Below are 57,671 nucleotides of genomic sequence, written 5' to 3' on the forward strand. Positions count from 1 at the left end.
TCGTTTATCCACTCGCATTAACACCAAGGAGGGTGTTATATGGACACCACCGCAACGGTTGCGGCGCAACCAACAATCAGTATCGACAATCTCGCACCAGACACCGGCAAACCGCTGACCAAAGCCCAAGTCACACGATTCGGTCTTGGCTTCCTGCTCTTCGGCCTGACATGGATGACCGCAGGAGCCATCGGCGCAGGCGTGCTGCTCCCCAACAGATTCACCTATCTCAATATCGGCAAACCTGAAACCATATTGAGCATGATGAACTCGATCAGCATCATCTTCGCACTGATCGCCAATGTCGTGTTCGGCGCGCTATCCGACATTACGCGGTCTCGATTCGGTAAGCGCACCCCATGGATTTTCTGCGGCGGATTCGTTGCCGCGGCAGCCTTCTACTGCACATCCATCGCCACCAGCGTCGCGGGCATTGTTGTTGGATGGTCGTTCTTCCAAATCGGCATTAACATCATGATCGCCCCATGCATTGCCATCCTCTCCGACCGCGTGCCCTCAAAAATCCGCGGTACTATGTCCGCGTTCTATGGAGCGGGCAGCACCGTGGGCGGCTCTATCGGCACTATTGCCGGCTCTGCATTCATCAACAACGATCGACTTGGCTTCATCCTAGGCGTCGTACTGCTGTGCATATCCGGCATTCTCACCGTGTTCCTCTTCCCGAAGGAGCTCCCCTCCACCACCGCAGACACCCAACACATCAGCGTCAAGGAAATCGTCATGCAGTTCCGACCACCGACCAAGGGCGCTCGAGACTTCTACCTGGCGCTTGTCGGACGCATGCTGCTGATGGTCGGCTACTACATGATCATGGGCTACCAGCTGTATGTCGCCATGAACTACATCGGCCTGGAATCCACCGATGCTGCCGCTCTGGTCTCCCAGATGTCTCTCATCAGCACCGTCATCGTACTGCCTATTTCCCTGTTGGCCGGCCCAATCTCGGATAAGATGGGCAAGCGCAAACCACCAGTGGTGATTGCTTCCATCATCCTGTGCATCGGTTTGGCCATCCCATTCGCATCCCCCACCAAGATGGGCATGCTGGTGTTCGCCGGCGTCGCCTCCCTCGGGTACGGCGTCTACACGGCAGTTGATCAGGCATTGAACGTCGACGTGCTGCCCAACGCCGAGGAAGCCGGTAAGGATCTCGGCATTCTGAACCTTGCCAACACACTTGGTCAGATTCTCGCACCGCTGTGCACATCGACCATCGTTATCGCCACCAATTCCTACAAGCTCGCATTCCCCGCCGCAATCATTGCAGTGCTGCTTGGCGCGGTTAGCATTATCTTCATCAAGAAAGTCAAGTGAGGACTATCATGACAGACATTCATATCACTGATATAAGCCCGATTCCGGTAACCGAAGATTCCCGCCCGTTCGCCAGCGCGGCACAATGCTGCGACTTCGACCGCAACGGCTATATCGAATCCGAATACTACATGTCCGGCACAGCCAACGTGTACGAGACCCACGCAGACGGAACCATCGGGGTACGAACGCCGAACGCCCCTTATACCAATCGTTTTATTGTGCGCGCTCCTCGAGATACACGGTCGTTCAGCGGCAATGTCGTTGTGGAGATCATCAACCCCTCGGCCTTCATTGACCTTGAACGCATGTGGGTGCTTGGGCATACGGAAATGATCAGGCGAGGCGATATCTACGTGGGTATCACCAGCAAACCCAACACCATCGCCAAGCTACTGGAATTCGACCATGACCGGTACTCGAGTATGAACTGGGCGAACCCCACTCCCAATACGCCTTTCGGTTTTACCGACGAACAGTTGGCTGCAATGAACGGACGCATTATGCCGGATATCGACATCAGTTACGAGCCAGGCTTGTTCTGGGACATGCTCACCGATCTGGCACTACTGTTGCGTTCCAACGATGCCAAGAACCCTTTGCATGACTATCATCCGAAGCACATCGCGCTGGCCGGCTGGTCGCAATCCGCCGCTTATCTCATCCGATACGTCAATGATTTCACCTACCGCAGGGCCACCGATCATGATGTGTTCGATGGATTCATCGCAGCGGGACCGCCAAGATTCCTACCCACTCCGGTCAACCAATACGAAGTGCTGTCCACTCTCACCGATCTTGGCATCTCGAAAATCCGCACCGTTCGCAATCCTTGCATCATCATGCAAACAGAAAGCGAGAATTCATCCCTCGGCGCCCACGATGTGCCCCGCCCTGACGGCGACGAACCCGAATTCATGTGCCGCCACTATGACATCACCGGAGCCAGCCATGACACCCGTTACACACTGACTGACTACTATCAGGACAACCCCGGCCTTAAACGAGTCAATGCGCTTTTCGGCTATGACGGACGTTTCAACAAGGAGCCGAACAACTATCCCTCACAGTTCCTTGTAGCCGCAGCAATACGCAACCTGTTCCGCTGGATCGAAACCGGAGTGGCACCGGAGCCGAGCGAACCAATTCACACGAACGCTAACGGCACGAATGTGCGCGACGCATTCGGCAACTCGATTGGTGGGCTGCGCACCTGCCTGCTCGACTACCCCACCGGCACCTATTACAGCTACAGCGATATCAATCCGAAGTCAGAAGGCATGTACGGCAAAGGCATCGATGGCCTCTACGGCCATGAAGAGCCCTTCCCCGCTTCTATGCTTATCCACCTGTATGGAACGCTGAAACATTACGAGGAACTCTGCAAGCGGCACACGTTCCGACAAGTGACGCATGGATTCATCTGCCAGGAGGATGCTGACGCCCTAGTACGTTTCGCAGTATCCAAAGCCGAGGAGCGTGGCCTGAGATAAACACATAGATATGGAGCGCCGGTACAGTTGTCCGTCATTATGTTATGCGACACGCCGGCGCAATGCTGCGCATACCAAGGAACAGGCCGGTTTGAGGGCACTTAATTTCAAGCCTTGAAATTAAGTGCCCTCTATGCAATAATTACTTGCATCCAAGTTAATTTCAATGGTTGAAATTAATTGGTTTGTCAATGCACAACGTACCAGTTCGCCAAGGACGACGAAACCTGGACGCATTCCAAAGGAGGAATCGCATATGACCGACCCAACCGCGCAGAACGAAACCCTGAGCGCCGTTCACGCACAAAACGAACAACCAACCATCATGCCGATTTCCAAGCGTCGCCGCAACGTGCTCCTCGGCTCGCTTGGAGCAGGCTACATGAGCCTGTTCATGACTTACGCCGGACTGGTGGCCGTTCTGCTGCCGCAGCAGCTGCGTCTGCTCGACCCAGCCAATGCAGTCAACAACCTTGCACTCGTCACCTCGATTTCCGCATTCGCCACCATCTTCGTCCAGCCCATCGTCGGCGCGCTTTCCGATCGCACCCGCACTAAGTTCGGCCGTCGCGCACCGTGGCTGCTGCTTGGCGGTATCGGCGGCGGCCTGTGCACCATCGCCATTCAGTTCGCACAGAGTCTTTTCTGGATCGCGTTCGCATGGGTCTGCATTCAGGTGCTGCTCAACGCCTTCCAGGGACCGCTGTCCGCCATCATCTCCGACCGTGTTGAGAGCAAGGACCGTGGTCTCGCCTCTGGCCTGACCGGTGCCGGCATGTCCGTGGGCGGCACGGTTGGCGTTATCGTCGCAGGCCAGCTGCTCAGCCAAATCGGCGTGGCATACACGTTCTTCGGCGCATTGGTGATTGTCGTCTGCATTCTGTTCGTCATCGTGAATCCGGGACGCCCGAACCAAGGCGAACCCGTTGACAAGATCAACTGGCTGCAGTTCTTCAAGAGCTTCATCGTCGACCCGCGCAAGCACCCGGACTTCGGGTGGGCGTTCCTCGGCCGCTTCTTCATGATCCTCGGCTACCAGGCCATCACCAACTACCAGCTATACATCATCACCGACTACATCGGTGCCGACGATAAGACCGCGGGCAATGTGGTGTCCATCCTGTCCCTGATTCAGCTCGTCACCGTTACCGCATCCACCGTTATCGCCGGCCGTCTGTCCGACAAGTTCAACCGTCGTAAGATCTTCGTGGGTGTGGCTTCGCTGTTCATCGGCGGATTCATCCTGATCCCGCTGCTGTGGCCCACCATCCCCGGCATGTACGTCTACAGCGCAATGCTCGGCCTCGGCTACGGCACCTACACCAGCGTCGACATGGCCATGATGGTCGACGTGCTGCCCTCCGGCGAGGATGCCGCCAAGGATCTGGGCGTGCTCAACATCGCCTCCAACATTCCGCAGATGCTGACCCCGTTGTTCGCAGCCGGTCTGCTGAGCCTGTTCGCCGGCAACTACCAGGTGCTGTTCATCTACTCGGCGGCATCCGTGGTCTTCTCGGCAATCTTCGTACTGCCGATCAAATCCGTGAAGTGATGCGGTAATGCTGCGCCCTCCGCATACGCAGCAGCGCCAACCTTCACAACCATCCACGGGTTCGGGTGGCGACCACTGCCCGAACCCGACTCATCACATGCATCGCATTCGATGTAGGAGTATTACCATGACTTCCAATCCTTATTACGGCATTACGCATCGCGCACCCGTGGTGCACACCACATCCGGAGACGTGTACGGACGCTGGCAGAACGCGTCGTCCGCCGCTTACCTGGGTATCCCCTTCGCTGAAGCCCCCGTTGGCACCCTACGCTTCCAAGCCCCTCAGCCGCATGCGGCATGGGATGGAATCCGCCCGGCCGTGGAATACGGGCCCACGCCGCAACGCCGTCCGTTCGGCCCGGCCGTAACCATTCCCGAACCATCAATTCCGGGAGACAGCACGCTCAACGTCAACGTGTTCACACCCGCGCCGCGAGACACGTCCGCGCATCTGCCGGTCTATGTGTGGATTCATGGCGGCGGCTATTTCGCAGGCTCCCCCTCCTCCCCGTGGTATAACGGCCGCGAATTCAACGCCGACGGCGTGGTGACGGTTTCCATCTCCTACCGTCTCGGTTTCCAAGGCTTCGGCTGGGTTGACGGCGCGCCGCTCAACCGCGGATTGCTCGATCAGATCGCCGCGCTCACCTGGGTGCAGGAGAACATCGAACAGTTCGGCGGTGACCCTGCCAAGGTCACCATCGGTGGACAGTCGGCCGGCGGCGGCAGTGTGCTCGCCCTGCTGGGCTCTGCGAAGGCACAGGGATTGTTCCGCGGCGTCATCAGCGAGTCCGGTGCATTCAACGCCGTCACCGTCGAGCAGGCGGAAGCCATCGGCCGAGCCATGGCAGATGCTCTTGGCATTAATCCCACGATTGAGGCATGGTCGCAGGTCGATGAGAACACGATTCTCGATCATGAGCGCGATTTCAACGACATCAAGGAGATTCCTTCCAGCGCATCCAGCATCGACGAGCTCATCGGCATCATGAAGCGCGGATTCATCAGCGACTCCAGCCTCGGCTACGCCCCCACCGTGGATGGCGACGTGCTCACCGAAGCCCCACGTGAAGCGTATCGCCATGGCGTGGGATCCGGTGTGGCGCTGCTGGCGGGAACCGTGCGCAACGAGTTCTCGTTCCCCGTGCCCACCGCGCACACGTTGGCCGATGAGGAGGCCGCATTGCATGATGCCGGAATCTCGGATGAGGCCATTGCCCGGTTCTCCTCCAAGGTGCATCGCATCGGTGAGCATCTCGTCGGTGGCCAGATTCTCACCGAGCACATGTTCACCCTCGGTCTGGCACATACAGCGCTGATTCGCAAGGAATCCGGCGCCGGCGAGCGCACATGGCTGTACGATTTCGCACAGATGTCTTCGGTGTCCAACGCCTCCATGCACTGCGACGAAATCCCTTACGCCTTCAATGTGCTGGATGAGCCGAAGGTGCGCGAAGTGCTGGGCGATCACCCCTCGCAACCGCTCGCCGATGCGATTCATGGCCGATGGGTTGAATTCATCACCAACGGCACACTCGACGCGCCATCCGTAGCGGAGCATGACTGCGGCGCAATCCAATTCCTCGGCAGCGAACGGTACGACGATCATGCCTACCTGTTCGAAAAGGAGCTGGTCGAACTCGCTACACACTGACCGGTGACTCAATAATCCCAGTAGCCCCGCAGTATCAAGGGTGTTGTCATACACGATTGCAGTGTATGACAACACCCTTTCGCTATATCTCTCTCATCTGCGCATTGCCCTGCCTCAACGGCACCGCAGTACAGCACCAAGCGCCACGCGGTTACACTGCCGACCCCACTCGCAGCACAAGATTCTCACCGTGCATCAGGCGACCGGCGTTACTCAACAGATTCTGCCGCATCATCAGCAACGCACCAGGCATCGCCGCATCATCACGGTAATGACCTGCGAGCATGCCTCGCACACCCGACACTTTCATCGTTGCAAGATCATGCTCACTGAACAGCTCATCCATCATATGAATCACATAGCCACCGAAGATGACCCAGTCAGGAACCAGCAGTGCGATGGCACCGGCCAGCACCTGTTTGACACCGTCACGCGCACGATCATAGGTGGAGCGCGCCGGCTCGATATTAAGCTTGGCCAACCGCCGCAACTCTTTCAGGGCTGCGACATCGCCATGCTCGGACGCGAATTCACGCAATCCCCCATCGTCGATCATTACTTCGGGGGCTGCGACCGTAGCCAAACAACCGGTGCGACCGCACAGGCAATGGCGGCCGCTATTGGCGACCGGCATATGACCCAGACCGCCGGCCATGCCTTTCGAGCCGCAATACAGTTCGTTGTTGAGCACCACGCCGCCGCCGACGCCCAAGTCGGTTTTGAAATACAGCAGATTGAGACTATCCTCCGGCGAGATGCCGCCGTTTGAGCGTTGCAGGTAGTGCCGCTCTGCCCATAAGCCAGCGCTACCGTCATTGACCAGCACGATCTTCAGGTCACGCAGTATCGCAAGTCCTGCCGCCACGTCGCATCCCTGAGCATCGGCCTTACGGGAGCGTACATGCTCATACCATGCCTGCGGCAGTTGTTCTTCGATCAATGCGACCACATCCGCGTGATCCCATCCGAAATCGATTGCCGCCGGGATCGTGCGCAGATCGGCGTATACCGGTGCCGGAATCGAGATGCCGACCAATGGCAGCGAGTCAATGCCCTGCTGAGCCAGCACATCGAGAAGCGCGCAGATACGGAGCGCCACGAATCGCGCGAAATCGCCGATATTCTTCCCGCGGAAATCAGCTTGATAGGTTTCATCCAGCACCGTGCACCCACGCAGCGTCTGGCACACCAGTTTCACTTCGGATTTGCGCAATTCCAGCACCACCACAGGAAACGAATGATTGCCCAGCGCAAACATCGCCTTGCGCCGTGGCCCTTCCACGCCGCTCTGGCTTGCGCCCACCTGTTCGATGATGCCGGCTTCGGCAAGGTCGCGGATAAGCGACGTCAACGTTGCCGGGGTCAGACCGGTTACATTCGAAAGATAGGTGCGTGAATGCGATTCGCCGTCAACCAGCTGTTCCAGAACCAGTGCGATATTGCGGTCGCGCACATCGCGGCTGTCCATTTTCCTCGCCATAGTCTTGATTCCGGTCATCTTGCATCCATTATTGGCTTTATTGGCTGTGTAGTTACGCATATCCGGAACCTTGCGCCGGCCCGGAAACCATCTATGAGTTCCTATGATACGCAGGAAAGGATTCGCAGTTCGGAACCGCCACGCGTGAATCGATTGACGACTTGCGATTATTGGGATTATTCGCCGATGCCTTGTATCGACAAACGGGCCGCCTTCCTGAATGAGAAGGCGGCCCGTTCCTCTATGCGAAGCGTTGCGCTACGGCTATCATGCGGATATCATCATGCGACGGTGAAGGTGGTGCGCTTCAGGTCTTCGCGGCGCGACGAATGGCCGATCAGCAGCTCGAATTCGCCGGGCTCCACAATACGGTTGGCTTCGGAATCCACGATGGTGCAGTCGGCCACCGGAATCTCGAACGCGACGGTCTTGGTTTCACCCGGCTCAAGTGCCACGCGCTGGAAGGCTTTGAGTTCGCGGTCGGTCCAGCTGTAGGAGGTGACGATGTCGCCGATGTAGGCCTGTACGACCTCGGTGCCTGCGACTTCGCCTGTATTGGTGAGGGTGATTTCGGCGTGCACGGTGTCGGATTCGGCAAAAGTGCCGTCGGCGTTCGATGCGCCGCCGGTGATCACCGGTTCGCCATATTCGAAGGTCGTGTAGCTCAGGCCTTCGCCGAATGCGAACGCCGGATCCTGCGTGAGGTCGGCGTAACGGTCACCATGCTGGCCGCGCACCTGGTTGTAGTAGACCGGCAGCTGACCGGCGTGGCGCGGGAAGGTGACAGGCAGACGGCCGGACGGGTTGGTGATGCCAAAGATGATTTCGGCGATGGCCTGACCGCCCTTCATGCCGGGGTTCGCAGCCCACAGGATGGAGCCGGTACCGGTTGCGGGGTCGCTGACACGCTTGGCGAATACGCCATTCTCCCCCACGATGGAGGCGGGCAGAATCTGCGGCTTGGAGCTTACCAGCACGGTGACCATCGGCTTGCCGGTTTCCTTGGCCACGGCTGCGAGCGCATTGAGCAGTGCGTTCTGGCCGCCAAGCAGTTCAAGGGTGGCGGTGGAGCAGGTTTCACCGGTGAGCTGCACGGTATCGCCCACCACGGCCACAATCAGATCGGATTGGCGTGCATTGGCCACGGCTTCGTCGAGCAACGCCTGGTCAATGGCGGCGGAGACACCGATCTTCGGGCGAGGCTGGCCGTCCGGATAGAATTCGCCGGCCGGATCGGTAACGAGATCCACGATGTTGGCGCCGCGAGAGTAGACGACTTCGGCGCCATCGCCGGCAAGCTGCTTGATACCGTCAAGCACGGTGGTGATCATCTCGCGGGGCTGGCCGTCCGGCATCCAGGAGACCTGACCGGAGTTGCCGGTCCAATCACCGAGCTGGTTCTGTGCATCATCGGCCAGCGGGCCGACCACGGCGATGCGCTTGGCTTGGCTTGCGGCGAACGGCAGGTGGCCGTCGTTGCGCAGCAACGCCACGGCCTCACGGGCCAGTTCGAGGTTAATCTGCTGGTGTTCCTCGGAACCGATGACGGTCTTGATGCGCTCCGCATCCGGAAGACGCGGATCTTCGAACAGGCCGAGACGGAACTTCAGTGCCAGGATGCGGGCCACGGCCTCATCAATTAGGGATTCGTCCAAGAGGCCGGTCTTCACGGCTTCGATGGCACCCTCGTAGAACTGCGGGGTGGTCATGACCAGATCGTTGCCGGCCTTGACCGCGTCCGCGGCGGCGTGCACATAATCCGGCTTGACCTTCTGCTCCCACACGGAGCGGCCCACGTTATCCCAGTCGGTGATGAGTGTGCCGTTGTACTTCCATGCGCCGCGCAGCTTATCGGTCAGCAGCCACTTGTTGAAGGTGACCGGCACACCGTCGATGGATTCATAGCCGAGCATGAACGTACCGCAGCCTTCCTTGGCTACGCGTTCGAACGGCGGCAGGAACCAAGATTCAAGCTTCCTATGGGACAGGTCAGCCTCGGAAGCATCGCGGCCGCCTTGGGTTTCGGAGTAGCCGGCGAAGTGCTTGGCGCAGGCCAAAATCGCGTCCTTCGGCAGCGTCTCGCCGGCCTTGGCACCGCCCTGATAGCCCTTGACCATGGCGGAGGCAAGTTCACCGATCAGCATCGGGTCTTCGCCGAAGGTTTCGTCCACACGTCCCCAACGAGTGTCGCGCGCGATGCACAATACCGGGGAGAACGTCCAGTGCACGCCGGTGCAGGAGACCTCTTCGGCTGTGGCGCGGCCTGCCTGACGCACCTTTTCCGCGTCCCAGCTCAGTGCCATGCCGAGCTGTGAGGGGAAGATCGTGGCCCCTGGCCAGAAGGAGTAGCCGTGGATGCAGTCATCGCCGATGACCAGCGGAATGCCGAGGCGGGTTTTCTCGTTGACGGTTTTCACTGCGCGAGGCAGGTCTTCCGGGCTGGTGTGCAGGATGGAGCCGACGTGCTTGTTTACGATCAGGTCATCCAGGTCGCCGCCGCGGGCGTCGAGCTGCATCATCTGGCCAACCTTCTCCTCCAGCGTCATGCGGGAGAGCAGGTCTGCGATGCGCTCGGAGGCGGGCAGATCGGGGTTCTTGTAGGGCAGGGTTGCTGCGGTTGCGGTGGTTTCAGCCATGGTGGTTTCGCTTTCCTCGATGAAATCGAACATCTTTAATTACCGATTGGTAGTTTAACGCGACATACGATGCAACACGCGGAAAGCACAACATAAAGCGTCATGGAATCTCAGCAAACAGTCACTAAGTATGCGTCCCAACACAGCACCCGCATACTTAGCGCCGGTTCAGGGGTGGGAATCGGCGCTATGTATGCGCGCCAACGGTACACCCGCATACTTAGCGCCGGTTCAGGGGTGGGAATCGGCGCTATGTATGCGCGCCAACGGTACACCCGCATACTTAGCGCCGTTTCTGAGGCTCAAACCGGCGCTATGTATGCGGGACCATCGTTGAGCCGCATACTTAGCGCCGGTTGAGCACCTTCCAACCAACAGTCTGTGAAGTCTTGAGTCCCGAGACTCAGCGATAGCCGTCCCACAGTGGGGACGGGAACAGCAGCGGCTCGAATTCGGCCCATTCTTCGTTCAAATCGATGGCGGGTTCGCGCAACCAACGCAACTGGATACCGTCCATGACCTCCAATGCCTTGCGCACGGTGGGGCGAACCTCATCGAATGAGGAGAATGCCGGCGGGATACGCCAATCGAAGCCGGCATAGTACTGCCAGATCGAATCCTGACGAACGGCGAACTCCTTATGCAGCGGGTGGTCGGGATTGAACGTTTCCACCTGCAGTACGGAGAACAACTGCACCAGCATGCGGCGCTGCGAGTTGTAATGCACCAGATAGCGCAGATAGGCAGGCAGACGCAAATCGTCAACAGTGGATCCCGGTAGCCCGGAAGCCTTGAAATCGCTGACGTTGCCGCCCTCGTTGTAGTTGTCGAGGTACACCATCGAGAGCATGTTGTCTTTGCTGCCTATATAGCGCAGCACACCCTGCTTGGTGACGCCCACCGCATCGGCCACATCCTGCACGGAGATGCCGTTGTAGCCTCGCTCGGAGATCAGACGCACTGCGGCGTCGAGAATCTCACGCTTGCGTTCAAGCGGCGACTTACGGACTCGTTTGTGATTGGAAGTGGTTTCTGCGGCCATAGCTGCCTAGTGTATCCCACCTCATTACCAAGCGGTAACAAAGGGCTCCCACTGCGAACAATCACAGTAGGAGCCTTTCCGTCAATCAGCAAATCACCGCGAACTCGGTCACGCAGTGCGCAGCAACGGCTCGGCCACGGCTTGAATCACCGAGGTCGGCATATGCGAATCGTCGAAGTCGTGACGCGGATGGCTGCTGGCCTTGCTTTCCAACGTGTGCAAAGCGCCCAATGCTCCGGCCCCGTTTTCGCGGATGAGCGTGTAGGCGCGCTCCTTGGTGAGGTAGTCGATTTGCGCGTCGTACAGCACTCGGAAGGCATCTTCGATGGCGGGATCTTCGGCAATGGCCAAGTCACCGGAGATTTCGATTCGCGCAGCAGCTGGCACATGGGCGAGGGCGACTGCCAAGCCGAACGTATCCGCATCATACGAAAGCTGCGCCTCGACGGGCTTGCCATCCACGGTAGCCACAAGATCGGTGCGTTCCACACCTTGGAAGGTGATGGTCCATGTGCGGCGTTCGGGAACGGCCGCGGTATTGCCGGATACCGGTCCGATAACGAAAGCGGAATGCCCGGAAGGCTCGCGGCATCGTCCGCTCCCCCACGCCAGTTGAAGGTCATGGAGGTGGCGGCCAGCGCCGTCTCGTCCGGACGAGCCTGATTGGAGCCATCGTCTTCCTTGAGCGTAAACGAACCGGACGCACCGGGGAACACCAGCACCTCCAGATGCACGGGATTCGCGACGGAGTTCTCACGGCCGTTCAGCTCATCCAGCTGCTGAAGCGGCACGATGCCACCAGCCTTGGCGAATACCGGCATGCCATCAAGCCCACGCCACACCTCGAATTTACGGCCGTTGACTGAACGCGATTCGTAACGGCGACCAGTAAAGAAGTCAAACCAGGTGCCCTGCGGTAGCCAGACATCGGCTTTGGCCATCTGCACATCGCGGTCGGCGGGAGTCACGATAGGAGCCACAATCAGCTCGGTGCCGAAGCGGAATTCCTGCTCCACGCCGTATGCGTTCACGTTTTCCGGCGACTGCCAGTACATCGGCTCCACCAGCGGACGGCCTTCCGAAGCGGCACGCCAGTTCATCGTATACAAGTACGGCAGCAGCATGTGGCGCAGCCGCAGCGCCATATCCATCGCCGCTTCGGTCTGGGCATGGAAGTTCCACGGTTCCTTGCCGTTGAACGGTGAATCGGTGGAGTGCAGGCGGTTGATCGGGCTGAATGTGCCGAGCTGGTACCAGCGGGCTTCCAGCTCCTCATCGCGGTAGCCGAACATGTGGCCGCCGATGTCGTGGCTCCACCATCCGTAGCCGATGTTGGATGCGGTGGCCGTGAAGTATGGCTGGAATTTGAGTGACTCCCAAGTCACCACGGTGTCGCCGGAGAAGCCTACCGGGTAACGATGCGAGCCAGGACCGGCGTAACGCGAGAACGTGAGCGGCCAATGGCCGTCGCGTCCCGAGTCGAGATAGTGCATATGGTTGAGCATCCACAGCGGGTCCAGACCCTTTTGCCGGGTCACACCGCCTTGTTGCCAATCAAGCCACCAGAAATCGGTACCCATGTTCTCCAACTTGTGGTGGAGCTGGAAGTACGCGTCCATGAAACACGGGCTGGTGAGGTCGAATTCCACCGGCTCTTCGCTTGCGGGGTCAACACCCATGTGCTCAGCCACTTCGGCGTAGCCATCCTCGAAAGCACGGATGCCGTCGCGCGGATGCACGTTCAGCGTGGCCTTGAGACCATGTTCATGCAGAGTGCGTTGGAATCGTTCGGGATCGGGGAAGAATTGGCGGTTCCAGGTGTAGCCAGTCCAACCGGAGCCGTACTGGGGATCAACATCGTCCACGAGATGCCAGTCCATGTCGATGACGGCGGTGGTGAATGGCAGGCCCTCCTGCTCGAAACGATCCACAAGTTCGAGATATTCGTCTTCGGTGTATCGGTGGTAGCGGCTCCACCAGTTGCCCAGCGCAAAGCGTGGCAGCAGTGGGGTCGGGCCGGTCAAATGGTAGAAGTCCTGTACGGCTTCAATGAATCGGTGCCCGTAGCCGAAGAAGTACAGGTCGATGCCATCGTTGTCACGCGGAACCACCCAGGCGCCAAACGGATTGGATTCACCGTTGATTTCGGCAGCTTCATCGCCTTCAACGACGATATTGGATGCCGAGTCATCGATGACCGCCCAGCCATCGTGGGAAATCACACCGAGGCCAAGTTCCGTTTCGCCGTTCACTTCGTCCAGCGTGCGGGCGGTACCCCTGAGATTGCCGCGCTGCACGTCGCCGTAATGCCAGGTGTTCATCTGGGAGTTCGATACGCCCTTGACCACGATGCTCAGGCCTTCCTTGCTGAAGGGCTGCATATCATAGGTCAGGCGCAAGGCCGGCGTATCAACGATGAGCAGACCGTCACGCACGGTTTGGGTAAAGCGTGGGGCTTCACAAGCAAAGTCACGATTCACAACCATCTGCGTGGCGTGATCCTCGAAGCGCCCACCTTCCTGCCATTCAAGGCGGATCAGCGATTCGGTGATGACGCCGATGCGCCAGCGGTCGCCTTGAATCACCGCCGCCGGGTTCATGCCAGGGTTGGTCGCAAGTTTCGGGAAGGTCATGCCAAGCTCCTTTGCGTGGGGTGCCGCCTGCTGTTCATGACAACGATATCATCATCAGCCGCCAAATCAAGTCATCAAACATATCGCACAACAGTACTACCCAACCATTAAGTTGTTCATTATATTGTTCAATTATCCTATATATAGTAATATCGAACAGTATATTTGACATTTTACAACAATCAGGAGGATACAATGAATCAGCTCAGCAACCGCATTACTCCTGATTACATTCCTCGCCCAGCCTTATTGAATCGGGTACTTGCCCATCGAAACACACCAGATATCAAGGTCATTATCGGAGTCAGGCGTTGCGGCAAGTCGACGGTGCTCACCATGCTGGCCGACGCGCTGGTTTCTGATGGCATTCCCAGCCAAAACCTGTTCTATAAGCGATTCGATGCATTCGACATTCCTCTTGACTACGACGCCGCAGACTTGCATGAGGAACTCATTCAGGCGACTAAGCGAGCCGACACAGCCTATCCTTTCACTGTGATGCTCGACGAAATCCAAGACGTCCCCGGATGGGAAAAGGTTGTCAGACGTTTGCACACGCGAGAAAACACTGACGTCTACATCACTGGATCCAACGCCAATCTGCTCTCCAGCGATCTGGCCACCTACCTCACCGGTCGTTATATCGAGATTCCCGCTTTCCCCTTGTCGTTCAGCGAATACCTTGATTTCTCGCGCAGCACCAAGGAAGCACAGGGCCGTTTCCAAGACGATCTGCTCGCCGAATACTTACTCTATGGCGGCATGCCCGGCCTCTTTGCACTGCGAGAAAGAACTACGGAATCCATAGGAGCCGAGCTGCGCGATATCTACCAATCCATCCTGTTCAAAGACGTTGCCCAACGATACAACATACGCGATCTCAGCAGTCTGGAGAAACTGAGCCGGTTCCTATTCTCCACGTCCGGCTCGCTGTTTTCCGCGCGCAATGTAGCCAATACCCTGACTAGCGCCGGACAACCCATCAGCACAGGAACCGTCATCACCCAAGTTGACGCACTACGCCGCGCATTTCTGCTGTACCGAGCCAGTCAAGAAGGCATGCAGGGAAAAACCGTGTTACGACCGCTGAGCAAATATTATCCAGTCGACAACGGTTTCAGAGGCCTCTCAACAGGATTTTCCCCACGCGACATTGGCGCTCGTCTGGAATGCGCCGTATACATGGAACTCATCCGCCGTGGATATACGGTCAGCATCGGGACCAGTGATACATCAGAAATCGACTTCATCGCTTCGCACATCGCATCAGGTGGCATGCAAAAGCAATATATTCAAGTCACCGCTAGTTTATTGGACGAAAACACTCGCGCGCGCGAGTTTGCCCCACTTGTATCCCTCACCGACGCTTTCCCCCGAATTATCATCACCCTCGACCCGTACTCGGCAGGGATCAGCGAGAAAGGCATCACCGTGGTCAACGCAAAAGACTGGCTACTCGGCAATTAGGCATGCGTGCACACAATGACCATAAGGAAACCGCGCCCTGATCATCGGACTGCTGTTCTACAGACCCATGATCAGGGCGCGGTTCATTCACCATACTGAACCCAATCAGTCAAGCACGAAGGTGTTGAAGGAGCGCGGAGCGAGCGTTACCTTGATGCCGCGGGAGGCGTCGGCCGGGTCGGCGAATTCGAACGGCATCTCGTTTTCGAGCGCGTTCTGCGCCACCACGACCACGGTACCGTCCGGGTTGCGGAAGGCGATGGCCATGGAATTGAAGTGGCCGGTGGTGCCAAGCAGCTTGGCGCCCGGGCGCACATACTTGGAGAAGTGGCGCATCACGTAGTATTCGGGGTTGCGGCGCACTTCGTGGGTGTCGGCGGTGATGGTGAACAGGGAGTTCTGCCACCAGCCCCACGTGGAATCCTGATCGTCCAGAATCATGTTCCAGTAGGTGTAGGCGGTGGCGCCGTTGCGGAAGTAGTGGTTGATGAGGTGGAACACGTATTCCGCGTATTCCCAGGTGTTCTGGCCGTCGCCGCACTCGGATTCGGACTGGATGAGTTCAATCTCGGGCCAGGATTCATGGGTGCGGGCGATGCAGTTCTGACCGGCCCACTGGTAGGCGATGCCCTTGATGTAGTGGCGGGCACCGTCGTCGAAGAGGATGTTGTCCACGAAACGGTTGTAGTTGTTCAGGGCCATGCCGTAGCCGCCGCCGGTCCACTTCATGTCTTCCGGGCCGTTCAGGGTGCCGAGCCAGATGTCGGTGTCGAGGCCGGCCTTGTCGAAGGCGGGGCCGAGGTAGTCGCGGATGAAGACCTTCAGCGCCTCGGCATCCCACAGGGCGCTCGGGAACTTCTGGTCGGCGAACACCTCGTTCTGCACGTGCAGCTGGTTCACGGTGATGCCGTGCTCGGCGTAGGCCTGAATGTACTTGACCAGGTACTTGGCGTAGGCCGTGAGGTTTTCCGGAGTCTGGATGAGACGGCCGTAGTTGTAGGCCTTCGGACGCTTCATCCAGGTCGGCGGGGACCACGGGCTGGAGAACAGGCGCATATCCGGCTGCCATTCCTGGGCGCGGTGGATGTACGGAATCAGGGTCTCCTCGTCGCGCTCGACGGAGAAGTGCTCCATGTCGTAGTCGCCTTCGACCTCGTCGTAGCTGTACCAGTGGTCGGCGAAGTCGTTGGCGGCAACAGGCGCGCGGTTGAACGTGAAGTTCATCTCTTCGGGGTCGAAGAGTTCCTTGATGATCTGGTCGCGTTCGGCTTCGGTCACGGTCTGCAGCGGCAACCAACCGAGTTCGTTGAAGCAGCCGCCGAAGCCGCGCAGTGACTGGTATTCATTGCCGTCGAGCTGCAGGTCCGGGGCCGCGGTCGCACCGGTGGCGGCAACGTCGGCGGAGCGATCGACGAGTTTGGCGTCGGGGGTGGTGGCGATCCATGTGGTCATGATGGATTTCCTTTCTGATAATGGTTGGCTGGCGCAGCTATTGCAGCCACGCGGCTCTTCGTTGAGTTATGCCGTTCGCCGTCAGTTGACTTCTTTATCTAACAGCTACTAGATAAAGTATAGCGCAAGTAGAACCTAGAAAACACCTGCGTGTCTTCATTATTTCTTGAAACAGGATTAAAAGATATCTATTTTTTAGTAGTTAATAATCAGGTCCGGCACATCGCACACAATAGCCCGCCATACGCATGATGGCCTCCCCTTGTTCCAGGGAGGCCATCAGAGCCGTCAATCATGCAACCAATCGCGCCAACGCATCACGCGAGCGCCACGCGCAAGGTGTTGACGGATGCGGCAGACAGTCGAACCGTGATCTCACTGGTCGAGTTCGATTCGCCACTGGCACGAGCCACCACATGATCATCGATGTCGACGTCATGCGCGCGTACCAGATCGGGCTGGTCAACGGTGTTGCAATCGTGGGGATCGGCTGCGGCAAGCTCACGCATCTGCTCGACGCGCGCTCCAGCCGGCAGCACCAATGTGACCGTTGCCTCATCGCTCATATGCGCATTGGTGAGGTTGATCAGCAGCTCGCTACCGTCCACCGACTTGGATGCGAACACATACACATCCTTGTCATCGGCATCGGCTCGCGGCACATCGAGCGCCACGGCACCCCGGTGCTGCTGGTACATCATGAACACGTCGTAGTTCGGCGTGAGGATGGTGGCGTCACCCTCGGTGAGGATCAGCGAGTTGAGCACATTGATGGTCTGCGCGTTGCAGGCCATGGTCACCTTGTCGCAGTTGCGCTGCAGCAGATCAAGGGTGAGCGCGGTGGTGATGGCATCGCGCATGGTCACCTGCTGCTTCAGCGCCGGGCGCGCATAGAATGCGGGCTTGTGCCAGTTGCCCCATTCGCCGATGATGAGATCCACATGCGTGAGCTTGGTATCCATCGCCACTTCCGGCTCGTTGATGAGTGCGAGCCCGTCGTTGATGAGACGCCATTGATCGCGCAGGATGTCCTCAAGCTCCAGGCATCCGGCGATGACCTTGTTCCAGCCGGCTTCATCGAACTCGGTGGGCGTATCCGCGTCGTTATCCACATTCCAGTTGTAGAAATGCAGATCGTAGCCGTTGATGCGCGGCTGGCGATATTCGGCGAGTCCGCGGAAGAAGTCCTGGGTCCACTTGACGCGTTCACGCGGCTTGTTGCCGTCGGGGCCGCATGCGATGGCGTACATCGGCGAGGGTGCGAACACATCCGTGGTGAACGAGGGCATGGCCGAGGCGAAGCGTCGGTATTCATCGAGGTAGGTGGATGGGGTCATCGTGCCGCCGCCAGCCCAGACCTCGTTGCCGATGCCCCAGTATTTGACGCCATAAGGGGCTTCGTGACCGTTGGCGGCGCGTTCGCGGGCCAGATCGGTGGGCTGCTCGCGGTTGCAGTACTCCATCCAATCCTTCATCTCGGCCACGGTGCCGGACAGCATATTGATGTTGATCCACGGCTCGGCGCCGATCAGCTCGCACAGGCGCAGGAATTCGTCGGTGCCGAATGCATGGTCGTCCAGCTCGTAGGTGGCGAAGTTCTCGTTGAACGTGGTTGCGCGGTGTTCGCGCGGGCCGATGCCGTCACGCCAGTGGTAGGTGTCGGCATAGCAGCCACCGGGCCAGCGAATTACCGGCGGCTTCAACGCGCGCAAAGCGTCAAGCGTGGCTTTGCGGTAGCCGTGTTCGTTCTCGATGGCGGAGTCCTCCCCCACCCACAGGCCTTCATCGATGCATTCGCCGAGGAATTCGATGAACTGTCCGTGCAGCTTGGGATCGATGCTGCCGATTTCCTGATGTGGATTGATGATGATGGTCATCGGTTTACTTCACCTTCTTGATCAGCATGATGAACACGCAGCCCACCACTGCAAGCGCGATGGCGGTCGGGAAGACCAGCGCGTAGGACTTGGTAGCCACCACGATCGAGGAGGTCACGATCGGGCCGACCATCTGACCCAGGGTGGTGGCGATGTTGAGAATGCCGAGGTCCTTGCCGGCCTCCTCCTCGTTCGGCAGCACGTCCACGTTCAGCGCCTGATCCACGGAACCATACATACCGTAGCCGAAGCCGCCGATGGCGGAGAAGAGAATCATACCCATGGCATTGTGCAGCAGCCACGGCATGGCGTAACCCACGGCGAGCAGCAGGCTGGCTGCGACGACCGGCACCTTACGGCGGCCGATCTTATCGGAGATGGGGCCTGCGGACAGGGCGGAGACTAGGGAGACGACCATGAGCACCACGCTCATGATGGACAGGGTGGAGCCGGCGGACTTGTCGTCGAGGCCGATGAAGTCCTGCAGGATGTAGAGCTGGTAGTTGAGGATCATGTAGTAGCTGAACAGCAGCAGGGAGCGGCCCACGAACGCCAGCCAGAAATCGCGGGAGTCCTTGACCGGGGGCTTGAAGCTCACGAGGATGCTCTTGAAGTCGGCCTTCTGCTTGGGCATGTCCTTGCTGGAGGCTTCGCGTGGCCAGAAGATGACCGTCAGAACGCCGGACAGTGCCATCACGATGCCGGAGACGATGAAGCCGGGCATCATCATGGTAATGAACTGGGCGCCGACGATCTGCCCCAGGGCGGAGCCGAACAGCGTGCCGGCGGAGATGAATGCGGACATAGTGCCGCGCAGGCTTTCCGGCACGCGGTCGGACAGCGAGGCGACCACCGGAGCGATCATCATGTTGAGGCCGACCATGGCTAGGCAGTAGCTTACGCCAATGCTCACGCCGTCTGGCAGGAAGCCGATGAGGAACAGCGTGACGCCGGCGAGAATACCGCCGGCCGCGATCCACGGGGTACGGCGGCCGAAGATGGAACGCGTGCGGTCGGACATATTACCGACCACCAGGTTGGAGATCAGCGATGCGAGCGCGGTGGCGGAATTCAGCACGCCGAAGATCGCATCCTTGGAATCCGGGGCGATGATGGACAGGCGCTGCGGCAGCAGTACGGCTGCCACAACCTGGAGGGCGAGCATCCAGCAGAACGAGAAGATGAAGAAGGCTACGCAGAAGCGGGTCTTATCCATTTTGGACAGCGGACCGGAGGCCTGAGCGGGCTGGACTGCAGCCGCAGTGCTTTCCTGAGACATGGAATCTCCTTGCAATCATTGATTCTTACCCAATCTCGACCGGCCTTCATTGGTGCGGGGCGATTGGCTTATCAGCATGCCGTCTTGGCCTGCATGCCCACTATCTTATATCTTTAAGATAATAGATAGTGCCGGCGTGTCGGAAATCATGCACCCATATGCCGCTTCTGTGCCGGCGGACAATCGGCAGTGGTACCCTCGGGAAAGCAACAGAAGGGAACGCACATCACCATGGCTTCGACTACCAATCCGCTTCGCCGACGCATCAGGCTGACTCCGCAGCAACGCCGCGAGCAAATCGCGCAGGCGGCGGTCAAGCTCATCGTGCAATACGGCTCATATGGGTTCCCCATGCAATTGCTGGCCGATGCCGTGGGCATGAGCGTGCCAGGTCTGAACCATTACGTATCCAGCCGCGAGGAAGTGCTCGCCCTCGTGATCAAAACCTTCTATGATGCGCAGACCGGCTCGTATGCGCCAATGCCGGAAGCCGAGGAAGCCTCTGATGATTCCGGCACGGCAGTCGATACTCAAGCCACATCGGTCAGCATGCCGGCGTATTTGCGTAAGCTGGTGGCCAGTAATGCCGAACGTCCGCAAATGGTGGCGCTGTTCATGCAATTGGCGGTGGAAGCTTCCGACCCGCAGCATCCGGCGCATGAGTTCTACCGTGACCGCCATGCCACGATTTTGAAGATGATGATGGATGTCGATTGGAGGCTTCCCGAGCAGTACCGCACGCCGGAAGCCATGCATGACCTCATCGTCACCGTGTTCTTCGCCATGGATGGCGTGCAGGTGCAATCCATGACCAATCCGAATGAATCCATGGTCGAACTCTGGGCTCGCGCCGAACGCATCCTCTTCCCCTCCCCTATCTGGGACGGGTATCGCTGAGCCTAACAGCCACAATGCCGCGACTGTTGCCGCAGGTGGCGTTGCGCGCACTGCGCTCAGTAATGCGGCAGGCCCGTGATGCACCGACGGTGAACCATGTTCACGTCGGCGCATCATGGGCCTGTTTGCGAGTTTTACGAAACTATCGAGTCGATCAGTCGACAATTCAGTCCACAATAACAGCCAGATTCCAGCGCGGAATCGTCAGCTCCTCGCCAACCTCAACGCTTCTGCCCGGGCGCACGGCGAGCGCTGCGGATGCCGCGTCGTCAACAGTGCCGTCCGGACCGATGATTTCGGGAGCCACGACCACCGAACCGGCCACCGGGCTGGGGAAGGTCACCGTATCGGCTGAGTAGTTGAGCAGGTAGGTCACGGTTTCGCTGGCCTGATTCACGCCTTGACGCACGGTGACGGTGCCCGCGAGCGGCAGACCAACCGGATTGATGCCGGCATGCGCCACGGCTTCGCGCACCACGGCGCGCATCGTATCGGCATCAAGCAAGGTGCCGACCCATTCGGCGCTGCCCTGGCCGAACTGGTGACGGGTCACCGCCGCATAGGACTCCCATGCATAGTGGCCGTAGCGGGCGAGTACTTCGGTATGGGAATCGGCATTGACCTTGAGCAGTTCGATCAGCGCCTCGGCTTGGGCTGCGGCCGTGCCGGCAAGTGCGGCATCATCGGCGAACTCGACTGCCACCCGCCCCTTCGGACGCGTGAACTGGTTGTAAGTCAGGCCGAACACATCGGTGAGGTTGTGCGGCGCACGGTCAGCCCATACGGTGACCTCATCGTCGGCGACGAACGAGCGCATCGTGGAGAGCAGGTGACCACCGTTCGCCACGAAGTCGCGCAGTCGGGCGATGGTCTCCTCCGGCGTGCAGTAGAGCGCCGGGGTCACGATCATGGCATATTGCGCGAGACGTTCGGCGGGCGCATCCACCGGCAGGAAGTTGCATTCCACGTTGAGCTGGAAGAAGGCATCGTAGACGCGACGCACAATGTCGTTGTAGTTGACGCCCACGCCATCCGGGAATCCGGTTTCCACACGGAACCATTCAAGTGCGGACAGCGCCTCATTGGAAACCATGATGGCCACCTTGTTGCGCTTGGCCAGATGCACCAGACGCCCGCCCACAGCGGTATCCGCAACCTCGCGGCCGAACACCCCGGCCTCCTCATAGGTGGGGTTCGGTTCCATGTCGTGGCTCAAGAGGCCCTTCCAATAGGTTTCGAAGGAGTTGTGGATGGAATGCCAGTGCCAGTATTCCACCATGTCCGCGCCGGAAGCCAGATGGGAGTAAGCCTGCAGGCGCAGCTGGCCGGGGAACGGCACCCAGCCGTGCTGGCCTTGGGCCTCGGTTTCCAATACCAGATAGTTGGCGCCGTTCTTGGTGGAGCGGGTCACATCGCCGCCGAAGGCGATTTCGGTGCCGGTGAGCTCATCCTCGGTGGGATGATAGATGTCCACGCCGGTGATGTCTACGGCCTTGGAAGCCTTGAAGTGATCGACTGCCGGCTGGATGCCATAGGAGTAGCCGCGCCATTCGAAATCGAAGTTCTGGGTTACGAACTGGTCCTCGCGGGCGTATTCGCGTACGATATCCGCCTGCCATGCGAGGAATTCTGCCACCTGCGCGCGGCGGAATCGGTCGAATTCGCCACGCAGTGACTGATTGATGGTGTTGGTCACGTCAGGGAAGTCCTGCCAGGAGTCCACACGGTTGGACCAGTAGTCGAGTCCGAAGTGCGCGTTCAGCGCGTCCAAATCATCATGGAACTTTGCGCGCAGGTACTTGACGAACAGTGCCTGCATATCCGGACTCACCGAATCGTAATACTTGGTTTCGTTATCCACCTGGTAGCCGATGACCGCCGGATGGCTCGCCACATGTTCGATCAGGCGGCGGATCACGCGCTCGCCGTAGTACCGGTAGGCGGGGTTGACGATGTCCATAATCTGGCGCGGACCATACTTGCCGGGGCCTGCCGGGGTGACGGCCAGCACATCCGGGTGCATCTTGACCAGCCAGGCGGGCACTGCGTAGGTGGGTGTGCCCACGATGACGGCGATGTTGTGGCGGGCTGCGGCCTCCAGCGCGCGATCGACATGGCTGAAGTCGAAGACGCCGGGCTGTGGCTCGCAGGTGCTCCACGTGGATTCGGCGATGCGGATCACGTTGATGCCGGCGGCATCCATCATGCGCATGTCGGTTTCGATGCGGTCTTGGCCGGCGGGCATGTATTCGTCATAGTAGGCTGCGCCGAACAGAATGCGGTCAACGCTGGTCTTGCTCATAATCGTTGGTCTTTCTTTTTCGATGATGCGATGCCCGTATGGGATCTGGTACTTGTTGAGAACTCGGGTGATATGCGTCAGACCGCCCGGCGAGATGCGGTTCTCTTCGAGCGGTCTGACGAGAGGAGGGATTTCGGAAGGGGGAAGTTCACGTCCCGGCGTGAAGCCGGTGGTCAGTGCTTACTTGACGCCCTTGATCATCATGATGAACACGCAGCCGAGCAGCGCGAACACGATGGAGATCGGGAAGGCGGCGGCGTAGCCGAGGGTCATGGTGATCACGGACATGAGCACCGGGCCGAGCATCTGGCCGAGGGTGGTGGCGAGGTTCAGCACACCGAGGTCCTTGCCGGCCTCTTCCTTGTTCGGCAGCACGTCGACGTTCAGTGCCTGATCCACGGAGGAGTAGACGCCGTAGCCGAGGCCTGCGATGCCGGCGTAGAGGAACATGCCCAGCGTGGTCGGCATGATCCACGGCATGGCCATACCGATGGCGAACAGCACGGATGCTGCGACGACCGGAATCTTACGGCGGCCGATGAAGTCGGAGATCGGGCCGGCGACCACGGAGCCACCGAGGGAGACGACCATGGTGATCACGGACATGGTGGCCATGGCGGCACCGGCTGCGGTGTCATCGAGGCCGATGTACTTCTGGAAGATGAGCAGCTGGTAGACGGTGATCATCTGGTAGCTGAGCAGCATGCAGATACGGCCGGCGAACGCCTTGTAGAAGTCGTGTGCGGTGGAGAACTTCGGCGGGATGAAGCTCTTAAGCACATCGGATGCCTTGCCCTCGTCCTTGGGCAGGAAGTCGGCGGAGGATTCCTTCGGCACGATGATCACGGCGACGATGCCGCCGAGGAACATCAGCACACCGGCGAGGATGAAGCCGGGGAACGGCTTCAGGATGAAAGCGGAGCCGATCAGGGTGCCGATCGGGGCGCCGCAGGTCTGGCCTGCGCCGAAGAAGGCGGACATGGTGCCGCGCACGTTCATTGGGATGCGGTCGGAGATCATGGCGACCAGCGGGGCGATCATGGCGTTGAGGCCGAACATGCACAGGCAGTAGATGATGGTGATGGCCACGGCGTTGCTCACCATGCCGGTGAGGAACAGGGTCACGCCACCGAGGATGGCGCCAAGCACGATGAACGGGGTACGACGGCCCCACTTGGAGCGGGAGCGATCGGACAGGGTGCCGAACAGGAGGTTGGAGACCAGGGATGCGACTGCGGTGCAGGCGTTGATCACACCGGTCAGACCTTCGACGTCCGGGCCGAAGATGGACTGCAGGTGCTTGGTGAGCAGCACGGCGGAGACGATGGCCAGACCGCTCATCCACAGCAGGCCGAAGACCAGGAAGCCGGCGCCGAAACGGATCAGCGTGACCTTGTCCATCTGCTTGCCGGTTTCGGGAGACAGCGACGGATCCTTGTCCGCCGCTTCGATATTCGCGTTGAAGGCCGCCAGACGCTCGTCTGCGGGGATTGCGGTTGAAGCACTCATCCTTGAACCTCGTGTTTCTATTGCTTCTCGTGTCTGCTTTGACATGTATCTAACATGCATTAGATATGCCATTAGCATAAACCCACGCGCAATCTTTGTCAAATTGTTAAATACCAAGTAGTAGATAGTCGAGAATCATTGGAATTCCAGCGTTTTTCAGCCCAAAATAAGCAACCGCGACACGCGGATGAATCATTATCTAGTTACAACTCATCAAGAAGAGCAGCGGCATTGCGGGCGCGGCACAGCACGGTACTGCACAGCATTGCAGGCGCGACACAGCACTGCACAGCACGGGCGCATCACCGACTGCGTTGTCGGCAATGCGCCCGAAACAGCATCAACGGTAGTTATCCCACAGCGGCGAGGGGAAAATCAGCGCCTCGAACTTGAGCCATTCATCGTACAGATCCACCGGAGGCTGGCGCATCCAGCGCAGCTGCACACCATCCATGGCCTCGATGCACAGGCGCACCACGGGCTTCATGGACTCCTCCCACAATCCCAGTTGGGAGGGAATCGCCCACGGATACCGGCAATAATGATCCCAGACCGCTTCCGGACGGTTTTCAAAGTATTCGTACAATGGGTGTTCGGGGCTGAACGCCTCGGATTCCAGGTTCATGTACAAGCGCACCATTTCGCGGCGTTGCGCATTGTACCGGACCAGATAGCGAAGGTACGAGGGGAACAGCAGCCGGTCCGGATCGCTGCCGGGCAGCCCGGAGGCCATGAAGTCATCCGGGGTGCCATACGTGTCGTAGCTGTCGGTAATGAGCATCGACAGCAGGCCCTCTTTATTGCCAATGTAATGCAACAGGCCCGGCTGGCTCATGCCCACCGCCTCAGCCACATCCTTCAGGGACGTGCCGTAATAGCCCTTCTCCCCCACCAGACGCACGGCGGCCTGTGCAATCTCATTGCGCCGCTCTTCGGGGCTTTTGCGTACTCGCTTCTGCTTCGCTGCTACCATGCACGCCATTATATCGAATGCTCATTCGATAAGACACGCTTTCCATCTCCCATATGCACTTTTCGCGAGAAAAGTACGAATAAGAGCACTATGCAAGTGCGAATATGCTCCCGCTATCAGCTTCAGGCTGATTCCACTTACTCCTGGAACACGTCCGGGTGGTTCGGGTCGCCGGGGATGTCTGCCAGTAGGCCTTCCAACCCCAGGAATTCCTTCCAGAATTCAAGCGGCTGGCCATACGGCGAGGCCTGGCGGCCATGTGCCTGAATATTGGCCTTGGCCTCGAACACGTCCTCTTCGGAGATGCCGTCGAAGTAGCTTTCCAGCCGCTCACGATTCTCCGGCACATAGAACAGGGAAGCCACGATTTCGGTCAGACGCTCCGCACGCTCGATCGGCAGCGAATCCCAATGGCGCAGTTCCACGAAGTTCTTCAAACGCACATCGTTGAAGTGGGTGGAGATGATGTGGTTGATCTCGTAGGGGTTGAGTTCACGATCCGGATACACGTCGCCGGCGTTCTCGCGGAAAGCCGGGCGGTGCAGTTCCTTGGGAGTCGCACCGGAAGCCACAGCCTCGGGCGTATGCGTCAGATCGGCGAACATCAACGGCGTGGACAGTACGTCGACCGCATAGTCCTCCCAGCCGAAACGCGGGTCGAAGAGCCCTGGAATCACATTGGTGCGCTGGAAGTCGAGATAATCCCACATACGCTGGCGCAGCAGTGGCCACGGGTTCGTCTCACCTTCGAAATACGGGGTGTTGCGGAAGAAGTATGCCAGAATCGGGCCGATCACTGTACCCAAACGCATTTTCTCGATGGCGTCATGCTCATCCACGAAGTCGATGCTCACCTGCGTGGATGCGGAGCAGCGCATCATGCACGGGCCGAACTGGCCTACGCGGCCCAGATAATCGGTCATCGCATCATAACGATCCTTCGGGTTCACCGGCACATCGGCGAAGCTGGACTTCGGCTGGTAGCCGTAGTTGACCAAACGGAATCCCAGATCGTTCAAGATTGGGTCGGCTTCACGACGGAACTTGGAGTACAACGTGATCAGATCGCTGGGCTTCTTCAGGATGCCGATCGAGGTCTCCACCTGACCGCCCGGCTCCAGGGATACCGAGACACCCGGCCTGCCAAGACCCACCAGATGACCGTTTTCCCAATACTCCTTCTCTTCATCGTAGTAAGGAGCAAGACGCTTCAGCAGCGCTTCAATACCATTCGGCTCGTAATAGCTGACCGCCGTATCGCTGCCGTTATGCACGGGCAGATGCTCGATTTCCACACCGAAACCGCCTGTACCACGCTCGGCGCGGCCGCTTTCGAAGAACTTCAGCAGGCTTTCGACATGCTTGGGGTTCGGCTTGGCGAGCAAATGCGCATAACTAATCCTCGGAGTAACCATACACGGTATGGTATGCGAGTCAGGTTACTGCCGCGCCCGAATGCCCGCCAATCGGCTATATAAAAAACCGATAGCGGGCATCATGCCGCAGCAGACCATCATGCCGCAGCAGACCATCATGCACCGAAACACCCGAGAACACGGGACAACGTAGTTTCCGCTATACTCAATTATTTGTAAAGTTCATTTACATATATCGGCAACGTAGCTGATACCGACGCCCTGCTTCACCTCATATCCATCCTCGATTCCCGCATCGCACACAGTAAGGAAGTTCACCCACAACGCGGGCCACAGCAATGTTGCATTCGATCTACACGAGCAGGGCGTCCATATGAAAGGAAGAAGATATGTCACTGCCCACTTCTGGGCATGGCCCCAAAACCATTGCGGCAATAGTCGCATTGGGAACTGCGCTCGCCTTCGCCACACCAACGGCGGCATTCGCGCAGCAGACCACCAACACCAAGGATTCCTCCAAGGGCACCACCTACTACGTGTCATCCGAACACGGCAATGACGCCAATGCCGGCACCAGCCAGAACAGCCCTTGGAAAACACTCACCAAGGTGAACGAAATCGCCTCCGACCTTGAGCCGGGCGACAGCGTCCTGCTGGAGTACGGCTCCGAGTTCAACGACCAATGGCTGCATATCAGCAATACCGCCGGCACGCCGAACGCCCCGATTACGATCTCCGCCTATGGCGATGCGGCCGAAGGCAAGCCGCTTATCGCCTCCAATGGCGTGGAAGGCAGCCAGTGGTATCAGGATTACCGTGCCAATGTGGGCAACCATAAGACCCGCGGTACCGTATCCACCACACTGCTGCTCAAGGACGTCTCCTATATCACGGTCTCGAATCTGGAAATCACCAACGACGACGAGAACGTCTACGATCCCATCGACTCCTGGCAGTGGACGGACACCGCCGACTCAGACGGCACCAGCCTTGACCGCAGCGCCGACCGCATGGATCGCACCGGTGTGGCCGGCATTGCCGAAAACGGCAGTACGATGAGCCATGTCACGCTCGACAACCTCAACATCCATGACGTGGACGGCAACCTGTACAACAAGCACATGGCCAACGGCGGCATCTACTTCATGGCGCATCTGCCAAAGGAACGCACGTCAGCGGCCGACGACGCATGGCTTAAAGAGCATGTCTCACGCTTCGACCACATCACCATCCGCAACAGCACCGTCAAGGACGTCGACCGTTGGGGCATTGCCGTGGGCTACACCGCATACCTCAACTACATCGACAAGTCATCGCGTTGGCAGAATGATTTCGACTACGGCGACGGCACCATCGATGACGATCTGATCGCCAAGTACGGCGCAACGAACGTGCTCATCGAAAACAACACGATTATCGGCGCCGGCGGCGATGCCATCACCACCATGTACTGCGACCGTCCAATCATTCAGCACAACGTTGGCGACCGCGTCTCCAAGCACATCAATACGGTTGATTACACGGCCAATGTGCTCAACAACAGCGGTAATGCGGGCGTCGGCTATGGTCGAGTCGCAGCCGGCATCTGGCCGTGGCGTTGCAAGGATCCCGTGTTCCAGTACAACGAAATGTACTCGAATCTCAACGCCGACCACGGCAATGGCGACGGTCAGGCATGGGATGCCGATTACGGCGACGGCACGCTGTACCAATACAACTATTCGTATGGCAACAGTTTCGCTTCGCTGATGATCTGCAACTGGTTCGCCATCAACACCACGTTCCGCTACAACATCTCGCAAAACGACAAGCGCGGCGTGTTCGATCTACCATCCAACGGCACCGGCAATCATATTTACAACAACACCGTGTACGTGGATAAGGACAGTCAGGTACTGACCAATCGTTCCAACTCGCAGGCCCAGTTCGAGAACAACATCTTCATCAACGCCACCGGCGAGAAGAAGACGGAAACATGGAACCGCGGCAACCAGTACGGTGGCCAGACGTACGACAACAACCTGTATGTCAACTATGCGAACACGCCGGCTTCCGATGCCCATGCCATCGTCGCCGATGATGTGGCCGACGTGCTCGAGGATGCGGGTTCCGCGCCGACTGCAGCACAGGCTTCCGGCGCCGTCTACTCCCGCAAGGGTGGCGCGACCGCATTCGACGGCTACAAGCCGACCACCAACTCCCCTGCCATCAACGCCGGCAAGGTTGTCTCCGATCTCAACGACTACGACGTGGAGCATGACTTCTTCGGCAACAGCATCAAGGGCAAGCCCGATCTGGGTGCCGTGGAAAGCGGCGTGGCCTCGGCCTCGATGACCTCCTCGAAGTACGAGACCGCTACCGTTGACGGTACGAAGGTCATGTACGTGACCTTCACCGATAAGAATCCGGTGACCGTCAAGGAACTGCTGGCCAATGTTTCCGCCGACAACGGTGTGAGCAAAGCCGTCTACCGCAAGTCCACGAATGCTTTCAAGCAGCTGTTCTCCCTCGTGGCCGGCCCGGATGCGGCATTGACCAAGCTGGAGGATACCGAAGCCATCCAGGAAGGCGATATCCTGCGCTTCTCGGTCGATGGCTCGTCAACCACCGATGACTACACGATTGTGCAGCGCATCAGCTGGGATTGGGTCGCCGATTATGAGCACGGCACCGCCGACCATGATTGGAAGGCACAGCGTCAAACCAGTGCGGGCGGCGCTTGGCAGACCATCACCACGTACGACAGCGACTGGCCTCAGACCAGCTACAACACGTACTATGGCGTCGGCTTGGACTATGACGATTTCAACACCAATGGTCATAAGCTGCCTGCCGCCGACCAGCGCGATTCCATCCACGGTCTTATCGCCGAAGATCCGGCCGCCGCAGGTGGCACTGCGATGGCATGGAAGGCACCGGAAGCCGGCACGGTGAAGGTGTCCATCAAGAGCGATGAGCCATATCTGCGCCAGAACGGCAACAACGGCAAGGCCATGACGCTGAAGCTCATGCACAACGACAAGGAACTCTGCTCGGCTGACCTCACGGTATCCAAGCAGCAGTCCACTGAGTTCGCGCAATGCGTCACCCAGCATGGCACCATCACCGTCAACGAGGGCGACTGGATTCGCATCACCGCCGACGCCGAAACCGGCATGAGCAAGTCCAGCGCGCACATCAGCCCCGTCATCTCCTATGAGGATGTCGAGCCGCCGGCCGAAGCCGAAGCCAAGCAGTATACGGTTTCCTATGATTCCGTTGCGGCAACCGTAGGCGCTCAGGCCAAGGCTGTGGCCGCCTTCACCAAGGATGGTAAGACCGTGAACGCTCCGGCGGGTGTTTCGTTCGCTATTGCTGATGGCGATGGCGTTGCCCTTGATGCCAAGACCGGTGTGGCGACGTTCACCCCGTCCGCTGACCAGTACGGCACAACGGTGACTCGCATGGTTACCGTCACGTATGCGGATGGTTCTTCAAGCACCGCTACGATCACGTTCACCGTGGCTCAGTCGTATGCGCAGCGCTATGACGTGCGCTATACGAATGTTGCGATGAACGCTGGTGCGACTGCCACGACGCGCTCGCCTCGCTTCTTCGTCAAGTCCGATGGCGCCGCGGCTGCGAAGCCGACCGGTACCGTGTTCTCCCTTGACGGCACTGTTGCGGGCGCGAGCATCGACGAACAGACCGGTGACGTGACGCTGGCTGCCGGCGCGACCGCTGGAACCGTGACCGTGCCGGTGACCGTAACCTATCCGGGTACGCAGGGTACTGCGAGCGCCAGTGTGACGTTCACCGTCAAGCAGCCGGCTTCGCTCAGCTCGTCCGAGCTGGAAACCGGTACCGTGAACGGCACGAAGGTCATCTACGCACCTATCTCCAGCGATAGTCCGATGAGCGTTGCCCAGCTGCTCGCCAAGGTCAGCTCCGAGCCGGCTGACGCAGACAAGGTCGTCTACCGTGCTGGCAAGGCGCTCGATGGTACCGAGAACCTTGCTGCAGGCGATGTGCTGCGTATTTCCGTTGCCGGCTCCACGGTGGCCGATGAGTATGTGGTGACTGCGAAGACCAGCTGGAACTGGGTCGATGATTTCAAGATCAACGAACAGGGTCCCCTCTGGTATGGTCAGCGCCAGACTGCTCAGGGTAGCGATTGGGCCAACATCACTGGTTTCGATGGCACGTATCCGAACTGGATGTACGAAACCTACTATGGTCCCGGTGTTGATTTCGGTAGCCATAATCTTCCCGCCGACCGCAGTGCCATTCATGGTCTGATCAGCGACTCTCCTGCTTCCGTAGGTGGTGCCGCTATGGCTTGGAAGGCTCCGAAGTCGGGCACGGTGAAGGTGACCATCAAGGATGACGAACCGTATCTGCGTCAAACCGGAAACAACGGCAAGGCGCTTACGGTCAAGCTGATGCACAACGATGAGGAGATCTGCTCGGCTGATCTCACCGTCTCCCAGCAGCAGTCCACTGACTTTGCACAGTGCGTCAGCGAACATGGCACCATCACCGTCAACGAGGGCGACTGGATTCGCATTACCGCGGAAGCCGCAAGCGGCATGAACAAGCCGTCTGCGCATATCAGTCCGGTTATTGACTATGTGGCTGGCACAGCGCCGAAGCCGGAAGTCAATAAGGATGAGCTCAAGTCCGAATATGAGAAGGCTCTACAGCTTGACGAGTCGAAGTACACGCCGGATTCTTGGGCCAAGTTCAAGGCAGCCCGCGATGCCGCCAAGGTGACGCTCGACAATGCCGATGCTTCTCAAGATGATGTCAAGACCGCACTGGATAAGTTGAAGGCTGCCATCGGTGCCTTGGATGAGGCCCAGAAGCCGGATCCCGAACCAGTGCAGAAGCTCAATGAGCAGTATGAGCCCTCCTATCCAGCCGCTGTAGAGGCAACGGTTGGTAAGGCCGCTACTGCAGCAGTGTCGTTCACCAAGGACGGCGTGGCTTCCGAAGCTCCTGAAGGCACTACGTATGGCATTGCCGGCGATGGTTTCACCGTGGCCAAGGATGGTACCGTGACCTTCACGCCGAGCGAGGTGGATTATGGCCAGTCCCGCGCCGCCAAGGTAACGGTCACCTACAAGGATGGCACTACTGACGCGGCGACCGTCGTGTTCGCCGTGGCAGCCAAGGTGGTGACTCCGGATCCTGAGCCGACGCCTGACACCAAGCCGACCGAGCCGACCACCAAGCCGAACGGCAGCCAACCGCTGCTGAGCAATACCGGCTCCAGTGTTGCGGCTGCGGCCATTACAGTCGTGCTGACTGCACTGGCCGGGCTTGGCCTTGCGATGGCCGTCCGCCATCGTAAGTGATTGCCCTGCGGGCGACTGCATCGGATGGTCGATTGCAGCCGCCCGCGCAACCGCTACACAACTGCATGCTGCGGTGCTTTCGCGCATACTGCCGCGAAAGCACCGCAGCGCATGTCACGAATGTTCATATCCTATGGATTCGAAGAAAACAGCTAGCATGAATCGCATGAATCATCCGCACCACCATGTCGTCATCGGCATTATTGCAACCGTACTTGTTCTGGCGTTGGCTGGCGGGCTCGCCATCGCCTATGTGACGCACTCCGGCAACGGTACCGACGACGCTGCGACCGCCGATGGTACTGCGGCAATCGATGATGCGACCTCAGCCAGCGGATTTCCTACTATTACGTTGGGCAACACCGTTGTTGCGCCGCAGGAGTATGTCACAGCGCTGAAAACTCAGCGTGCAGCCGCGCTCAACCATTTCAAGCAGCAGTATGGCGTGAGTCTCAGTTCGGCTGGGTGGACCGGCGACTATGACGGAGAGGTACCGTACCGCTGGCTTGCCCGGCAGACAGTGGAAGCCTTGAAGAAACGCCATGCCGCGTACCTCATCGGCGTGAAACAGGGACTTGTGGATGATGACTCATACGCCGCCATCGTGCAGCGTATGAACAACGTGAAACGGAACAATGCGTCCGCCAAGGCTCACGGCAATATCGTCTATGGGCGCACCACGTTTGATATTGACTCGTATATCAGCTACGAAACCAGCGCATTGAAGAACAGCTATACGGGCGATGAGTCCAATCCCGGCATGTCCTTGACCGACGAGGAAGTGCAGGCCTATTACGACGCCCATGATTGGACAGTCGAAGGCGTGGACGGCAAAGCCCCGCTCGATCAGGTGCTCGGCAATGTCAAAGCGCAAATGCGCTCCGAACGGTACGATGCCCTGGTGCAGACCAAGGCCGATGCAATCAAAGCCAACGTGCCTTGGAAGCAGCTCTATCAGTTCACGCTTCAGCAGGTCGAAAAGCGATAGGCACTTGCGCCTCTTAGCAATGTGGGTTCTTTCCTCGCAGATCGCAAGGAAAGAACCCACAACGTTTTTCAGCCGATATTCATCGCATCAGTCCGCGGAAGTGAAGCCCTGCGGCTCCCCCGCCTCGGAGAACTTCGCCAAATGCGCTTTCTTGGCTGCCGCGATCATCAGCTTGATGCGGTTGAGCTGGTTGGCTTCGGAAGCGCCCGGATCGTAATCAATGGAGACGATGTTGGCTTCCGGATGCAGTCGGCGAATCTTGCCGAACATGCCGCGGCCGGTCACATGGTTCGGCAGGCAGGCGAACGGCTGCGCGCAAATCACGTTCGGGCAGCCCTGTTCGATGAGTTCCAGGATTTCGGCCGTCAGCAGCCAGCCTTCACCGGCCTGCACGCCGATGGAGGTGACTTCGCCAGCCTTCTGCACCAGCTCGGGCATCGGATCATCCTGCTTGAACTTGCCGTGGGACAGTGCGATGGCCTTCTTGATCGGCGCATTGTACATGTCAAGACCCCAGCGCATCAGTGCGTACAGCTGCTGGTTGCCGCCCATGCCGAGGTTCTTCTCATTCCAGTCGGTGATATACGGACGCGTGGTCATGAACTCCATGATGCCGGGCACCACGGCCTCGCAATCCTGGGATTCAATGACGTCCACCACATGGTTGTTCGCGTCGGGCTGGTACTTGACCAAGATCTCGCCCACCACGCCGACGCGCACCTTGCGCGGAATGTCCTTCAGGGGCAGTGCGTCGAAGGACTTCACGATCTCCTTGGCGAGCGTGCCGTAAGGCAGGTAGCCCTTCTTGAGCCACGGGGTCTTGGCCGCGGTCTTGGAATAGCCATGATGCTCGATGGTTTCGCGCACAATGGTGTCCCACTGCTCGTAGAGCTTATTGGCAGCACCCTTCTCCGCTTCGTATGGGCGCACGCGGTAGAGGCACTTCATCAGCAGATCGCCCAGAATCAGTGCCTTGATGGCGCGGTGCAGCATCGGCACCGTGGCCTTGAAGCCCGGGTTATCCTCCAAGCCTTGCGTGGAGATGGCAATGACCGGAATCTGCGGGTATCCGGCGTCGATCAGCGCCTTGCGGATCAAACCGAAGTAGTTGGTCGCACGGCACATGCCACCGGTTTGGGTGATGGCCAATGCCACATGATCGGGATCATACTTGCCTTCCAAGATCGCGTCGATCAGCTGACCAATCACCATGATGGCCGGGTAGCAGGCATCATTGTTCACGTACTTCAGGCCGGTTTCCACGTCACCGCGGCTGGCGTGCTTCAATACGTCGAACTTGTATCCACCGGAGCGAATAACCGCTTCCACAAGCGAAAGGTGAATCGGGCTCATCTGCGGGGCCACGATGGTGTAGTCGCGCTTCATGTTCTTCAAGAACTTCTGACGATGGGCGTAACGGCTCATCGTGGCGTTGTTGTGCGCGTTCTTCTTGGCGGACTTGGCTTTCCCGGAAGTTGATTGATCAACCGTGCCGTTCGAACCCGCGAGCACGTTCTTCGCGTTCACCGCGGCATCGAGATCACGCTGCGCGGCCTTCTTGGAGGCTTCGCGCATGGCCTTGGTGAGCTTCGGGTTGGAAGCCATCGTGGTGTCGAGCAATACCTGGCGTCCCGGAGTCGGTGCCTTGGAACCGGTCTTACGGAAGCCCATCGGCTTCGGTCCGGCAGCAGTCTGAGCATTCTGCCCCTGGGCGGAATCAGCCTGTTCGGCTTTGACCTTGGCTTCGGCGGCTTCGAGAGCGGCCTGTGCTTCGGCGAGCGCGGCCTTGGCGGCGGCCAAGTCAGCCTCGGCCTTGGCTTTAGCGGCTTCGCGAGCCTTGACTGCTGCCTGATCTTCCGCTTGAGCCGCAACAGCTTCGCGAGCCTTGTTCGCTTCGCGTTCTTCGACTGCGGCCTTGAGCGAACGCAGTCGAATCTTGGCGGCACCAAGGTTGGAGACTTCGTCGATCTTGAGCAACGTGTACACGTCGGCCTTGTCGGCGAGGATTTCGGCCACCTGGTCGGTGGTGATGGCATCGAGGCCGCAACCGAAGGAGTTGAGCTGCACGAGTTCGAGTCCCGGATAGGAGGCCACGAAGTGCGCGGCCGCGTACAGGCGGGAATGGTAGGCCCACTGGTTGGTGACGCGCAACGGCATCTTGGTGACCGTGCGATCGCCCACATGACGGAATCCAGCCGCGTTCTTGGAGCGCGGGTCCTGTTCGCCTTCGGCCAGGAACGCGGTGAGGTTGAGCTTCTCCCCCGGCTGCAGTTCGCAGATGGAATCCTCGGACAGCACCACCATGCCCAGCGAGCAGATAGTTTCCGGAATACCGTGGTTGATTTCGGGGTCGATGTGGTACGGGCGGCCGGCGAGCACGATGCCGCGGCAGCCGTGTTCCTTCATGTAGGCGAGTGCCGCAAGGCCTTCCTGCTGCACGTCGTGCTTGAACACCTTGTCTTCGGCGTAGGCGGCCTTGACTGCGGTCTCGGCTTCCTCACGGGTCACGTTGGCCCATGCGAATTCCTCGACAATACGATCCACCATGAGCTCATGGTTGGCGAGGTTGAAGTATGGGTGCATGTACCGCACGCTCGGATCGCGCAGTTCGGGCATGTTCGCGCCCACGACCAACGGATAGTTGGCCACCACCGGGCAGTTGTAATGGTTGTCGGTGTTGGGAACCAGATTCTCCTCGTAGCTCACACACGGGTAGAAGATGGTTTTGACGCCCTTGTTGAGCAGCCACTTGATGTGGCCGTGCACCAGCTTGGCCGGATAGCAGATGTTCTCGGAGGCGATCGATTCGATGCCGGTTTCGAACAGCTCGTGGGAGCTGCGGCCGGAAATCATCACCTTGAAGCCGAGGGATGTCAGCAACGTGAACCAGAACGGGTAGTTCTCATACATGTTGAGCGCACGCGGAATGCCGATTTCGCCGCGGGTGGCCTTCTTGTCGGTAAGGCGACGGTAGGCAAAGCAGCGCTTGTACTTGTAGTCGTAGAGGTTCGGACGATCGGAACGCTTCTTCTTGGCGTCGCCGCCGCGCTCGCAACGGTTGCCGGTCACGAAGCGGGAGCCGTCGGAGAATGTGGTGATGGTGAGCTTGCAGTGGTTCTGGCACAGCTTGCACACGTCACGCTCGGTGGTCATCGACATGTTGTCAAGCGCTTCACCGGTCAGGATGGAGCTGGCGGTATGCGCCACGCCATCCACGATCACGGTGTGGATTTCCGGATCGGCCGCTGCCGTGGCACCGGCTGCAGCAGTCTTCTTGAAGCCGTCCGCCTGATCAGCACTTGCCTTGTTGTCAGCTGTCTTGGCATCGGCTGTCTTGGCATTGGTTGCAGCTTCGGCCGGCTGCTGTTCCTCTTCAGAGCCATCGGCTTTGACCACCACGTCCAGGTGGTCGGCTTCATCCTGATAGTGCATGCGGGCGGTCAGCGCGGCACCGAACGCACCCATCAAACCGGCGATGTTCGGTCGGGTGACCTCGCGTTCGGTCAGCAGTTCGAAGGCGCGCAGCACGGCATCGTTGAGGAACGTACCGCCCTGCACCACCACGGTGTCGCCGAGTTCGCCGGAATCACGCAGTTTGATGACCTTATACAGGGCGTTGCGCACCACGGAATAGCACAGGCCGGCCGCGATGTCTTCGATCGAAGCGCCTTCCTTCTGTGCCTGCTTGACCGAGGAGTTCATGAACACGGTGCAGCGGGAGCCCAAATCCACCGGATGCGTGGAGGCGAGCGCCTTCTGCGTGAATTCCTGGATCGTCAGTCCCATGGACATGGCGAAGGTCTGCAGGAATGAGCCGCAGCCCGAGGAGCAGGCTTCGTTGACGGCGATGGAATCAATCACACCGTCGGTGATGGCAAGGTATTTCATGTCCTGGCCGCCGATGTCGATGACAGCGGTAACGCCGGGGCTCACCATTTCGGCGCCGCGGTAGTGGGCCATGGTTTCCACTACGCCTTCGTCCAAGTGCAGGCCGGTGGTGATGAGGCCTTCGCCGTAGCCGGTGGCGCAGGAGCGTGCGATCCATGCGCCTTCGGGAAGTTCGGCTTGAATCTTCTTGACGATGTTGATGGCGGCGGTCAGCGGGCTGCCTTCGTTGTTGGCGTAAGACGACCACACGATTTCGCGATCGTCGTTGACGAGCGTGGCCTTGATGGTGGTGGAGCCTGCGTCGATGCCGAGGAAGTGTGGGCCGTGGGCGCCTTCGAGCGTGCCGATGTGGATGTGTTCCTTATGGTGGCGCTTGTTGAACGCCTCACGATCGGCTTCCGTGGGGAACAGCGGCGGCATGGTGGGCGTATTGGAAGGCAGGTTTTTCAGTTCTTCCAAACGCTTCAGAATTTCGGCGCAGGTGTGCGCTTCGAAATGGTGACCTTCGTCGTCGGAGTCCGTGTCCGCCTGCAATGCGGCGCCATAGGCCACGTAGAGGTGGGCGTTCGTGGGCACGATGAACTCGTCCACCTTGCCTTCGAGCGCACGCTGGAATGCGGCGCGCAGTTCGGACATGAAGAACAGCGGACCACCGAGGAAGATTACAGTGCCGTGGATTGGGCGGCCGGAAGCCAAACCTGCGATGGTCTGCGTGGCCACTGCGGTGAAGATGGAGGCGGCAAGGTCCGGCTTGGCGGCACCATCGTTGATGAGCGGCTGCAAATCGGTTTTGGCGAACACGCCGCATCGCGATGCGATCGGGTACAGGTTCTCATAGCTTTTGGCCATCTCATTGAGGCCTGCGGCATCGGTGTCCAGCAGCGTGGACATCTGATCGATGAACGCACCGGTACCACCTGCACAGGAGCCGTTCATACGCTGCTCGGGAGTCGGCTTCAGATAGGTGATCTTTGCGTCTTCGCCGCCGAGTTCGATAATGACGTCCGCCTGCGGGTATTCCTTATCGATAGCTTCGGTTTCGGCGATGACCTCTTGGATGAACGGCACGTGCATGTTGTCGGCCAAGGCCAGACCGCCGGAACCGGTGATGGCCAAGCGAATCGGCTCGTCGCCGCGGCCAAGCTCCTCGAGCTTCTTGTGGATGTCCACGAGCAGGCCCGCCACGGTGGCGCGTACATTGGCATGGTGGCGGCGGTAATCGGAGAAGAGCGTGGATTTCAGGGAGTCGGATTGATCAAGCACGACCGCCTTGACCGTGGTGGAGCCAATATCCAAGCCCACGCGCAACGGTTTGACGTTTCCAGATACGGCTGCTGCGGCCGCATTCACGTCCGGCGCGGTGTTCGCATTCGCCTGCGTATCTGCATAGGCAGTGCGGGTTGCGTCCGTGGTCACGTTCGATGCGGTATCAACCATGTGTTCCTCTTAGCTTCGGCCTCCGGGATAATCGCCGCTCACATGTCACAAGGAACCAAGAACCGCCTCGGACGGCTGGCAGGCACCCTGCGGACGGCTTCGCCCGGCTACTTCTTCGGGTTAGCTTAGTCTGACCACCTGCCCAACATGGCACCCGTTATCGTGATTTCGCTCACGGAAAGCATGTTTTCCAACATTTTCAAGATATTGTTGGTTACGTATGCAAAACATCCATAAGTACGCGCAATCCATACCCATGCGCGCACCTTGAGCGTACCCTGCACGTACCATGCGGTACCTTGCACGTACCATGCGGTACCTTGCACGTACTTACTGTCATTGCCACAGCCAAAACCTCCGTATGTACGCGCAAATCACGAACCATGCGCGTACATACGGCCATTTTTACCGCCCAAAACGTCCGTATGTATGCGCAGTACACGTCAATCGCGCGTACATACGGATGCTTCAGGAGGCTTGGCTGCCCTCGCCGGCCTCGCGATCCTTCAGATAGATTTCGGGGCTGTTGCGCAACAACGCCAATCAGTACCGAGACGATGGCATTAACGCCAAGTAATGATTTCAAGCAAAACGTGACAGAAGATGATACGCCATCCCAGAAAAACGTTACAAATAATCTTATATAATTAGGAAAAACGTGACAATTCGTGGTTGGAGGTAATAATGCTATATCGCAAGGCATGGGACAGATTACTGAAATGGAAAACCAACAGTGCCTCCTCACACGCATTGATGCTCACCGGAGCAAGGCAAATCGGCAAAACCACATTAGTGCGTGAGTTTGCAAAACAGCATTACAAGTATTTTGCCGAACTGAATTTTCTGACTGACCCAAAAGCTTCAATGATTTTCAATGGACCATTGGATGCACAGACCATCATTGCCAACCTGACCGCTTATCTGCGTAAGCCGCTGGGATCGGGAAATACACTTGTGCTATTTGATGAGATCCAAGAATGTCCTCGCGCCCGCACGGCTATCAAGTTCCTCGTTGAGGATGGCCGTTTTGACTACATCGAAACTGGGTCTCTACTCGGAGTACGAGTGAAAGAGGTTCCCTCCTATCCGGTGGGTTTCGAGGAGCAATATCGCATGTTCCCTATGGATTTCGAGGAATTCTGCCTAGCCAATGGTGTTCAGCCTGAAACAATCGACTTGCTGCACGAACATTTTCGTACCAAGCGACCAATCAATGACTCCATGCATGAAACAATGATGCGCCTATTCCAACTGTATGTAGTAGTCGGAGGAATGCCCGAAGTCGTCCAACGATATGTAGACACACACGACATCGCGCAAGTCTCACAGTTGCAGCGGGACATACTCGCCCTATATCGTCTCGATATCGCTCAATACTCCAGTAAAGCAGACCATACTAAAATCCGCGCAATCTTTGACGCTATACCTTCCCAACTTGACGATCGCAACCGCCGGTTTGTACTTGCTGACTTGAACAAAAACGCCAGACAAAACCGATATGCCAGCAGCTTTCTTTGGCTCGCCGATGCTGGAGTAGCCCTTCCTTGTTATAACGTGTCCTCTCCAACAGCTCCGTTGGAGGCAAACGAAAAGCATAGCTTATTCAAATTGTTCATGAACGATACTGGATTGTTGTGCTCCGCATTAATGAGCAACGTCCAGTTTGCCTTGCTGCAAGGCGAACTGGACATGAACTTAGGTTCTATCGCAGAAAACGTGGTAGCTCAAGAGCTCACTGCTCACGGTTTCACAACGCACTACTTCGACGCTAAGCGATACGGCGAGGTCGATTTCGTTGTTCAATCGGGTACCGAAATTATCCCTATAGAAGTCAAATCCGGCAATGACTGGACACGATATAAGGCATTGAACAATATCCTCGCCGTGGACGAATGGGGCATCAAACAAGCGCAGGTGTTATGCAAAGGCAACATCCGACAAGATGGCCCAATCACTTATATGCCTCTCTATATGACTATGTTCCTCAAGCCTGAACGGCTACCTGCTTCTATGCCTTTTACTGTAGATCTCAGCGCTCTGAATGGCTGATTCGTCTATGTGCAACGCCTAGTATGACACCTAACAGTCCCGTTTCAGGAGGCTTGGCTGCCCTCGCCGGCCTCGCGATCCTTCAGATAGATTTCGGGGATATCGCGCTCCTGGTCGTGGAGCTTGGCCCAAATGATGGGTTTGCCGGCTTCGAGGGACTTCGGCACGTCGAGGATGCGCTGGTTTCTTGAGCCACGGAATTGCAGTAGGGAGTCTTTCTGGTCCTTCAAATAGCGGCCATCGACCAGAATGTCGATGAGGTGCAGCAGCTCAAGCTTGTCTGGTGTTTCGCCGGGACGCATGAGCTCCTCCCATGTGTATCCGGTCCAGCACCAGATGTCCTTTTCGTGGCCGAATTCACGGCGGATGCGTTGCGCGAGCGGCACCAGCACGGGGGTGTTAAGCAGGGGTTCGCCGCCGAGGAAGGTGATGCCTTGCACCCATGGGGCTTTGAGGTCGTCGATGATCTTGTCCTCGAGCTTTTGCGTGTATTCGTGGCCGGCCTGAAAGACCCAGATGGAGGAGTTGAAGCAGTCGACGCAGTGGAACGGGCAGCCGGAGACATAAAGGGAGTTGCGCACGCCCTCACCGTCGGTCACGATGAAGGTTTTGTAGTCCGCGATCATGCGCTTGGACATGCGGCGGCCATCCCATTGGCCGGCTTTGGGATCATTGGCCAGCCCGTGGGAAGGGACAGACGGCCCGCGCCCCGTCTCCCCCGCCGCAAAATCATGACGCTTGGGCTCTCGCATCACGAATAACCTCCATTTTCCGCTTTTGTCTAACTGTAACGTTGAGCTGGAAGCCAAGTGAGGGTCTCCCCGATGTGTTGTAAGACCGTAAGCTCGGCCGAACGGCCTTGAGTGTGTCGAACAATATATCAGGGAGACCCTCGCCCCACGCTAACGATTACTTAGCCTCTTCGAACCATTCGCGGGTGGTGCCATCGTTCAAGGTCACGTGACCGGTCTCACCACTCATGTGCTTGACACGGTGGGCGATCTCCTCGTGGCGGCCGTGCACCATCGGGCGCTGGACCGGGCTGCCGAGGTAGCCGCAGGTGCGCTTGGTCACGTTGCACTTGTCCGGATCGGAGTTGCCGCACTCCGGGCACTTGAAGCCTTCCTCTGTAGGCTCGAAGTCACCCTGGAAGCCGCACACGAAGCAGTGGTCGATCGGGGTGTTGGTGCCGAGGTAGCCGATGCCGATGTTGTAGGCGTAATCCCACACGGCTTCGAGCGCCTTCGGGTTGTCCTGCAGGCACGGGTACTCGCAGTAGTTGATGAAGCCGCCGGAAGCGTAGTACGGGAAGTCCTTCTCGTAGTTGAGCTTCTCCATCGGGGTGGGCTGCAGCCACACCGGGTAGTGGAAGGAGTTGGTGTAGAAGTCGTGGTCGGTCACGCCTTCGATACGTCCGAACTTCTCGCGGTCCATGCGGTTGAAGCGGTCGGTCAGGGATTCCGCCGGGGTGGAGTACACGGAGTAGTGGTAGCCCTCAGCCTTGCTCCACTGCTTGCACAGCTCGTTCATACGCTTGACGATGGAGAGTGCGAATTCCTTGCCTTCCGGATCCCAGCCGTGGTCGCGAATCCAGTTCTTGCCGTAGAAGACCGCAGTGGTTTCCGCCAGACCGATGTAGCCGAGGGACACGGTGGCACGCTCGTTCTTGAACAGCTGATCCACGTTGTCGTTGGCACCGAGGCGGCCGAATGCACCGAAGCGGAACAGGGTCGGGGCGTTGACCGGGGTTGCTTCCTTGCAGCGCATGATGCGGAACTGCAGGGCCTGGTGGGCCACTTCCATGCGCTCGTTGAACAGCTTCCAGAAGCGTTCCTTGTCGCCATGGGATTCGATGGCGATGCGCGGCACATTCACGGTGACCACACCGAGGTTCATGCGGCCGTCTTCCTCATCCTTGCCGGTCTCCGGGTTGATCCACCCCTGCAGGAAGGAACGGCAGCCCATCGGAGCCTTGAAGGAGCCGGTGATCTTGACGATGTTCTCGTAGAACACCACGTCCGGATACATGCGCTTGGTGGCGGATTCGAGCGCGAGCTGCTTCAGATCGTAGTTCGGGTCGCTCGGATCGCAGTTCACACCGCGCTTGATGGTGAACACCAGCTTCGGGAAGATGGCGGTGTGGTGTTCCTTGCCGAGGCCGCGAATGCGGTTCAGCAGGATGGCGCGCTGGATTTCACGGGAGAACCAGTCGGTGCCGAGACCGAAGCCCACGGTGACGAACGGGGTCTGGCCGTTGGAGACTCGGTTGGAGTTGATCTGGTACTCCATGGTCTGCATGGCGTCGTAGATGGCCTTACGAGTGCGGATCTTGGCGAGGATCTCGCGCTCCTGTTCCAGCTCGTCGACATCCGTGTGGAACGGGGTGTCCATCGGCAGTGGCGCACGGTTGCCGAAGTGCAGCTTGGAAGGCTCGTTCTTCTTGGCGTTCTCCACCTGACGGCGGGCGAACTCGACCGGCATACCGTCCGGGATGGTTTCGCGGGCTTCCTCGAGGAACTTCTCGTAATCCTTCTTGGCGTACTGAGCCAGGTGCTCGTCGGCACGGTTGGCGGTCTGGCCACCGTACTGGCTGGAGGCCACGTCCTTCATGATCTGGGTGATCTGGGTGGCGGCGATGGCGATGGACTTCGGGGATGCCATCGGAGCGTTGCCGAGGGTGAAGCCGTTGGCCAGCATGTCCCAGAAGTTCGGAAGGCTGCAGTTGGACTGTGCGGTGAACGGCGAGTAATCGGCGTCATGGAAGTGGATGTCGCCCTTCATATGCGCGTTGGAGACCGCCGGAGGCAGCATGTTGAAGGCCGCGGCCTTGGACACCGCACCGGCCAGCAGGTCACGCTGGGTGGCGTAAACGTTGGAATCCTTGTTGGCGTTCTCATGAATCAGCGATGGATCGTGGTTCATGAAGCGAGCCACGGCTTCGTTCACGTCGGTGGCCTTGGCGCGCTGGATGTCCTTATCCAGGCGGTAGTTCGTGTATGCACGAGCCACGTCATACAGGTGAGCGTCAATCAGGGCATGCTCAACGAGGTTCTGAATATCCTCGATCTTGGCGGGGCCGGCGTAACGTTCCTTAATCTCGCCTTCAACCTGATTGGCGAAGCCACGAATCATGGCCTCTTCTTCTGGACCGACTTCCTTATCAAGATCCTTGAAGGCAGACTTGACCGCAGAGATGATGTTGATTGGGTCGAAATCGACCACGCGACCATCACGCTTCTCCACGAGCACCACGCCACCACGGACAGCGCCTCTCGCCTCATGATTGGTGGCGGTCTCTTCCATCACCTGTGCGCCCATCGGGCACCCCTTTCATCGCTACGAATAACAACTCACCGACACTCATTTTTGGCCGAGCTTGCGCCAGCCAAGCAAAATTACATGGGTGTCGTTTTCTTGAACCTCTAGAACAATACGGCAACCCCACCCCTATATCTAGTACCCCACAGAGGCGTGTTGAACTATTTATAGTGGTTTTCGGCTATTTTCCGCCAAAACTACAACTGTGTGATTACGGTGACAGTTTCATCTTGGCGTGTCATCCACAGACTTATCCACCGCCTTTCTGGCTCCACTAGCAAAATCGAACAGCTCGGTACCTGCAGTATCCCATGACTTTTCAGACAGGGTAAATTTTTTCCCTGCTTGGAGAAGGCATTTATAGTGGAAGGCATGACTACTGCAATGGGTTATTCTCACTCGGGCGCGGCACCTACAGCCGCGTCATTGGCTGGCGCGGGCTTCGGACCGGGGCAGGCCGCCGGCGTGAGCCAAGCCGGCGATACCATCAACCTGCCGGAGGGGCCTCGCCCGGCGGACCAGCTGCCGGCACGAGCCGCCGAAACCACCGCCCAGAATCCATGGCCGGTGAGCGTCTTGAGCCAGAAATTCTACGGTGCGGTGGAACGGTGGCCTTCTGCATGGGTTACCGGCCAGATCACGCAGATCAATACGCGTCGCGCCGGCTCGGCGTATCTCACGTTGCGCGACGATTTTGAAGACATCGCCATGGAGGTCAATGGCTTCGGACGTTTCGCCCAAGCAGCCAGCGAATTCGTGCAGGGCGACCGCGTGGTGATTCACGGTAAGCCCAATCTGTGGATGAAGCGCACGTCGCTGTCGTTACGAGGCGACACCATTCTGCGCGTTGGCGCAGGCGGCAGCCTTAAAGCCATGATTGATGAACTGCGCAAACGGCTCAAAGGCGAAGGGTTGTTCGACGCGGACCATAAGCTGCCGTTGCCGGAATTCCCGAGAACCATCGGCCTGATTTGCGCACCACAGGCTCGCGCGGAAGGTGATGTGATCACCAATGTGAATCTGCGTTGGCCGGCCGTCTCCTTCAAGGTCGTGCACGTGCATGTGCAGGGTGAGCAATGCCCGGCAGACGTGGTACAGGCCATCCAACAGCTTGACGCCGACCCTCAAGTGGACGTCATCATCGTGGCGCGTGGCGGCGGATCCTTCGAGGATCTCATGGGCTTCTCAGATGAGCGCGTGGTGCGTGCCGCATACGCGTGTACCACACCACTCATCTCCTCCATTGGCCACGAGGATGATTGGACGCTGCTTGATTTGGTAGCGGATCTGCGCGCCTCCACACCTACCGACGCGGCCAAGCGCGTGGTGCCGGATGTGTTCGAGCAGTCGCAGCTCATTGAAGGCGCCATCGACCGTATACGCCTGCGCATGCGCTCCCGTGTGGAAAACGAGATCAGACTGGTGGAAGGCTACGCCAACCGTCCAAGCCTCACCCAGCCGCACACCATGCTGGAGCCGCATCAGCGGCTCATCGACGACTCATTGCAGCGACTCGACATTGGGCTTCGGCGCATTGTGGACGATGCTCAACTCACCATCGAGAAGGCCCATGCTTCCCTGACCGCGTTGAGCCCGCAATCCACATTGAACCGCGGCTATGCCGTAGTGCAATCCGCTGATGGGCACGTACTCGATGACGCCAGTAAGGTCAACGCCGGAGACAACATCACCGTGACGTTGAAGAAGGGCATTATCACTGCAACCGCCAACTCGGCAACCGAATGATTGAGACGTATCCCATACCACTCACACAAACACGTATATAAAGGAGAACATCATGACCGACAAGAACACCACCCCGGCTTCGTCCCTGACCGACGAGGAGCGCAAGCTCATCGCCCAGATGCCGTATGAGGAGGCTCGCGACAAGCTCATCCAAGCCGTGCAGGCTTTGGAAACCGGCGGCCTGAACCTCGACCAGTCGATGCGCCAATGGGAAATCGGCGAGGCCTTGGCCCAGCGTGCGCAAGGTCTGCTCAACGATGTGCGCGCCAAGCTCGATCAGGCACAGGCCAATCAAGCCGCCAATGAAGCCACTGCGGGCACGCAATCCAACTTGGACTGAGTTCCCCGTCGCGGCATAGCCGCCCCCCGCCTACGGGCAGTCCACCGGACTGCCCGCTACACGGCTCAGCCCAGTCCAATCTGAATCGAGTTCCCAGCTTCTCCGGCTCCCCTTGTCAGGGGAGCCGGCTCGCGAAGCGAGACTGAGGGGTAGTCGACGGTAGAAGTAAAGTTACTTCTTCAACGGCACGTAGATCACGTTGTCGATGAGCTCACGGTAGTGCTTCACAATCTGCGCGCGCCGGGTCTTGAGGCTCGGCGTCAACATGCCGTTCGCCTCAGTGAACTCATCCGGCAAGATCTCGAACTTGCGAATCGACTCCGCACGGGAAACACCCTCGTTGGCGGCGTTCACCGCACGCTCCACTTCGGCATGCACAATGGCGTTCTTGGCAAGCGACGCCAAATCCGCCTCCGGCTTGGCTCCCTGAGCTTCCAGCCATGCATTGGCATCCGCAAAGTCCAACGTAACCAACGCAGCCACAAACGGCTTCTTATCGCCAATCACCAGGCACTGGTTCACCACCGGAGAGGTCATCACCGAAGCCTCCAACAAGCCCGGCGACACGTTCTTGCCGCCAGCGGTAATGATCAGATCCTTCTTACGGCCAGTGATGGAGATAAAACCATCCTCGTTAATATCGCCCAAGTCACCGGTGTGCAGCCAGCCATCGGTGATCTGCTGAGCGGTGACCTCAGGATTATTGTGGTATCCCCTGCACACCAGCGGCCCCTTGACCACCAGTTCACCATCCTCGGCAATACCAGCGGTAATGCCACACATCGGCATACCGATGGTACCGATGCGGTTATCCTCCGGCAGACTTACACACACCGGGCCACAGGTTTCGGTCATGCCATAGCCTTCCAGCACCGGCATGCCGATGCCGTTGAAGAAGTGGGACAGTTCGGAATCCATCGGAGCGCCACCAGTGATAGCGAAGTCGGCATTCGGACCGAAAATGGTGCGAATCTTCTTGTACACCACCTGCTCATAGAAGGCGTGAGCAATACGGCCAAAGAGCGGGAGCTTCTCACCCTGCTGTTCGGCACGGGACCATGCGCGCGCGTTCTCGGCAGCACGCGCGAATAACTTGCCTGCGAAACCGGTGCCGGCGCGCTGGGATGCGGCGTTATACACCTTCTCATACACGCGTGGCACAGCAAGCAACAGCGTCGGGCCAAAGGTTTCGAAATCCTTGACCATGGTCTTCATATTGGAGCTCAATGCCAGCGTAATGGTGCCGCCGAAGCTGAAGAACTCCATGAAACGGGCGAACACGTGGCTCAAGGGCAGGAAGAGCAGCAGTCGACGGTCCGGCCAAGCGCCGGCGCGCGGCATGTACTGCAATGCAGAAAGCACCAAGAACGCGAAGTTGCGGTGCGTCAATTCCACACCTTTCGGCGTGCCGGTGGAACCAGACGTGTACACGATGGTGGCCAAATCATCGCCATGGGAGGCGTTCTTGTATTCCCAGAACTCGGCGTCGGTCACCGATTCGCCGTACGCCTTGATGGCATCCAAACCACCGGCCTCAATCACGAACACATTGCGCAATGTAGGCACTTCGTCACGCACGGATTCAATCTTGTCACGCTGGCCGTCATCCTCAGCAATGGCAATAGTCACCTGAGAATCATTGAAAATCCAACTGACCTGGCTGGCGGAATTCGTCTCATACACCGGCACGGTGAGCGCGCCGATGGACATAATCGCCAAATCCAGCGCCGTCCATTCCCAGCGAGTATGCGACACGATGGACACCGAGTCACCCTTATGCACCCCGAGGCCAATCAAACCTTTTGCCAGATCGATGACCATACGGCGGAACACTTCGGCGCTGTATGGGTGCCAGGCGCCGTCCTCGCCCTTGTATTCAATCATCGAGCCTTCAGGGTCACGCTCGGCACGGCGATCAAGAAAATCGAACAGATTGATGTCGCTGTCGATCGGCTCCTTGACCGGGTTGGTGAACTGCTTAACGATCGTGGTGTCATTGTGCGCCACATCAGCGATATTTTCAGTCATACCCACTATGTAACTCCACGGCTGTTACAAATAGCCGCCAATGGCCACATCTCCTCGACATTCAATAGTCGAAAAGAATGTGGCCAAGAATATGTCCATCACATCATCACAAGGAAATGCGAATCACTGATCGGCCGCAGCGGTCTCGATGCAGCGGATCGCGTTCAGCGTACGCGGGTACCCGATGAACGGCATCACCGCCGAAGCCACCTTCAGCAGAAACGCCTTGCTGTTACCAATCCGCATGTTGGCCTTGGCATGTGCGGTGAGCTGTGGTTCAACCCCGCCTTGCGCCGCCAGATAACAGTAGGTGATCATTTCGCGTTCGCGCAGATCAAGAGCGCCGCGCGTGTAGTAGTCGCCAAAGCAGTTGGCTGCCAGCCAACGATTGATTTGCGGATACTCCGGATTGCCAGAGGTAGCAAAGCCTTTCATGCCTTCACCGAAGATATCCACCTGCGCCTGTTCGCCGGCGGCAACACGGCTTGCGAAGTCCGGTTCGGTGGTCGCCTGGGTTGTGAGCGGCAAAGTGACACCATGCTGGGTCAGCACCTCATTAGTGACATTGAAGAACGGGAGCACGCGGCCAATGCCAAGATAGGCAACCGCCTGATAGACGATTTCCTTGGCTTCGCTCGGGGTAACGCCCATATCCAAGGCCGCGCCCAGCATGACGCGGAATTGATCGACACCCTGGCATCCCAGCAACGTGGCAAGGATGGCGATGAACCGTGTGCGGTCGTCCAGCGGCTCCTCACCTTCGGGAGCACCGCCATTCACCACCTCGTCACAGGCAAAGTTGGCGAATCGCTCAACAAATTCAGGATCGGTTGCGGCGAGTTCAGATGCCTCACCATTGGGGAACACACGAGTCAGGTATTGACGGGCAGCTTCGGTGAGCCGCGGCGTATAAGCGTTATCGGATTCAGTTGATTCAGCAGTCATGGGAAAGTCCTTTCATCGCAGACTCTCCTATCGAACCGCACAATACCACCGTAATCAAATACCTTTTACCTGTGCCCTTATATGCCGATAATGCATAGTGGCACATGCGCATACATAGTCCGTATACACCCCACGTACAGCTCACGCACCACCCACATACAATGCTGCCCTGATTGGAGTCTCCTCAAATCAGGGCAGCATTGACAACAGTTTCGGTCATCAGCAATCAGAACTGGATGTAATCGACTTCCGTATGCTCGCCGGTTTCCAGATACTTGGCCACATCATCAGGCCCGGCGAATACCATGTTCACCGCTTGCGCCACCATCAGGTTCACGCGGTCCATAGGAGTCAGGCCTTCATAATAGCCGTAGACTGGCATGCCCAGCGCATGCGCATAGCCAATCTCGAACATGGTTCCCGCATCCTCGTCCATGAGGTTCGCGATAACGGCTTTGGCTGAATTGATGCCCTGAATATCGTCGTGGAAGCAGCCTTCTGGGCCGACTTCCTCGATTTGGCTGACGAATCGTGGCTTGAACAGCTTCTTGCCGTGATCCTCCAACACCTTTTCCAGACGCTCCATGCTTGCGGTCTGCTCAGGGTCGAAGAACGGGCCCGCCACGTAAAAGTCATATTCCTTTTCGCTCATGGCTTCCAGTCATACCGCAGCACAGGTTGCTTTCCAGCAAATAGTTCATTTTTTGAACACTATTTCATATAGCGAACAATGTGCTGTATTTGCCGGAAAACCGTGGATAATGCTCGCGATTGAACTCAGATAGCTCGGCCAGCTCACTCGGCTCAGTCAGTTCCGCCAGCTCACTCGGCTCAGCCGCGATTCACAATCTGCATGGCGCGACCGTCTTCCATCAGATGGAATCCATGCTTCTGGTAGAACGGCGCGTTCTTGCTCTCTTCGGGCATTACCTCAAGGAACAGATAATCGTGATACTTGGCTTTCACCATCTCCACCAAATGGCCACCAATACCGTGACCGTGATAGGCGGGATCGACCAACACCCAATGCATGTACGCCACCATTTCGGTGTCGTCCAATACGCGAACCAAACCGGCCAGATGATCGCCATCCCATGCGCTGATCACCGTATCCGAATGCTGTAATGCCTTGAACAGGCGCTCAGGATAGTTCGCCGACTCCCAACCCACCGAGCGAAACAGCTTCTGCACCTGATCTTGAGTAAAACGCTTCTCTTCCGTGTATGTAATTGCCATGGCCGCTTATGTTAGCCTTCACATACCCACCATTCCGCCGTCGTTTCGCATATTGAAGCTACAATGCATCCCCCATTGTCCCCGCATTGTCCCCCACGAGCCGTACAGCAACAGCGCCTGCACATACAATCATTGGAATTCATTGGAATTCATAGAAAGCACAAGTGCCCGAGATCGGATTCGAACCGACGACACCCGCTTTAGGAGAGCGGTGCTCTATCCACTGAGCTACTCGGGCAACGACGTTTCATTGTACACGGACACAAGCCCAGCCGGCAATTCGTACAATTCGTGCCGGTTTGGTGCGGACTCAATAATCCCCGGGCAAAAACAGCGCACATCCCAGCGCAACACGATACAGTAGCAACTCGCGCACATGTACATAGAGGCTGCCGCCAGCCGGCAGACAACCTTGCCGAGCACAAGCATCACCGACAATCAGAGCGTCTCCCACAGAGAGGATGATATGGCACGAACACGAAGCATCGCCAAGAATACCAACGGCAATGTGCCACGTACTCGCGCCATACGGCAACGTCGTCCAGCCTCAACATCATCGAACAAATCCGCGGCCTCAGCCAAGCGCAGCGCACAAAAGCGCGGCACACAACCGAAGCCATACACCAAAGAACAGCTCAAGTCCCATGGCAAGCACCGTTTCTTCGGCCTGCTCGCCGGATTGTTCGCCGTTCTGACGTTGCTCGCCACCGCTGCCCGCGCATTACCTGCCGATCTACAGGAACTGCCATACGTACCCATCGTGATTTCCGCAACCCCATGGTTCATGCTGCTGGGACTCATCGCGCTGCTGCTGGCCATCATGTCGCGCAGAATCCTTGCCGCGCTGATAGCCATTGCCGCAGTGGCGCTCAACGCATATTGGCAGTATCCGTTCTTCTACTCCACCACCCCGCTGCCGCAGGCTGCCTACAATGCAGTCGCCTTTAGCGAGCCGAACACTTCGGATGCTTTCGCTCGAGTGATGACGTTCAACGTGTATAAAGGCCAGGCTGACGCGCAGGCCATTGTGGATACCGTGCGCGATCAACGCGTCGAAGTGCTGGCCTTGCAGGAGACCACCGACGATTTCGTCAAACGCCTTAAAGATGCCGGCATCGAACATTACCTACCGTATTCGAACGTGTCATCGTCGGATGGCATATACGGCAATGGCTTGTGGTCTGCTACCCCACTCAGCCAGCCGGTTGATGACGAAGTAAACTCCAGTGCTTCGTTCATGCCGGCCGGCACGGTGGATCTGGGCGGCAATGCAATTCGATTCGTCTCCGTGCACACCACCGCTCCGGTGCCCGGCTACTGGCGGCAGTGGAAGCGTGCGCTCGACGAACTGGGATTGATGCAATCGCATACCAGCAACCGGTACATTTTCATGGGTGACTTCAACGCCACCTATGATCACGCTCCATTCCGCGAATTCCTTGGCACCAGATTCCATGATGCCGCGCGAATCTCCGGGCACGGCTTCACGTTCTCCTGGCCCACGAACCGACCAGGACTGCCCATGTTCGCGGGCATCGACCATGTAGTGCTCGACCAGGGCATGCGCGCCGGGCAATGCAAGGTAGTGAAGATTGCGGGATCCGATCACGCGGCGCTGCTCGTTACTGTGGATGTGATGCAGTAGCGGCAGACGACAGCACGCCTAGAAACCGAGGCGCGTGCGGCCGAACTGGTCAAGCCAGCGCAGAATCGCACCCTCACGCAACGCCCACGGGCAGATCTCCACTTCCTGAATGTTGAGTGCCTTCATAATCTCATCGGCCACCACGGCACCGCCCACAATCTGCATCGTGCGCTCCGGGGTAATACCCGGCAATGCCACGCGCTGTTCCGGCGAAATCGCAGCCAGGCGAGGAATCCAATCCTCCAGCTGTTCGCGCGTCATAATCGAAGTGTCCTCACGTCCCGGTTGGCGAATCACGGCTCCGCACAGGCGGGCCAGCGAGCGGAAGGTCTTCGACGTGCCCACCGCATGATTCGGATGCTTGGACTGCGGGAACACCTTGACCATCGGCTCCAGAATCTTGCGCACGTTCTTGCGCACATCCTCCAGTTCCTCAGGCGTGGCCATGCCGGAGGGCAGAAACTCAGTGGTCACACGACCCGCGCCAGCCGGCACGGACAAAGCCACGGTCGGCTCCTCATCGGAGCCCATGGCCACTTCCAGCGAGCCGCCGCCGATATCCAGCACCAGCAAACGCCCAGCATCCCAGCCATACCAGCGGCGCGCGGCAAGGAAGGTCAGTCGCGCCTCATCCGTGCCGGACAGCACCGTGACACCCTGGCCAATCAGCTCCTCGATCTTATGGATCACCTTGTTGCCGTTCGGCGCCTCACGCAACGCCGAAGTGGCCATAACCAGCAGCTGGGTGATGTCATACTCCTCCGCCAGCTTCATGCAATCGGACACCGCTTCGAGAATCGCCTCGACACCGGCTTTCTTGATGGAACCGTCTTCTTTGAGGTACTTCATCAGCCGCACGGTGGATTTGGTGCTGGCCTCAGGATCCGGGCGCGCGCCGGGTGCCGCATCCACAATCAGCATATGGATGGTGTTCGAACCGATATCGAGCACACCAAGTCGGGTGGAATGCGCACGAAGATTAACCATGATTCCTGCTCTCACTCACACTGTGACGCACCAGCACACACCTAGCCGGCATCGCAGCAATTCCTATAACGCTCATGCGTCAGCCAAGCGCTCCCGGCTCCTTCACCGCATGCCGGATGCGCCAGCTTTGCAAACGTGATTACTGTACACCACTCTGACGCTTCACAGTGATTCCACGAACTTGCCCAGCCGTTCAAGGCCCTCGCTCAACGCCTCGCGCGAAGCGGCATAGCTCAATCGCACATGCGTATCGGCGGTGGCGGCGCCGAAGTCACGACCCGGCGTCAATGCCACATGAGCCTCGTTCAATGCACGCTCGCAGAACGTCCACGCATCCAAACCGGTGCGGGAAATGTTGAAGTAGGCGTAGAACGCGCCATTCGGCTCCACTTCCACCGGCAGACCGATGCGCTTGAGGCCATCGATCACAATACGGCGGCGGGCGAGCAGTTCCTGACGGCGGGCCTCGCATTCGGCAAGGCTTTCCGGCGTGAAGCAGGCAAGCGCCGCATGCTGGGTGGGCGTGTGGGCGCACAGATAGTAGTTGGTGGCCAGATCATCCACGGCTTCCAACACGGTGGGATCGTCGGGCAGGATCGCCCAGCCCAAACGCCAGCCGGTCATGCCGAAGAACTTGGAGAAGCTGTTGCATACAATGGCACCCGGATCGCAGGCCAATACAGATTTGACTTCCGTACCATCCGGTTCGCGATCGGCCAGATCCAGATAGGTTTCATCCACGATGCGCCATGCTCCGCGCTCGGCCGCAAACTGGCACACGTCGTTCAGCACATGGAAGTCAATGGTGGTGCCGGTGGGATTGGATGGTGAGGTGATCATCACCGCTTTGGTATGTTCGGTCCAATACTGGGCGCACAGTTCAGCGTTCAGATGGAACCGGGTGGCGGCCGAAGTCGGCACGTCGATCACATTGCCTTCGAAGGAGCGCACCAGTTCGCGGTTGCACGGATACGAGGGATCGGCCACCATCACATCATCACCGGGGTCCACGGTGAGTGCGGTAGCCAGCAGCAATGCCGCCGAGCCGCCGGCGGTTACGCAGATACGCTTGGGATCGATTTCAAGATCATGACGTTCACGGTAGAAGTCGGCGATCGCCTGCCGCAGTTCCGGCAATCCCATCGCCGCGGTGTAAGGCAGTGCACGGCCGTCATATTGTTCGCGCATGGCATCGCGTACCGCGGGCGGCGCACCAAAGTCCGGCTCTCCGAGGCTTAGTTTGATGACACTGATGCCAGAGGCGATCATCTTGTCGGCTTGTTCGCCGAAAACCATGGCACGGAATGGGTTCGCTTCACGCGCGCGACGAGACATAACCGGCGACTTAGCCGGCATCTTAGCCGGCAATTCAACCGGCGAGGGAGACTGCTGCACTGCTGTATTGACCATATTTAGGTTCTATCCGCCTCTTGGGACAAGGTATCTCGCTTAGCAGGGGTTGATTTCTGCCTTTTGGAACATCTATCTGCGTTACAAGGGGTTGCTAAAGGCTCGTATATGCCGTATACGAGCCCTCACCACACCGTCATTGCGCCATTTCTGAGGCCTGCCTACTGAACAAGGAACCCCTTGTAACGCAGATAGACCTCCGGCGCGGTTCAAATCAACCCCTTGTAACCGAGTTATGACCCAATATCATTATCGCGACGCATCAGAGCCGATTGCTCACACGCATTTATAATTTCACCAGGCTTTGTATTATCAACAGCCCCATATTCAAGGAGGAATGATGAGCCAGTGGAATGGTAAGCGTGCCGAGTTCGAGGCAAGTGACGCGAAAATCAATGTGGCGATTCTCGGCGCCGGCAATATTGCACACACCATGGCCGATACTCTCGCCCAAATGGCCGAAACCCCGATGTATTCGTGGATTCACCCGTATGCCGTGGCGGCTCGCAGCTTGGAGCGCGCTCAAGCATTTGCCGACCAATGGCATCTCGATAAGGCGTATGGCTCGTATGAGGAGCTTGCCGAGGATCCGAATATGGATCTGGTGTATATCGCCACCCCGCATAGTCTGCATGCCGAGCATGCGATCCTGTGCATGAAAGCGGGCAAGAACGTGCTGGTAGAGAAGTCGTTCACCGCCAATGCCAAACAGGCCCGCGAAACTCTCGATGTGGCCAAGGAAACCAGCATGCTGTGCGCGGAAGCCATTTGGACGCGCTATATGCCGAGCCGTGCGCTGATCAACGAGGTCATCGACTCCGGTGAAATCGGCGAAGTGAAGTCCGCGAGCGCGAACCTCTGCTACCCCGTATGGAAGGTGCCGCGTATGTCCGATCCGGCCTGTGCCGGCGGCGCGCTGCTGGATGTGGGCGTCTACCCGCTGAATTTCCTCGACATGGCGATCGGTGCGGATCATGGCCGCACGGTTGAACGAATCAGCACATCGATGGTGCCGTATGAGACCGGTGTGGATGCGCAGAATTCCACCACGTTGTACTACAACGATGGTGCGATGGGCGTGTCTTCCAGCTCCATGCTGGTGTCTTCGGACCGCGGTGGTTATGTGTGGGGTACCAACGGCTATCTGGAAGTGACCAATATCAATAACCCTGAAGCCATTGACATCTATGACCATGACCATAAGCCGGTGCGCAGTATTGCCATTCCGCCGCAGTTGACCGGCTACGAGTATGAGGTGGCCGATGCCGCCAACGCGTTGCTCGATGGCAAGATCGAGTGCGAGGCTATGCCTCATGCGGATACGCTACGCATCATGGAGCTGATGGATCAGATTCGTGGCGAATGGGGCTTGAAGTTCCCGTTTGAAGACTAGATTCCTCCGCCGGCTCCTCTTTGTCAGGGGAGCTAGCGGCGAAACCGTCTGAGGGGTAATTCAACGAATATGAATTCGTTCCCGTTTGAGTAGACTGACCAATCATGGGTAATCTTACGATTCGCAGAGCTACTGCGGCCGATATGCCGCGCATCAACGACCTGCTGTTTCAGGTGGCCGAAGTGCATCATCAGGGTCGACCGGACCTGTTCAAAGGCGGCGCCAAAAAGTACACGGACACGGAGCTGAGCGACATTCTTGCCGATGATGCCACTCCGGTGTTCGTTGCCGTCAACAACGAGGGGACGGTGTTGGGCTATGCGTTCTGCGCATTCCAGCAACACCATAACAACCATGTGTTGACGGATGTAAAAACCCTGTACATCGATGACCTGTGCGTGGACGAGCAAGCGCGCGGCGAGCATGTGGGCTCTACGCTCTACCGCTTCGTGCTTGACTTCGCCCGCACATCCGGCTGCTACAACGTGACGCTGAACGTCTGGTCCTGCAACCCGAGCGCCCAAGCGTTCTATGAGCGTATGGGCTTGACGCCGTACAAGATTGGCATGGAGCAGATTCTGTAGCACTCCGCAGGGCTCTGCAGACCGGTTTCAGCCCAGCAGATCGAGCAGGTCGTCGCGGGTCAGCGAGGCGATGGACGGAGCGCCGGATGCTCCTGCACCGAAGGCACCGGATTCGTCGGCGTTAAGCGACGCATCGGTGAACTGCCTGGCCAACTCGCTCTTGGTGTGCTGCAATTCCAGGATGCGCTCCTCGATGGTGTCTTTGGCCACCACCTGATACACGTTCACATCCTCGGTCTGCCCGATGCGATGCGCACGATCGGTGGCCTGATTCTGTGCGGCAGCATTCCACCACGGGTCGGCATGAATCACCACGCTGGCGCCCGTCAGGTTCAACCCGGTATTGCCGGCTTTCAGGGAAATCAGGAACGCCGGCGTATCGTCCGCGTTGAAACGGTCCACCAAGGCCAGTCGCTGTTTCTTCGGCGTGGATCCGGTGATGGTGTAGTACCGCAGACCCTGCTCATCGAACCGGGCGGCAATCAGTTCCAGGAAACTGGTGAACTGGGAGAAGATCAACGCCTTCTTGCCCTCGTTCACGCAGGTTTCCACCAGTTCGGCAATCGCCGCCAGCTTGGCCGACTGATCCTTGGCATCGGCATACACGAGCCTTGGATCGCAGCAGATCTGCCGCAGCCGGGTCAGTTCGGCGAGGATGCGGATCTTCGATGTATTGAAGTCCGCTTCCTCGCTATGCTCCAACTGCATACGCAAGCGCTGTTCATGAGCGGCGTACAGTTTGCGCTGCTCCCCTTCCAGCTGCACGGTAAGCGTATTCTCCAGCTTGTCCGGCAGATCGGTGAGCACCTGACGTTTCAGTCTGCGTTTGATGAACACGCCTACCAGCGCCTGCAACCGATGCGCCACGCGCGCGGCCTCAGGGTTGACTTCGGCGGCGGCGCGCCCCTCGGCGGTCGTACTGTCCGCAGCACGCGCGTTGGCGATGGGCAGCTCGTAGCGTTCGCGGAACCGCTTATAGGAGCCCAATAATCCCGGCATCAGGAAGTCGAAAATGCTCCACAGTTCGGAAAGCCGGTTTTCGATTGGGGTGCCGGTCAAGGCAAAACGATGGTCGGCGGCCACGGATTTCACAGCTTTGGCGATTTTCGTCGTGTGATTCTTAATGTATTGAGCCTCGTCCAAGGCCATGATGGAGCAATGGCGCTTACCGTCCGTATCACTGCCCTGTTCTATGCTGCCGGAATCATCAGCCGTGTATTCCTCCACATCGCGGCGCAGCAAATCATACGAGGTGATCAGCACTGTCGGCTCGTCGGCATGGAAAGCACGGGCGATGGCATTGCGCCGCTCGGTTTTGGTGCCGGCTACGACTACCGCGTTGAAACTGGGCGCGAACTTCGCGAACTCGGCGGCCCAGTTG

The 57,671-nt window shown here is 58.4% G+C and carries 34 protein-coding genes, 1 tRNA gene and 1 pseudogene (1 of these 36 only partly in view); 14 read left to right on the forward strand and 22 right to left on the reverse strand.

Going from position 1 to position 57,671, the window contains the following annotated elements; all coding sequences use genetic code 11:
* The first annotated feature begins 39 nt into the window (after positions 1–39).
* The 4 genes from JS530_RS05845 to JS530_RS05860 all read left to right on the forward strand — a co-directional run bounded on the left by JS530_RS05845 (position 40) and on the right by JS530_RS05860 (position 6,037).
* Positions 40–1,335 (forward strand): MFS transporter, encoded by a 1,296-nt coding sequence (locus JS530_RS05845; protein ID WP_214376246.1) that lies wholly within the window; start codon positions 40–42, stop codon positions 1,333–1,335.
* An 8-nt stretch (positions 1,336–1,343) separates the two neighbouring features.
* Positions 1,344–2,828, forward strand: coding sequence for an alpha/beta hydrolase domain-containing protein (locus JS530_RS05850; protein ID WP_214376247.1), 1,485 nt, complete (start codon positions 1,344–1,346; stop codon positions 2,826–2,828).
* Between the two features lie 256 nt (positions 2,829–3,084).
* A complete protein-coding gene (locus JS530_RS05855) occupies positions 3,085–4,380 on the forward strand; it encodes an MFS transporter (protein ID WP_214376248.1) in 1,296 nt (431 codons plus the stop codon).
* Between the two features lie 127 nt (positions 4,381–4,507).
* The gene (locus JS530_RS05860; RefSeq protein ID WP_214376249.1) at positions 4,508–6,037 is read left to right on the forward strand and encodes a carboxylesterase/lipase family protein; all 1,530 of its coding nucleotides are present in this window, start codon (positions 4,508–4,510) and stop codon (positions 6,035–6,037) included.
* Between the two features lie 151 nt (positions 6,038–6,188).
* On the opposite strand, the gene JS530_RS05865 is transcribed toward JS530_RS05860, so the two are convergent.
* The 4 genes and pseudogenes from JS530_RS05865 to JS530_RS05880 all read right to left on the reverse strand — a co-directional run bounded on the left by JS530_RS05865 (position 6,189) and on the right by JS530_RS05880 (position 13,828).
* Positions 6,189–7,535 carry an ROK family protein gene (locus tag JS530_RS05865; protein WP_214376250.1) on the reverse strand — a complete coding sequence of 449 codons (1,347 nt, stop codon included), beginning with the start codon at positions 7,533–7,535 and terminating at the stop codon, positions 6,189–6,191.
* A 263-nt stretch (positions 7,536–7,798) separates the two neighbouring features.
* The gene (locus tag JS530_RS05870; protein WP_214376251.1) at positions 7,799–10,153 is read right to left on the reverse strand and encodes a glycoside hydrolase family 3 N-terminal domain-containing protein; all 2,355 of its coding nucleotides are present in this window, start codon (positions 10,151–10,153) and stop codon (positions 7,799–7,801) included.
* Between the two features lie 403 nt (positions 10,154–10,556).
* The gene (locus tag JS530_RS05875) at positions 10,557–11,195 is read right to left on the reverse strand and encodes a TetR/AcrR family transcriptional regulator (protein ID WP_214376252.1); all 639 of its coding nucleotides are present in this window, start codon (positions 11,193–11,195) and stop codon (positions 10,557–10,559) included.
* Between the two features lie 108 nt (positions 11,196–11,303).
* Positions 11,304–13,828, reverse strand: a pseudogene (locus JS530_RS05880) (glycoside hydrolase family 31 protein).
* A gap of 195 nt (positions 13,829–14,023) precedes the next feature.
* Between JS530_RS05880 and JS530_RS05885 the strand changes: the two are divergent.
* Positions 14,024–15,295: an ATP-binding protein gene (locus JS530_RS05885; RefSeq protein WP_214376253.1), complete on the forward strand. Its 1,272-nt coding sequence runs from the start codon at positions 14,024–14,026 to the stop codon at positions 15,293–15,295.
* 105 nt (positions 15,296–15,400) lie between these two features.
* Here JS530_RS05885 and JS530_RS05890 read toward each other — a convergent pair whose 3' ends face one another.
* The 3 genes from JS530_RS05890 to JS530_RS05900 form a co-directional block, all read right to left on the reverse strand.
* Positions 15,401–16,747, reverse strand: a complete 1,347-nt coding sequence (locus JS530_RS05890) for a glycoside hydrolase family 30 protein (protein ID WP_214376254.1) — start codon at positions 16,745–16,747, stop codon at positions 15,401–15,403.
* Between the two features lie 317 nt (positions 16,748–17,064).
* Complete coding sequence (locus JS530_RS05895; protein ID WP_214376255.1) at positions 17,065–18,624, reverse strand: alpha-N-arabinofuranosidase; 1,560 nt, start codon at positions 18,622–18,624, stop codon at positions 17,065–17,067.
* Positions 18,625–18,628: 4 nt separating this feature from the next.
* Entirely contained in the window at positions 18,629–19,903 is a 1,275-nt protein-coding gene (locus JS530_RS05900) for an MFS transporter (protein ID WP_214376256.1), read from the reverse strand.
* A gap of 231 nt (positions 19,904–20,134) precedes the next feature.
* Here JS530_RS05900 and JS530_RS05905 point away from each other — a divergent pair, with 231 nt between their 5' ends.
* Positions 20,135–20,800, forward strand: coding sequence for a TetR/AcrR family transcriptional regulator (locus JS530_RS05905; RefSeq protein ID WP_214376257.1), 666 nt, complete (start codon positions 20,135–20,137; stop codon positions 20,798–20,800).
* Positions 20,801–20,966: 166 nt separating this feature from the next.
* On the opposite strand, the gene JS530_RS05910 is transcribed toward JS530_RS05905, so the two are convergent.
* The 4 genes from JS530_RS05910 to JS530_RS05925 all read right to left on the reverse strand — a co-directional run bounded on the left by JS530_RS05910 (position 20,967) and on the right by JS530_RS05925 (position 26,999).
* Positions 20,967–23,102, reverse strand: a complete 2,136-nt coding sequence (locus tag JS530_RS05910) for a beta-galactosidase (protein WP_214376258.1) — start codon at positions 23,100–23,102, stop codon at positions 20,967–20,969.
* 180 nt (positions 23,103–23,282) lie between these two features.
* Positions 23,283–24,611 (reverse strand): MFS transporter, encoded by a 1,329-nt coding sequence (locus JS530_RS05915; protein WP_214376259.1) that lies wholly within the window; start codon positions 24,609–24,611, stop codon positions 23,283–23,285.
* Positions 24,612–24,951: 340 nt separating this feature from the next.
* Positions 24,952–25,584 carry a TetR/AcrR family transcriptional regulator gene (locus tag JS530_RS05920; protein ID WP_214376260.1) on the reverse strand — a complete coding sequence of 211 codons (633 nt, stop codon included), beginning with the start codon at positions 25,582–25,584 and terminating at the stop codon, positions 24,952–24,954.
* 137 nt (positions 25,585–25,721) lie between these two features.
* Positions 25,722–26,999 (reverse strand): glutamate-cysteine ligase family protein, encoded by a 1,278-nt coding sequence (locus JS530_RS05925; RefSeq protein ID WP_214376261.1) that lies wholly within the window; start codon positions 26,997–26,999, stop codon positions 25,722–25,724.
* A gap of 350 nt (positions 27,000–27,349) precedes the next feature.
* On the opposite strand from JS530_RS05925, the gene lnbX reads away from it, so the two are divergent.
* Positions 27,350–32,296 carry a lacto-N-biosidase gene (gene lnbX, locus JS530_RS05930; RefSeq protein WP_214376262.1) on the forward strand — a complete coding sequence of 1,649 codons (4,947 nt, stop codon included), beginning with the start codon at positions 27,350–27,352 and terminating at the stop codon, positions 32,294–32,296.
* A 157-nt stretch (positions 32,297–32,453) separates the two neighbouring features.
* Entirely contained in the window at positions 32,454–33,284 is an 831-nt protein-coding gene (gene lnbY, locus JS530_RS05935; protein WP_214376263.1) for a lacto-N-biosidase chaperone LnbY, read from the forward strand.
* An 87-nt stretch (positions 33,285–33,371) separates the two neighbouring features.
* On the opposite strand, the gene JS530_RS05940 is transcribed toward lnbY, so the two are convergent.
* A complete protein-coding gene (locus JS530_RS05940) occupies positions 33,372–38,609 on the reverse strand; it encodes an acyl-CoA dehydratase activase-related protein (protein WP_240541111.1) in 5,238 nt (1,745 codons plus the stop codon).
* A gap of 684 nt (positions 38,610–39,293) precedes the next feature.
* On the opposite strand from JS530_RS05940, the gene JS530_RS05945 reads away from it, so the two are divergent.
* Complete coding sequence (locus tag JS530_RS05945) at positions 39,294–40,658, forward strand: ATP-binding protein (protein WP_214376264.1); 1,365 nt, start codon at positions 39,294–39,296, stop codon at positions 40,656–40,658.
* Positions 40,659–40,702: 44 nt separating this feature from the next.
* On the opposite strand, the gene nrdG is transcribed toward JS530_RS05945, so the two are convergent.
* Together nrdG and nrdD are read right to left on the reverse strand one after the other, a co-directional pair.
* Positions 40,703–41,410 carry an anaerobic ribonucleoside-triphosphate reductase activating protein gene (gene nrdG / locus JS530_RS05950; RefSeq protein WP_214376265.1) on the reverse strand — a complete coding sequence of 236 codons (708 nt, stop codon included), beginning with the start codon at positions 41,408–41,410 and terminating at the stop codon, positions 40,703–40,705.
* Between the two features lie 157 nt (positions 41,411–41,567).
* Positions 41,568–43,976 carry an anaerobic ribonucleoside-triphosphate reductase gene (nrdD, locus tag JS530_RS05955; RefSeq protein ID WP_214376266.1) on the reverse strand — a complete coding sequence of 803 codons (2,409 nt, stop codon included), beginning with the start codon at positions 43,974–43,976 and terminating at the stop codon, positions 41,568–41,570.
* A 372-nt stretch (positions 43,977–44,348) separates the two neighbouring features.
* Between nrdD and xseA the strand changes: the two genes are divergently transcribed.
* Positions 44,349–45,722, forward strand: a complete 1,374-nt coding sequence (gene xseA / locus JS530_RS05960) for an exodeoxyribonuclease VII large subunit (RefSeq protein WP_425350856.1) — start codon at positions 44,349–44,351, stop codon at positions 45,720–45,722.
* Positions 45,723–45,774: 52 nt separating this feature from the next.
* On the forward strand, positions 45,775–46,062 hold the full coding sequence (locus JS530_RS05965) for an exodeoxyribonuclease VII small subunit (RefSeq protein ID WP_100493578.1): 288 nt from the start codon (positions 45,775–45,777) through the stop codon (positions 46,060–46,062).
* A 171-nt stretch (positions 46,063–46,233) separates the two neighbouring features.
* Here the strand turns inward: JS530_RS05965 and JS530_RS05970 are convergent, their stop codons facing one another.
* The 5 genes from JS530_RS05970 to JS530_RS05990 form a co-directional block, all read right to left on the reverse strand.
* Positions 46,234–48,090, reverse strand: a complete 1,857-nt coding sequence (locus tag JS530_RS05970) for an AMP-dependent synthetase/ligase (RefSeq protein ID WP_214376267.1) — start codon at positions 48,088–48,090, stop codon at positions 46,234–46,236.
* A 123-nt stretch (positions 48,091–48,213) separates the two neighbouring features.
* Positions 48,214–49,035, reverse strand: coding sequence for a carboxymuconolactone decarboxylase family protein (locus JS530_RS05975; RefSeq protein ID WP_214376268.1), 822 nt, complete (start codon positions 49,033–49,035; stop codon positions 48,214–48,216).
* Between the two features lie 226 nt (positions 49,036–49,261).
* The gene (locus JS530_RS05980; RefSeq protein ID WP_214376269.1) at positions 49,262–49,687 is read right to left on the reverse strand and encodes a nucleoside 2-deoxyribosyltransferase; all 426 of its coding nucleotides are present in this window, start codon (positions 49,685–49,687) and stop codon (positions 49,262–49,264) included.
* A 179-nt stretch (positions 49,688–49,866) separates the two neighbouring features.
* A complete protein-coding gene (locus JS530_RS05985) occupies positions 49,867–50,271 on the reverse strand; it encodes a GNAT family N-acetyltransferase (protein ID WP_214376270.1) in 405 nt (134 codons plus the stop codon).
* A gap of 165 nt (positions 50,272–50,436) precedes the next feature.
* Positions 50,437–50,509: transfer RNA gene (locus JS530_RS05990), tRNA-Arg, on the reverse strand.
* Between the two features lie 228 nt (positions 50,510–50,737).
* On the opposite strand from JS530_RS05990, the gene JS530_RS05995 reads away from it, so the two are divergent.
* Complete coding sequence (locus tag JS530_RS05995) at positions 50,738–51,916, forward strand: endonuclease/exonuclease/phosphatase family protein (RefSeq protein ID WP_240541112.1); 1,179 nt, start codon at positions 50,738–50,740, stop codon at positions 51,914–51,916.
* A gap of 18 nt (positions 51,917–51,934) precedes the next feature.
* Here JS530_RS05995 and JS530_RS06000 read toward each other — a convergent pair whose 3' ends face one another.
* Positions 51,935–52,903, reverse strand: coding sequence for a Ppx/GppA phosphatase family protein (locus tag JS530_RS06000; RefSeq protein ID WP_214376271.1), 969 nt, complete (start codon positions 52,901–52,903; stop codon positions 51,935–51,937).
* Positions 52,904–53,065: 162 nt separating this feature from the next.
* Positions 53,066–54,259, reverse strand: a complete 1,194-nt coding sequence (locus JS530_RS06005) for an aminotransferase class I/II-fold pyridoxal phosphate-dependent enzyme (RefSeq protein WP_425350860.1) — start codon at positions 54,257–54,259, stop codon at positions 53,066–53,068.
* 394 nt (positions 54,260–54,653) lie between these two features.
* On the opposite strand from JS530_RS06005, the gene JS530_RS06010 reads away from it, so the two are divergent.
* Both JS530_RS06010 and JS530_RS06015 read left to right on the forward strand, forming a co-directional pair.
* On the forward strand, positions 54,654–55,706 hold the full coding sequence (locus JS530_RS06010; protein ID WP_214376272.1) for a Gfo/Idh/MocA family protein: 1,053 nt from the start codon (positions 54,654–54,656) through the stop codon (positions 55,704–55,706).
* A gap of 104 nt (positions 55,707–55,810) precedes the next feature.
* Complete coding sequence (locus JS530_RS06015) at positions 55,811–56,290, forward strand: GNAT family N-acetyltransferase (RefSeq protein ID WP_214376273.1); 480 nt, start codon at positions 55,811–55,813, stop codon at positions 56,288–56,290.
* Between the two features lie 27 nt (positions 56,291–56,317).
* Here the strand turns inward: JS530_RS06015 and JS530_RS06020 are convergent, their stop codons facing one another.
* Positions 56,318–57,671, reverse strand: the end of a protein-coding gene (locus JS530_RS06020; protein ID WP_214376274.1) for a DEAD/DEAH box helicase. The gene runs 2,792 nt beyond the window's last position; 1,354 of the gene's 4,146 nt are visible here — the last part of the coding sequence; its start codon lies off the right edge, out of view — the gene reads right to left on this strand; its stop codon occupies positions 56,318–56,320.

This window comes from Bifidobacterium colobi (genome assembly GCF_018555455.1).
Lineage (GTDB): Bacteria > Actinomycetota > Actinomycetes > Actinomycetales > Bifidobacteriaceae > Bifidobacterium > Bifidobacterium colobi.

Bases quoted from the DNA above. Each gene is read 5' to 3' on its own strand.
- JS530_RS05845 (WP_214376246.1), top strand. From the start codon at position 40: ATGGACACCACCGCAACGGTTGCGGCGCAACCAACAATCAGTATCGAC.
- JS530_RS05850 (WP_214376247.1), top strand. From the start codon at position 1,344: ATGACAGACATTCATATCACTGATATAAGCCCGATTCCGGTAACCGAA.
- JS530_RS05855 (WP_214376248.1), top strand. From the start codon at position 3,085: ATGACCGACCCAACCGCGCAGAACGAAACCCTGAGCGCCGTTCACGCA.
- JS530_RS05860 (WP_214376249.1), top strand. From the start codon at position 4,508: ATGACTTCCAATCCTTATTACGGCATTACGCATCGCGCACCCGTGGTG.
- JS530_RS05865 (WP_214376250.1), bottom strand. From the start codon at position 7,535: ATGACCGGAATCAAGACTATGGCGAGGAAAATGGACAGCCGCGATGTG.
- JS530_RS05870 (WP_214376251.1), bottom strand. From the start codon at position 10,153: ATGGCTGAAACCACCGCAACCGCAGCAACCCTGCCCTACAAGAACCCC.
- JS530_RS05875 (WP_214376252.1), bottom strand. From the start codon at position 11,195: ATGGCCGCAGAAACCACTTCCAATCACAAACGAGTCCGTAAGTCGCCG.
- JS530_RS05885 (WP_214376253.1), top strand. From the start codon at position 14,024: ATGAATCAGCTCAGCAACCGCATTACTCCTGATTACATTCCTCGCCCA.
- JS530_RS05890 (WP_214376254.1), bottom strand. From the start codon at position 16,747: ATGACCACATGGATCGCCACCACCCCCGACGCCAAACTCGTCGATCGC.
- JS530_RS05895 (WP_214376255.1), bottom strand. From the start codon at position 18,624: ATGACCATCATCATCAATCCACATCAGGAAATCGGCAGCATCGATCCC.
- JS530_RS05900 (WP_214376256.1), bottom strand. From the start codon at position 19,903: ATGTCTCAGGAAAGCACTGCGGCTGCAGTCCAGCCCGCTCAGGCCTCC.
- JS530_RS05905 (WP_214376257.1), top strand. From the start codon at position 20,135: ATGGCTTCGACTACCAATCCGCTTCGCCGACGCATCAGGCTGACTCCG.
- JS530_RS05910 (WP_214376258.1), bottom strand. From the start codon at position 23,102: ATGAGCAAGACCAGCGTTGACCGCATTCTGTTCGGCGCAGCCTACTAT.
- JS530_RS05915 (WP_214376259.1), bottom strand. From the start codon at position 24,611: ATGAGTGCTTCAACCGCAATCCCCGCAGACGAGCGTCTGGCGGCCTTC.
- JS530_RS05920 (WP_214376260.1), bottom strand. From the start codon at position 25,584: ATGGTAGCAGCGAAGCAGAAGCGAGTACGCAAAAGCCCCGAAGAGCGG.
- JS530_RS05925 (WP_214376261.1), bottom strand. From the start codon at position 26,999: ATGGTTACTCCGAGGATTAGTTATGCGCATTTGCTCGCCAAGCCGAAC.
- lnbX (WP_214376262.1), top strand. From the start codon at position 27,350: ATGTCACTGCCCACTTCTGGGCATGGCCCCAAAACCATTGCGGCAATA.
- lnbY (WP_214376263.1), top strand. From the start codon at position 32,454: ATGAATCGCATGAATCATCCGCACCACCATGTCGTCATCGGCATTATT.
- JS530_RS05940 (WP_240541111.1), bottom strand. From the start codon at position 38,609: ATGGTTGATACCGCATCGAACGTGACCACGGACGCAACCCGCACTGCC.
- JS530_RS05945 (WP_214376264.1), top strand. From the start codon at position 39,294: ATGCTATATCGCAAGGCATGGGACAGATTACTGAAATGGAAAACCAAC.
- nrdG (WP_214376265.1), bottom strand. From the start codon at position 41,410: ATGCGAGAGCCCAAGCGTCATGATTTTGCGGCGGGGGAGACGGGGCGC.
- nrdD (WP_214376266.1), bottom strand. From the start codon at position 43,976: ATGGGCGCACAGGTGATGGAAGAGACCGCCACCAATCATGAGGCGAGA.
- xseA (WP_425350856.1), top strand. From the start codon at position 44,349: ATGACTACTGCAATGGGTTATTCTCACTCGGGCGCGGCACCTACAGCC.
- JS530_RS05965 (WP_100493578.1), top strand. From the start codon at position 45,775: ATGACCGACAAGAACACCACCCCGGCTTCGTCCCTGACCGACGAGGAG.
- JS530_RS05970 (WP_214376267.1), bottom strand. From the start codon at position 48,090: ATGACTGAAAATATCGCTGATGTGGCGCACAATGACACCACGATCGTT.
- JS530_RS05975 (WP_214376268.1), bottom strand. From the start codon at position 49,035: ATGACTGCTGAATCAACTGAATCCGATAACGCTTATACGCCGCGGCTC.
- JS530_RS05980 (WP_214376269.1), bottom strand. From the start codon at position 49,687: ATGAGCGAAAAGGAATATGACTTTTACGTGGCGGGCCCGTTCTTCGAC.
- JS530_RS05985 (WP_214376270.1), bottom strand. From the start codon at position 50,271: ATGGCAATTACATACACGGAAGAGAAGCGTTTTACTCAAGATCAGGTG.
- JS530_RS05995 (WP_240541112.1), top strand. From the start codon at position 50,738: ATGGCACGAACACGAAGCATCGCCAAGAATACCAACGGCAATGTGCCA.
- JS530_RS06000 (WP_214376271.1), bottom strand. From the start codon at position 52,903: ATGGTTAATCTTCGTGCGCATTCCACCCGACTTGGTGTGCTCGATATC.
- JS530_RS06005 (WP_425350860.1), bottom strand. From the start codon at position 54,259: ATGCCGGCTAAGTCGCCGGTTATGTCTCGTCGCGCGCGTGAAGCGAAC.
- JS530_RS06010 (WP_214376272.1), top strand. From the start codon at position 54,654: ATGAGCCAGTGGAATGGTAAGCGTGCCGAGTTCGAGGCAAGTGACGCG.
- JS530_RS06015 (WP_214376273.1), top strand. From the start codon at position 55,811: ATGGGTAATCTTACGATTCGCAGAGCTACTGCGGCCGATATGCCGCGC.